Genomic DNA, 57,671 nt, shown 5'->3' with positions numbered 1-57,671 from the left:
GCACCAACGACGATGCGCCTCGGCACATCCAACGCTTCTTAACCTCCCGCATAGGAGGATTTATGGACTCGCGACTTCCCCTGTTCAAGATCGAAGCGATCCTGCACGACTACCTGCAGCCTTATCGTTGCGAGTGTCGCGCCGAATCCAGCGGTCTCAGCGTGCGCGTCTACGGCGAGCAGAGCGATCATGAGGAACTGACCGTACTCGGTGTGACGCATGATCAGTGCCGCGACGCCGCCAATCTGGTACGTCTGGCTCAGGAGCTGCGCATCGAGATGGTGGTTACGCGCAGTGAAATGCCGGCTGAACGCGCGACGGCCAGCGCTATCGACTGATTCGCCTGCGTCGCGCCGGTCGGCGATCAGCGTACGCCGCTGTCACGCGTGGCGCCCTTGCCACGGGCCAGATACTTCAAAAAAACGTCGTGGCCATAGCTATGGCTCTGCTCCGCCGTCTGCCGGCCGAAGCGACCCCACGCCCGCTCATGCAGATAGAACACCACCGTGTTGAGCAGCGGCTCGATCAGTGCTGCGGCACCGCTGATGGCGAAATTGCCGGTGAGCGCATACACCACGGTAAATGCGGTGATGAAGTGGAGAATGGCGAAGGTCAGGGTTTTCAGTAGCGGTCTGGGCTTCATCGAAGGTTCCATTACGTACGGTCGTCGCACCCTTACGGACGGCTGTACGAGAAATGGTGATGCCGGAACAGGCGGACGCGATCACAGCCCGCCTGAATCCTTTTCCAGCCTGGCGAATGGCCCGCGCGCTTAGCGCTTGGCCTCGACATGCGGCTCGGCGGCGCGCGTCAGGTAGGCCTGGGTGAGTTCTGCCAGATGGTCGCGCAGCCAGTCGGCCATCGCGATTTCCTCGACCAGGATCCGCTCGCACACGGCCTTGGTCTGGCTGTCACCCACCGCCTCCGCGGCGGCAATTAGGATCTTGTAGGAAGCGATCTCCAGATTCTCGAATACGTAACCCATCTGGGCGCCCTTGACGATCTCATCGCTGACCATCATGCCGCCCATCGCCTGCCCCATCGCCATCATCTTGCCGCCGAGGTCCTTCAAACCCGAGTAGGACTTGTCATGCCGCTGCAGGCACTCCTCGATCAGCTTCGATTGGTTCTGGGTCTCGACGATGTGTTGCTCGATGCGCGCCTTCAGCTTGGGATAGTGCTCGATGCGACTCGCCTGCTTCTTCAGCATGGTTTCAGCCTGCGCCTCCATCGCATGGGCATCACGCAGCCATTCGATCAGGCGTTCGGTACGGACATCGTGGCCAGTCTGTGCACTTTGCATTGGGAAATCTCCTGTCAGAGGTGGTTTGGGCTCGCTGGCCCGCCTGCAAGGTGTGAAAAGCAAGCCTGCGGCGGAGTTCCCCGCATCCGACTGACTGCACCCACGGGCGGTCGGCTGAACTCGGCGACGCGCAGCCAGTCTCTTGCCCGGGTATCGCGGATTGGACTCAGCGTGATCGAAATTCCAGCCTTCCTCCTGCAATGGGACAGCTACATCACGCGTCCGGGCTTGCGCACGCTGGCGGTTGCCATCGCCGTACTGTTGCTGCTCAGCCTGTTCGGTCGGCTGCTCACGGCCATCATGCTGCGCCTGGCACGCGGGTTCGTACTGACCCGCGAGCTATCCGAGCATCTGGACAAACCCATCCGCCTGCTGCTGCCCTTGCTGGGCCTGCAGGGCGTCTGGCAATCGGCACCGGACGGCCTTCCGCTGCTCGAGGCTGCGCGGCACATCACTGCGCTGGCGATCATCGCGACCCTCACCTGGCTCGCGTTGCGTCTGCTGCGCGGACTGCAACAAGTGATCGAGCTGAACAATCCGGTCGATGTCAGCGACAACCTGCGCGCGCGGCAGATTCAGACCCAGTCGCGGGTGCTGCTGCGCACGCTCAGCCTGTTCTTCTTGCTCATCGGCGTGGCGGCGATGCTGATGACCTTTCCTTCGGCGCGGCAGTTCGGCACCAGCCTGCTCGCCTCTGCCGGTCTCGCCGGACTGGCGGTGGGTTTCGCCGCCAGACCGGTGCTCGCCAATCTCATCGCCGGGCTGCAGATCGCGATCACCCAGCCGATCCGCCTGGACGATGTGGTGATCGTCGAAGACGAATGGGGGCGCATCGAGGAAATCACCGGCACCTACGTGGTAGTACGCATCTGGGACGACCGACGGCTGGTGGTGCCGCTGCAGTACTTCATCGAGAAGCCGTTCCAGAACTGGACACGACGCAACTCCAGCCTGATCGGCAGCGTGTTCCTCTGGGCCGACTATTCGCTGCCGCTGGAATCTGTGCGCGAGGAATTGCGCCGGCTGTGCAAGGACGTGCCGGAGTTGTGGGATGGCCGCGTCTGCGTGCTACAGGTGACCGAAGCCGGCGAGAAAGCCATCCAGCTGCGTGCGTTGGTCAGCTCGGCCGACTCCTCACGCAACTGGGATCTGCGCTGCCACATCCGCGAGAACCTGCTGGGTTTCATCCAGCGCCAGTATCCCCAAGCGCTACCGCAGTTGCGCGCCGACCTGGCCGTCGGACAGAAACCGGCGCCAGACACCTCGCAGCCGGCGCATGTCGAGCCCGAACGACAGCCGCCGGTTTGAGCAACGCGTGTCAGCGCGTTGCTGCGAGCATTTCCTGTAACTGAGCGTATTTGCGCCGCAGTTGGGACAACCCGTGGCGGGCGGCCTGTTTGCGAATGGCCACGCGGTCGCCCTCGAACTTCACCGTTTCGCTGACTGTCGCCACTCGCTCACCCTGCCTGAGCGCCCAGGCGTAACACTGGGTGCCGCCCTCATCCGCCTGGGCGTCGTCGGCGACGCCCGTATTGGCCACGCTAAAGTCGGCACTGCTGGCGTGCAGCGCGCCAATCGCCATTTCCGTGGCCACCTCTTCGCTGGTCAGGCCGTAGCGTTCGATGGTGTCGAAATTCACCTGCAGCAGACGATGCTTGGCCGCCGGTGAATAGACCACGAAGCCGCTATCGAGCACCTGTCCGCAGCCGGGGATGTCGCCCAGCAGCGAGGCCATCAACCCGCAAGTACAGGACTCGGCGGTGGCCAGCGTCAGCCGGTGATTGCGAAGGAACGTCACGACGTCGTCGACGCTCTGCATAGTCGCCTCCTGAAGTTATGCCGAATTCATCTGTGCGTAGCGTTCGGAGCGACTTGTAGGAATCGAGTTCCTTACCTTTAATTTTTAATTGCAGTTCAGAACTTTCTGCCGGGCCGCTCGGTCTGGTCTTTAGCTAGGGCCAGCGCAGCCCTGCACCGCTTTCGGCGGCCTCAAATAATTATTTCCCAGCCTGCTGTGTTCATGGTTGCAACGGTCATCAGATCGTTGCACTGGATAGATATGCTCGTACTGGCGCCGGCGCCTGGAAGCCGGAACACTTGGGGAGATTGTGATGAGTATTGCTGTGAACGCCGGTTCCATCCGCTTGAGCAAGACCCAGCCCGCCATCGCGCTGTCGCCGCGCCCTCTCTTGCAGGTTCGCAGCACTCACGACGACAAGAAGAAGATTCTCTTCGTCACCTCCGAGCTGACCGACCTGATCAAGACCGGAGGCCTCGCCGACGTCTCCGCCGCCCTGCCCCGCGCCCTTGGCGCCTTGCATGACGTGCGTGTGCTGATTCCTGGATACGCTCAGGTGATGCGCAGCGGACACAGCATTCGCGTGGTCGGCAGCCTCAGTGCCCAGGCCGATCTCCCCGCCTGCCGCATCGGCCGGATGGACATGCCCGACGGCTTGATCATCTACGTACTGATCTGCCCGGAACTCTACGAACGTGAAGGCTCGCCCTATGGCGACGGTCACGGCAACGACTGGCCGGACAATCCGATTCGCTTCGCCCGACTGGGCCTGGCTGCCGCCGAGATCGCCGCCGGCACCGCCTGCATCCGCTGGGCCCCCGATCTGGTACATGCGCACGACTGGCCGGCAGGCCTCACCCCCGCCTACATGCACTGGCGCGGGCTGCATACACCCAGCGTGTTCACCATTCACAACCTGGCCTACCAAGGCAATATCGACATGAGTCTGCGCCGCTCGCTGGGCCTGCCGCATGAGGCCAGCGGCCCGGAACGCATGGAGTTCTACGGCAAGCTTTCGCTGCTGAAGGCGGGCATCGCCTACGCCAATCATGTGACCACGGTCAGCGCGACCTATGCCGAGGAAATCACCACGGAGGAATTTGGCTGCGGCATGGAGGGCTTTCTGCGCATGAAGGCTCGTCAGGGCCTGCTCAGCGGCCTGCTCAACGGCATCGACGAAAGCTGGGAGCCGGAAAGCGACCCGCATCTGGTGCGCGGCTTCAGCGCGCGCAACTGGGACGGCAAGGTGGCCAACGCCACTTACGTGCGCGAAGCGTTCGGCCTGGAACTGGATGGCAGCCCGCTGTTCGCCGTGGTGTCGCGTCTAGTGCACCAGAAAGGCGTCGACCTCACCCTCGGCGTGGCCGAAACCATCGTCCGGAACGGCGGCCAGCTGGCCATTCTCGGCCAGGGCGAGCCGCATATCGAAGACGAGGTGCGTGAACTCGCTCGCCGTTATCCCGGCCGCATCGCCGCGCACATCGGCTTCAACGAGAGCGATGCGCGGCGGCTGTTTGCCGGCAGCGATTTCCTGCTGATGCCGTCCCGCTACGAACCCTGCGGCCTCAGCCAGATGTATGCCCAGCGCTATGCCTCGCTGCCGATCGCCCGCCGCACCGGCGGTCTTGCCGATTCCATCGAGGACGGCGTGACCGGGTTCCTGTTCGACGAGACCAGCGTCGCAAGCTATCGCGCCACTGTGCTGCGCGCTCTGGAGGTGCACCGCCGGCCGCAGCTGCACTGCGCCATGCGTTGCCGAGCCATGGCCGCCGGCTTCTTCTGGCGGCATGCCATCGCGCCCTATGACCGGCTGTACCAGCGTTTGCTGGGCGAACGCCACGAGGTCAGTCATTCCATTCCCTGAGGTCATTCAATGCCATCCACGCGAGCCCCTATCGGACAACATGGTCCAGCCCTGCTGGACGCCAACAACACCCGGTTCAGGCTCTGGGCACCCGATGCAGCAACCGTGGCCGTACAGATCGTCGGTGGCGAGACGCTGGCAATGCACCCCGAGAACGACGGCTGGTATGCCGTCGATGCTCCCTACGGCGCGGGCACGCTGTACCGCTTCCTGATCGATGGCGAGCTGCGGGTGCCGGACCCCGCATCCCGCGCACAGGCCGGCGACGTGCACGCTCCGAGCGTGGTGGTCGACCCCCACGATTATCTCTGGCGTCACCCCGGCTGGCAGGGTCGCCCCTGGCACGAAACTGTCCTCTATGAACTGCATGTCGGCCTGCTCGGTGGCTATGCCGGAGTCGAGCGGCAGCTCGCTGACCTGGCGGCGCTGGGCGTCACCGCCATTGAATTGATGCCGATCGCCGAGTTTCCCGGCGACCGCAACTGGGGCTACGACGGGGTACTGCCCTATGCGCCGGAAGCCGCCTACGGCTCGCCAACCGAGCTCAAGCACCTGATCGACACCGCCCACGGCCACGGCCTGATGGTGTTTCTCGACGTGGTCTACAACCATTTCGGCCCGGACGGCAATTACCTGGGGCGCTACGCCAAGCACTTCTTCCGTCACGATCAGCAGACGCCCTGGGGCGATGCCATCGACTTCCGCCGCCGCGAAGTACGGGACTTCTTCATCGACAATGCGCTGATGTGGCTACAGGAGTACCGCTTCGACGGCCTGCGCCTGGACGCGGTGCACGCCATCCCCGATCGCGGCTTTCTCACCGAACTGGCCGAACGGGTGCGCCGCGAGACCGAGCCGGGGCGGCATGTGCATCTGGTGCTGGAGAACGAGGACAACCGCGCCAGCCTGCTGAGCCAGGGCTACACCGCTCAGTGGAACGATGATGGGCACAATGTCCTGCACTGCCTGCTGACTGGCGAGCAGCAGGGCTATTATGCCGACTACCACTCGCACGCCACCGCCAAGCTGGCGCGCTTTCTCGGCGAAGGATTCATCTACCAGGGGCAGGCAAACCGGCGCGGCGAATCGCGCGGCGAACCAAGCAGCCACCTCCCGCCGACGGCCTTCGTGCTGTTTCTGCAGAATCACGACCAGACGGGCAATCGCGCCTTCGGCGAACGCTTGCTCAGCCTTGCCGATCCACAAGCGGTGAAGGCGGCGACCGCGGTACTGCTGCTGTCACCGATGATCCCTCTGCTGTTCATGGGCGAGGAATGGGGTGCGCGCCAGCCGTTCCTGTTCTTCACCAGTCATCACGGCGAATTGGCTGACGCGGTGCGCGAAGGCCGCCGCAGCGAGTTCGCCGAGTTTGGCGAATTTGCCGACGAGCACACCCGCGAACGCATTCCCGACCCGAACGCCCCGGCAACCTTCGCCAGCTCCGCCCCGGACTACCAGGCCCGTCAAGCGCCTGGTCACGCCGAGTGGCTGGCGCTGTATCGCGAACTGTTGCAGCTGCGCCATGCGCAGATCATCCCGCGCCTGCCCGGTTCACGCTTCCTCGGCGCCGAGGTGCTTGCCGAGGCCGCAGTGCAGGCACGCTGGCGGCTGGGCGACGGCAGCCTGTTGCAGCTGATGCTCAACCTCGGCAGCGAGAACCTACCGGTGGAGCCGCCCGCTGAGCACGCGCGACTGCTGTACGCCAGCTGCGCTAAACCGTCCCGCGACCAACTTCCGGCTCATGCCGCCCTGCTGTATCTGGAGGATCACCATGAGCGATGAGCGTCTTTACCACCTCGCCACGGCGGCCGGTCTGTCAATCGACTGGGTGGACGCCGACGGTCGCGACCAGCGCGTCGAGCCTGCGGTACTGCGCGCCGTGCTCGCCGGGCTGGGACTGCCGGCCGACACCACGGACGCTATCGAAAGCAGCCTCGCCTCGCTGCACAACGGCGGCGAGCATGACCTGCCACCGCTGCTCACGGGTGACGTGCACCACCCAGTCGCACTTGGCGCCTATTGCACCCCGGGAACGCCCTATCAGCTGGAACGCGAGGACGGCAGCCGTCACGACGGCCAACTGGATGCGCACAGCCAGCTTCCGGCTATCGACATGTCCGGCTACCACCGACTGCATATCGGCGATCGCGACGTAACGCTGGCCATCGCACCAGCGTCCTGTCCCACGGTTGGCCAGCTGGCAGGCGATGATGCCTGGGGCCTGACCGTGCAGCTCTACAGCCTGCGCCGGCCGGGCGATGGCGGGTTGGGTGACACCCAGGCGCTGGAAGCCCTGGCGCGCAATGCCGCCGCCCACGGTGCCGATGCGCTGGGTATCAGCCCCGTGCATGCGATGTTCAGTGCCCATCACAACCACTACAGTCCCTATTCGCCCTCCAGCCGGTTGTTCTACAACGTGCTGCACAGTGCTCCCGGCAGCATTCTGGGCGAACGGCCGCTGCGCCAGGCGATCCAGCACTGCGATCTACAGCAGGAGCTGGAGCATCTGGAACAACTGGAGCTGATCGACTGGCCGCGGGTGGCCAAGGCCCGACAGTGCCTGTTGCGCGCGCTGTTCGATGACTTCACCACCGGCGGCAACGCCCAGCAGCAGGATTTCGACAGCTTCCGCGCGGCCGGCGGGGAAGCGCTGGAGAATCACTGCCGCTTCGAGGCGCTACACGCCACCCTGCTCGACCACCACGGCTATCCGCAACACTGGCGCGACTGGCCGGAGCAGTACCGCGACCCGCAGAACCCGGCGGTCCAGCGCTTCGCCGAGGAGCACGCCGATGCGGTGAGCTTTCATGCATTCGCCCAGTGGCTTACCGCGCGCGGTCTGGAACGCGCGCAGGTGGCTGCGCGCAGCGCTGGCATGCGTATCGGTCTGATCAGCGACCTGGCAGTAGGCGCCGATGGCGGCGGCAGTCAGGCCTGGAGCCGTCAGGATGAAGTGCTGGCCACGCTCAGCATCGGCGCGCCGCCGGACATCCTCAACCGGTCCGGGCAGAACTGGGGGCTGGCGGCATTCTCGCCGCGCGGACTCAAGCGCAACGGCTACCGTGCCTTCATCGAGATGCTGCGGGCCAACCTTGCCCATGCCGGCGGCATGCGCATCGACCACGTGATGGGTCTGATGCGCCTGTGGGTGATGCCCGCCGGAGCCGATCCCACCCAGGGCGCCTACCTGAACTATCCCTTCGATGACCTGCTGCGTCTGCTGACACTGGAAGCCTGGCGACACAAGACGGTCATCCTCGGCGAGGATCTGGGCACCGTGCCCAGCGGCCTGCGCGACAAGCTCGCCGCCCGCGGCCTCCTCGGCATGCGCGTGCTGCTGTTCGAGCGCGACGGTGCGGCGCACTACCTGCCGGCCATGCACTGGTCCAGCCATGCGCTGGCCACCACCACGACCCACGATATTCCCACGGTCAGCGGTTGGTGGCAGGGCCACGATATCGACTGGCGCATCCGCGTCGGCCAGGTGGATGCCGATGCCCGCCAGCAGCAGATCGAGGAACGCGAACGCGAACGCGCCGGGCTCAATCGCATCTTGCGTGAAGACTCCGGCCAGCCGGGTGACGAGCTGCTCAGCGCCGAAGCCGCGGTGGACGCCGCCGCCTGCTTCCTTGGCCATACTCCGGCGCCCCTGGTGCTGCTGCCAGTGGAGGATGCACTGGGCCTCAGCGAGCAAACCAACATGCCCGGCATCGTCGAAACCCATCCCAACTGGCGCCGTCGCTATCCGCATGACAGCGCCAGCCTGCTCGACGGTCCGACCTGCAGTCGCCGTTTGCACTGCCTGAGCAAGGCACGTCACGACCACCGCGGAGGGAGCCGGCGATGAAGCCTCTAAGCGCCACGCTACGCCTGCAGTTTCATCGCGACTTCACCCTCGACGATGCCACCGCGCTGGTCGACTACTTCGCCGCGCTCGGCATCAGTCACATCTACGCCTCGCCGCTGCTTACCGCCCGTCCCGGATCCATGCATGGCTACGACGTGATCGACCCGACGCGCATCAACCCGGAACTGGGCGGTGAACCCGCCCTGCAGCGTCTGGTGACGGCGTTGCGCGCCAAGGGCATGGGGCTGATTCTGGACATCGTCTCCAACCACATGGCCGTCGGCGGTGCCGGCAACGCCTGGTGGCTGGACGTACTGGAATGGGGCCGGCGCAGCCCCTACGCACAGTTCTTCGATATCGAATGGAACTCGCCCGATCCGCTGCTCGAAGGTCAGCTGCTGGTGCCCTTCCTCGGTAGCGATTACGGCGAGGCGCTGCAACAGGGCAGTATTCCCCTGCGCCTGGATGTGGAAAACGGTGCCCTGTACGCGCAGCACTATGAGCACCGCTTTCCGCTGACACCGCCGAGCTACGGCGAAGTGTTGCGCCAGACCGACCATCCCCATCTACGCACCCTCGCCCAGCATTTCGACGCGCTGAAGACCGAACCAGCCCCCTACCTCACCGCCCGCAAGCTACGCGCGGAACTCGCCCAGCAGCTCGAAGACAGCGACACCCGGCAACAACTGGAGCAGGCGCTGAAGCTGTACGACTCCACCACCGCTGAGGGTTTCCAGCGGCTGCACGCACTGCTCGAACGCCAGCATTACCGCCTGGCCAGCTGGCGGACCGCTGCCGACGACATCAACTGGCGGCGCTTCTTCGACATCAACGAACTTGGCGGCCTGCGCGTTGAACGTCCGGTGGTGTTCGAGGAGACCCACGCAAAGATCTTCGAACTGGTCGCCGACGGGCTGATCGATGGCCTGCGCATCGACCATGTCGACGGACTGGCCGACCCGCGCGCCTACTGCCGTCGCCTGCGCCGTCGGGTAGACCGCTTGAACGCCGCGCGCCCACCGGAAGCCACGCAGGATCACGTGCCGATCTACGTGGAAAAGATTCTCGCCGGTGGCGAGCAGCTACATGACGACTGGGGCGTGGACGGCACAACCGGTTACGAGTTCATGAATCAGGTGTCGCTGTTGCAGCACGATCCCGCTGGAGAAGCACCGCTCTGTGCGCTCTGGAGCGATACCAGCGGACGCGCCGCCGACTTCATGGAAGAAGCCCGCCAGGCCCGCCAACTGGTGCTGACCGGACCGCTGGCCGGCGATTTCGAAACCGTGGCCCAAGCGCTGCTGCAGGTTGCACGCGGTGATGTGATGACGCGCGACATCACCCTTGGCGCAATCCGCCGCGCCCTGCTGGAGCTGATCGTCCATTTTCCGGTCTATCGCACCTACATTGCCGCACCGGGTCGTCGCGCTGCCGATGAACCCTTTTTCCGGCAAGCGCTGGAAGGCGCCCGCACCACCCTCGCGGAAAGCGAGTGGCCGCTGCTTGAGCATTTGCAACGCTGGCTCGGCGGGGAAAGTCTGCGCCAACTGCCGCGGGGTCCACTGCGCAAGCTGCGACGCTATGCCTGCACACGCTTCCAGCAGCTCACCTCGCCCGCCGCGGCCAAGGCCGTGGAAGACACCGCCTGCTATCGCTCGGGCGTGCTCTTGTCCCGTAACGATGTCGGCTTCGATCCCCAGCGTTTCAGCGCGCCGCCGAGTGACTTTCACGCCGAGTGCGCACAACGCGCCGAGCGGCTGCCGCACAACCTGCTGACCACTGCGACCCACGATCACAAGCGCGGCGAGGACACCCGTGCGCGCATCGCGGCGCTCAGTGAACGCCCGGACTGGTTCGCCGGCAAGGTGCGCGAGTGGCGCGAACTGGCCGCGGGCCAGATGCAGTCTCTGGATGATGGCCCGGCACCCTCGCCTGCCGATGAACTGCTGCTGTTCCAGACCCTGCTCGGCAGCTGGCCACTGGAGCTGCGGCCGGACGACCTGGACGGCCTGCACGACTATTGTGAGCGCATCCTGCAATGGCAGCAGAAGGCAGTGCGCGAAGCCAAATTGCGCAGCACCTGGGCTGCGCCCAACGACGCCTACGAAACCGCTTGTCGCCACTACGTGGAAAACCTGCTGCTAGGCGAGCACGCACAGCTGCGCACCCAGATCGCCGCCGCGGCCGCTGAACTGGCCCCAGCCGGAGCCTTGAACAGCCTTGCCCAGACGCTTTTGCGCATGACCACACCCGGTGTGCCCGATCTCTATCAGGGCGCCGATTACTGGGACTTCAGCCTAGTCGACCCGGACAACCGGCGGCCGGTGGACTTCGCCGCCCGTCAGGCCGGCTTCGATCCTCACGCCACGCCGGCCCAGCTGCTGGCCGACTGGCACGATGGTCGCATCAAGCAGTGGCTGATCGCCCGCACGCTGAGCCTGCGTCTGGCACAGCCCGGCCTGTTCGGCACCGGGCGCTACCTGCCGCTGACCGTCGAGGGTGCGCAGGCCGAGCATTTGCTGGCCTTCGCTCGCGAACTGAATGACGACTGGCTGGTGGTGCTGGTACCGCGTCTGACCTACACGCTACTGGACGGCCGTCGCGTTCCGCTGATCGCCGCCGAGCGTTGGGCGGATACGCGGGTGCTGCTGCCCGAGGCGCTGGACGGTCGGGAATTCACGCGACTTTTTTCCAACAACGCAGTCACATTTCAACGAGCCGGTTTGAGCGTGGCGCAGGTACTCGACGAGCTGTCCGTGGAGGTCCTGCACACACCCAAGCGTTCATCAGGAGAATCCAAACAATGACTTCCGAAGAGCAACGTATCCGCGAATTCGCTTACCAGATCTGGCAGTCCGAAGGCTGCCCGCACGGCCAGGATGAACGCCACTGGGAAATGGCCCGCAAGCTCGTCGAAGCGGAAAACGGTATTCCTACCGCCAAGCCGGCCAGCCGCAGCCGCAAGACGGCTACCAAGCCCACCGATGTCAGTGCCGTGAGCACCACGCCAGTGGTCAAACCGGCCAGCAAGCCACGGACTACCAGAGCTGCGCCCAAACAAGACGCCACGCTCCAGGCTGGTGCAGAGCAGCCCGCGAAGAAGCCGCGAAGTCCGCGTGCCAAGAAGGACGTCTAGGCAGCCGCCGCATACGCGTCCCGACCTTGACCGCCCCCGCATGTGCCGGGGCGTCCCCCTCATGCCCGCTACGGAGTTTTCATGAGCAGTAAGCAAAAGAACCCCGCTCCACAGGTCATGACTCCGTCACGGATTCGCGAGGGACTGCCGTTTCCCCTCGGGGCAACCTGGGATGGGCTGGGGGTGAATTTCGCGATCTTCTCGGCGCACGCCACCAAGGTCGAGCTGTGTCTGTTCGATGCATCTGGCGAAACCGAAATAGAGCGCATCGAATTGCCTGAATACACCGACGAGATCTGGCACGGCTATCTGCCCGATGCTCATCCGGGGCAGATCTATGGTTACCGCGTCTACGGGCCGTATGAACCGGAAGCCGGCCATCGCTTCAACCCCAACAAGCTGCTGATCGACCCCTACGCCAAGCAGCTGGTGGGCGAGCTGCGCTGGTCCGAGGCACTGTTCGGCTACACCATCGGTCACCCGGATGGCGACCTCAGTTTCGACGAGCGTGACAGCGCCCCCTTCGTACCCAAGTGCAAGGTTATCGACCCAGCCTTCACCTGGGGCCGCGACCATCCGGTGCGGGTGCCGTGGGACAAGACGATCATCTACGAAACCCACGTGCGCGGTTACACCATGCGCCATCCCGCCGTCGCCGAAGAGATGCGCGGCACCTTCGCCGGCTTCAAGACACCGGAGGTCATCGACTACATCCGCAAACTCGGCGTCTCATCAATCGAGTTCCTGCCGATCCATGCCTTCGTCCAAGACCAGCATCTGCTGGAAAAGGGCATGACCAACTACTGGGGTTACAACAGCATCGCCTTCTTCGCCCCGCACCCGAAGTACCTGGCCAGCGGCAAGATCAGCGAGTTCAAGGAAATGGTCGCGCACCTGCACAACGCCGACCTCGAGGTGATCCTCGATGTGGTCTACAACCATACCGCCGAAGGCAACGAGCTGGGTCCGACGCTCTCCATGCGCGGCATCGACAACGCCACCTACTATCGCTTGATGCCAGAAGACAGGCGTTACTACATCAACGATTCGGGCACCGGCAACACGCTGGACATGAGCCACCCCTGCGTGTTGCAGATGGTCACCGATTCGCTGCGCTACTGGGCGCAAGAGATGCACGTCGACGGCTTTCGCTTCGACCTGGCGACGATTCTCGGCCGTGAACACGACGGCTTCGACGAGCGCCATAGCTTTCTCGTCGCCTGCCGCCAGGACCCGGTCCTGGCGCAGACCAAACTCATTGCCGAGCCCTGGGACTGCGGTCCTGGCGGCTATCAGGTGGGCGGTTTCCCACCGGGCTGGGCGGAGTGGAACGATCAATTCCGCGACACGGCACGGGCCTTCTGGAAGGGCGATGACGGCCAGCTGGCCGACTTCGCCAGTCGCCTGACCGGCTCCGGCGACCTGTTCAACGAACGCGGACGCCGGCCGTTCAGCTCAATCAACTTCGTCACCGCCCATGACGGCTTCACCCTCAAGGACCTGGTGTCCTACAACGACAAGCACAACGAAGACAACGACGAGGGCAATCGCGACGGCAGTGACAACAACCTGTCGTGGAACCATGGCGTTGAAGGGCCGAGCGACGACCCGGAAATCAATACGCTGCGTTACCGGCAGATGCGCAACTTCTTCGCCACGCTGCTGTTCTCCCAGGGCACGCCGATGATCGTGGCCGGCGACGAGTTCGCTCGCACCCAGCATGGCAACAACAACGCCTACTGCCAGGACAGCGAAATCGGCTGGGTGAACTGGGATATCAGCGAAGACAGCTACGGGTTGCTGGCCTTCGTGCGCAAGCTGATCCGCCTGCGCCAGCGCTTCCCGATGCTGCGCCGCGGCCGTTTCCTGGTCGGCGCCTACAACGAGGAACTAGGCGTCAAGGACGTCACCTGGCTGGCACCGAACGCCGAAGAGATGACCATCGAGCAGTGGGAAAGCGCACACAACCGCTGCATGGGCATGCTGCTCGACGGCCGCGCCCAACCCACCGGCATCCGCCGCGCCGGTTCCGACGCGACCTTGCTGATCATCGTCAACGCTCATCATGACCTGGTGAACTTCACCCTCCCGGACGTGGCACAGGGGATCTACTGGAATCGGCTGGTGGATACCAACAACCCCACCGCGCGCCCCGAGCGCTTCGATTTCGGCGCGCAATATGCCGTCACCGGCCGCTCGCTGCTGTTGCTGGAGCTGATCAAGGAAGAGGACTGATCGGGGCCACATCCCGGCAGCGAACGCCGTCGATGGTGTCGCACCGCCCTGCTCCTGCCGATTGCTACCGGCGCAGGACAATCGTTGCATTGCGCGACGTGCGGTAGTGAACCTGGCGCTCGCCGATCAGTCCCAACCCCAACGCGCCATTCACGAACTGGCGGAATGTCCTGCCGGCAGCGGCAGCAATCCCTTTACGTGACGGATCACAGACGATGCTCTCATTCAGACTTTTTCTCTGCACGGCGTTGCTGGCACTGGGTCCTGCAGTCAGCACCCCGCTCTTCGCCTCCAGCGCCGCCAGCAAGCAGAGCGCCACCGCCACCAAAGCGGGTAACGTGCGCCTGCTCATCCAGCGCGCCGGCAACGGCAAAGCGATGGTCGTCAGCAATACGCTGGATGTGCCGGTGGAAGTGACCCTGCGCCTGACGCGCATGGTCAACGTCGCCGGCGTCGGCAAGGGGGTGATTCGCAAGACCGTGCCGGCCAACAGTCAGCTCCGCATCGCCACATTGCGCAAGCGCCAGGCGGGCTATCCGCTGATGTACCGACACACCTTCAGCTACGGCCTGATCTATTCGCCGGAACCCGGCAAGCGGGGCAACGTCGGCGGCCATGCCTATGCCCTGCCATGGAAAGGCGGCCCGTTCCGCATTTCCCAGGGCGCCGGCGGCGACTTCAGCCATAACTCACCGCGCGGTCGCTATGCCGTGGATATCGCCATGCCAGTGGGCACGCCAATCATCGCCGCACGCGAGGGCACCGTGGTGAAGGTACGCAACAGCCAGGGCGGACGCTTTCCCGACCCTGCCGGCAACCATGTACGGGTCCGGCATGACGACGGCACTCATGGTGCCTACCTGCATCTGCAACGCGGTTCGGTGCAGGTCAAGCCCGGGCAACGGGTGAAGACCGGCACCTTGCTCGGCAAATCCGGCAACACCGGCCGCAGCACCGGGCCACACCTGCACTTCGTGGTGCAGAAGGCACACGGCGAAGCACTGGTATCCATCCCGTTCCGCTTCGATCGGCCGGTGAACTCGCTGCCGAACTTCGCGCTGAGCGAGAAGTAACGGCAGCTCGCCTTTTCATCCGAACACTAGCTTCAGTGCTGCCAGGCGATCTCCAGCGGCTCATCACCTGCCATGCGCACCAGATGATCGGCGACCACCGTCTGCAGGCGCTGCAGTTGCTCCGGATCGCTGGCCTGCAAGCGGGCATCCAGCCAACCCTCTCCCGCACGCAGACTGCACTGGCCGATAGGCAGTTCGATGTCACCGCCGTGCTCGTTCAGCTGTACCGGAAACTTGTGACGCCAGTGATTGCACAGGCGTTTGATCAACCTGTCTGGGTTCGCTGCGACGATCCGCGCGTCAGTGGTGTGCATGTGCATTTCCTTGATGAAGGTGGATGCCTCAGTCGAAGCGATAGGCCGACAGCGTGGTTTCCATGACCCTGTCAGCAAACACCTTGCGGCCGCGGGAAGCCCCCGCCGCGCCGGCCGCCACCAGCAATGGCAGCAGGTGCTCTTCTGCTCGCTGCGGGTGACAGAGCCGCGCGGCAGGCGCCTGCTCCCAGCGTTGCAGGGCGTCGTCGCGCTGCTCGGGTGGCGCTTCCACGGCGGCACTGAGCCAGCGGTCGAACTCACTCGATATCGGGCCGAAGCGGGCGTCGCCATAGCCGCGCATGTTGTGGAAGCTCATACCGCTGCCGACGATCAGAATGTTTTCATCGCGCAATGGTTCCAGCGCCCGCCCCGCCTCGATGTGCGCCAGTGGATCGAGATCGTTGCGCAACGACAGCTGCACCACCGGAATATCCGCGTGCGGGAACATCAGCTTCAGCGGGATGAACATGCCGTGGTCGAAGCCGCGCTGCGGGTCCTCGGTGGCCGCCAGGACTGACTGGCCGAGCAACGTGGCGATGCGTGCAGCCAGCTCCGGCTCACCCGGCGCGGGGTAACGCAACTCATAGGTATGTGCCGGGAAACCGTAATAGTCATAGATCAGCTCCGGGCGCGCTGCGCTGGTGACGCTGAATGCCGGCTGCAGCCAGTGCGCGGAAATCATCACGATGGCCCGCGGACGCGCCGGCAGGCTGGCGGCGATGCCCTTTAGGAATTCGGCCATGGCGTTCCAGGCGGTTGGTGGATTCCAGTCCATGAAGAAACACGGCCCCGCTCCATGCGGTACGAACAGTGTCGGCATGCGCGGCGGCTTGCAGGTGGTGGCAGTCATGGCATGGCTCCAGCGGATTGAATGCGTGCAGTATGAATTACACTCAAGAACGCCAGAACCCAGCAAAATTCGCTAACAGTTCGTACTGCCAGTAGGAAATCAAATGCTCGACCGCCTAACCGGAATGCGCGTTTTCGTACGTGCGGCCAGCGCTGGAAGTCTTTCGGCGGCCGCCCGACACCTGGGCATGTCGCCGGCAATGGCCACCAAGCATGTCGATGCGCTGGAGGCTCGCCTGGGCGTCAAGCTGTTTCACCGGACCACGCGCCGCTTGAGCCTGACCGAAGCCGGTCATCACTACCTGGAAGCCTGCCAACGCATCCTCCCGGAAATCGACGAAGTCGAAGCCAGCGTCGCTTCGCAACGGGTCGACGCTACGGGCCTGCTACGACTGAACGCGCCACTTTCGTTCGGCACGCATTACCTCGCACCAGTGATGCCGGCCTTCAGCCGGCGCCACCCGGCAGTCAAGGTGGAGCTGGGGTTGACCGACAGCCAGGTCGATCTGCTGGAGGGTGGCTGGGACATGGCCGTACGTATCGGCCGGCTCGCCGACAGTCCGTTGCAGGCCCGGCGACTGGCCGATTGTCCGATGCTGGTCTGCGCCGCGCCGAGCTATCTGGAACAGCGCGGTATGGTGCGCCGGGTCGCCGAGTTGGCCCAGCACAATTGCCTGGGTTACACCCTGTCGTCCGTGGTCGGTAGTAGCGAATGGCGATTCGGCCGGGACGGTAATCTGAGAGTCACTGTGCAGGGCGACCTGCTCGCCAACAATGGCGATGCCCTGGTCGCCGCTGCCATTGGTGGCCAGGGATTGATCTACCAGCCGCAGTTCATCGTTGCCGACGCGCTGCGCCGCGGTGAGCTGGTCGCGCTGGAACTGGACCAGCCGACCCTGCAACTGGGTGGCGTGTACGTGCTCTACCCGCCCGAGCGCCGCCCGCCAGCCAAGGTGCGGGCGATGATCGACTACCTGGTCGAGGTCTTCTCCGGCGAGGCGCCCTGGAGTCTGGCGCCACGCTGACACCTGCCATACGCCTGACCAGGCGTAAAAAAAGATGAACCGCCACATTCGGCACCAGTCGGAATAGATGCGCTCGCTGAGAAAACGCGCTGCGCCGGAACCGGCCCTGCCGCGCCTGTAGCCGGCACGGGGTGTCCGCTATCGGCGGCAGCCCTCGTTATAGCGGCCGTCACGAACCTACCAGCGAAGCCGTCGAGCGACCTTGTTGCGTTGGCTCGACGTGCGTAACGGAGTAGTCATGAAAGCTGTTGTCTATCACGCCGTTGGCGACATACGTCTGGAGGATGTGCCCGAACCGCGCATCCAGGCCCCGACCGATGCCATCGTGCGCATCACTGCCTCTGCCATCTGCGGTACCGATCTGCATTTCGTGCGCGGCACCGTCAGCGGCATGCAGCCGGGCACGATTCTCGGCCACGAGGGCGTCGGTATCGTCGAAGAGCTCGGAGAGGATGTGCGCAACCTGCAAATCGGCGACCGCGTGGTCATCCCGTCGACCATCGCCTGCGGCAACTGCGCGTACTGCCGGGCCGGTTATTTCGCCCAGTGCGACGTCGCCAACCCCAACGGCAAGGAAGCCGGTACCGCGTTCTACGGTGGTCCTGCTGCCACCGGCGCCTTCCATGGGCTGCAAGCGGAAAAGGCGCGCATTCCCTTCGCCAATATCGGTCTGGTCAAGCTGCCGAGCGAGATCAGCGACGACCAGGCCATCCTGCTCTCGGACATCTTCCCCACCGGCTATTTCGGTGCCGAGATGGCTGAAATCGGCACCGGCGACACCGTCGCGGTATACGGCTGCGGCCCGGTCGGCCAGTTCGCCATCGCCAGCGCGAGACTGCTCGGCGCCGGGCGCGTGTTCGCGATCGACCAGTACCCCGACCGGCTGCGCGCCGCCCAGCGGCAGGGCGCGGAGATCATTGACTTCACCCGCGAGGAGCCGGTCGAGACCCTGAAACGGCTCACTGGCGGCATTGGCGTCGATCGGGTGATCGATGCGGTCGGGGTGGACGCCGAGCATAGCTGTTGCAACGGGGCGGATGCGGCCCCGGCCAGCGACTCGCAGTGGCAACCCGGCAACGCGCCGGCGCAAGCCCTGGAATGGGCCGTACAGAGTCTGGCCAAGGCCGGCACCCTGTCGATCATCGGCGTCTACCCAGCCGAGGCCATGCGCTTTCCCATCGGCATGGCGATGAACAAGAACATCACCATCAACATGGGCAACTGCCACCACCGCAAGTACATCCCGCGGCTGATCGAGATGATCCAGGCGCGCCGAATCGACCCGGCGAAAATCCTCACCCAGGTCAAGCCGATGGCGGATGCGATCGCCGCGTTCGAGGCATTCGACCGCCGCGACAACGGCTGGATCAAGGTCCAACTGCAGCCGCAGGCGAGTACCTCAGCGGCCAGCGGCGGTTCTCGTCAGGGCGAGGAGAAACTCGACGAGGCGATCGCCGAGACCTTTCCGGCAAGCGACCCGACCGCGCCGCAAAACCCGCGCTAGACGGAACGAGACGGACGATGGCAGGCATTCACATCGGCATTTCCGGCTGGCGCTACGCGCCCTGGCGCGGGGATTTCTATCCCAAAGGCCTTAAGCAGAAGGACGAGCTGCATTTCGCCTCGCGGGCGGTCAGCAGCATCGAGATCAATGGATCGTTCTACGCCCTGCAGACACCGGAGCGCTATGCCTCCTGGTATGCCGAGACGCCGCCGGGTTTCGTCTTCAGCGTCAAGGCGCCACGTTTCATCACCCATGTGAAGCGCCTGCGTGAGGTGGAAAAGCCCATCGCCAACTTCTTTGCCTCGGGGATCTTCGCCTTGCGCGACAAGCTGGGGCCGCTGCTCTGGCAGTTCCCGCCATCGTTCCGGTACGAGCCGGACACCTTCGAGGCATTCCTCGCCCAGCTGCCCCACGATACCGCGGCTGCCCTGGCCATCGCCAAGGGCTGCGAACCCCGCATGGCCGGGCGGAGCTTGTTGCAGATCGACCGCAAACGGCGGCTGCGCCATGCCGTGGAGATCCGCCATGAGAGCTTCGTCGACGCCAGCTTCGTCGCCCTGCTGCGCAAACACCGGGTGGCACTGGTGGTCGCCGATACCGCCGGCAAGTGGCCTTACCGCGAGGACCTCACCAGCGACTTCGTCTACATCCGTCTGCATGGCGCGGAGCAGCTGTATACCAGCGGCTACACCGAGCAGGCGCTGGACGCCTGGAGCCGGCGCATCCGTCGCTGGAGCAACGGCTCGCAACCGGACGACGCGCAACTCATCACCCCGCGCAAGCCGCCGCGGCGGCGGGCCCGCGACGTGTACTGCTACTTCGATAACGATGTGAAGGTCCGGGCTCCGTACGACGCACGCCAGTTGCTGCGCCGTCTGGACCTGGAGCAAGACCTGGAAACCACGCCGGGCCAGTTGGAAGGAGCATTAGCGTGACCCTGGAAAAAGACCATGTACTCGACAGCAGCGATCTGGATGCGCACCTGTCCACCGCCGTCCATTCGGTCCATGTGCTCACCGTGAACACCCACAAGGGATTCACCGCATTGAACCGCCGCTTCATCCTGCCGGAACTGCGCGAAGCGGTGCGCGCCGTGTCGGCGGACATTGTGTTCCTGCAGGAAGTCCTGGGCACGCACGAGAAGCATGCGCTGCGCTTTCACAACTGGCCGCAGACGCCGCAGTACGAATTCCTCGCCGACAGTATCTGGACCGATTTCGCCTACGGCCGCAACGCGGTGTACCCGGACGGCGATCACGGCAACGCCCTGCTGTCGAAATTCCCGATCCTGCGCTACGAGAACCTCGACGTTTCCATTGCCGGTCCGGAGCGCCGCGGCCTGCTGCACAGCGTGCTGCAGGTGCCCGGCCATGAGGAGTTCCACGCCATCTGTGTCCACCTGGGCTTGCGTGAAGCTCATCGTCAGCAGCAGCTGGCGCTGCTCTGCGATCTGCTCGACTCGCTGCCCGAAGGCGCTCCGGTGGTAGTGGCCGGCGACTTCAACGACTGGCGACTGAAGGCGACGCAAACGCTGGACCGTTGCGCCGGCCTGCATGAGGTATTCGCCGTTTCCCAGGGGCAGGTCGCCAAGACCTTCCCGGCACGCTGGCCGCTGCTGCGCCTGGACCGCATCTACGTGCGTAACGCCACCAGCCACCGCGCGACGATTCTCGGCAACAAACCCTGGACACACTTGTCGGATCATCTGCCCCTGGCGGTGGAGATACATCTATGAAATTCCATTGGCGAGACGGAAATCGACTGCAGTTGCTGGAAAACGGCGAGGAGTTCTTCCCGTCCGTATTCGAGGCGATTGCCAAGGCCGAAAAGGAGGTGCTGCTGGAAACCTTCATCCTCTTCGAGGACAAGGTCGGTGCCGAGCTGCAGCAGGCGCTGATCCGCGCCGCCGAGAATGGCGCCACGGTCGATATCACCGTGGACGGCTACGGCTCGGCGGATCTGCGCGGGGAATTCGTCGCCGCGATGACCCGCGTCGGTATCCGCATCCACATGTTCGACCCTGGCAAACGCTTTCTGGGCACCCGCCTCAATGTGTTTCGCCGGCTGCATCGCAAGATCGTCGTGGTCGATGCCGAAGTCGCCTATATCGGCGGCATCAACTTTTCCGCCGACCATCTGGGCGATTTCGGTCCTGCCGCCAAGCAGGACTACGCCATGCGTGTTGAAGGTCCCGTCGTGCATGACATCCACCGCTTTGCCCTTTCCGCGCTGGCTCCGGCACAGGCGCCGCGGCGCTGGTGGCAGCGTCGACCGCCGCAGCCGGCCAACACCCATGTTGGCATCAGTCGCGGCGAAGCCAGGGCGCTGCTGGTTACCCGCGACAACGACGAACACCGCAACGATATCGAGCAGCAATACTTGCAGGCGATTCGAGATGCGCGCTCCAGGCTATTGATTGCAAACGCCTATTTCTTTCCCGGTTATCGCGTGTTGCGTGAGATACGCAATGCCGCGCGGCGCGGCGTACGGGTGCGGCTGATTCTGCAGGGCGAACCGGACATGCCGATCGCCAAGTTCGGCGCGCGCATGCTCTACAACTATCTGATGCGCGATGGCGTGGAAATTCACGAATACTGCCGGCGGCCATTGCACGGCAAAGTGGCGCTGGCCGACTACGAGTGGTCGACGGTAGGTTCGAGCAATCTCGATCCGCTGAGTCTGTCGCTGAATCTGGAAGCCAACCTGATCATTCGGGATCACAGCTTCAATCGCCAGCTGCACGAGAAGCTGGACGAGCTGATGCAGAATCATTGCCGGCGCATACCGATGGAACGCATCGTGCGCGGCTTCTGGTGGCGTGCGCCGCTGGCCTTCCTGATCTTCCACTTCCTGCGGCACTTTCCCGAGCTGGTCGGCCTGTTTCCGGCGCACAAACCGAAGCTGCAGCTGCTCGACCCCGCCGCGGAACCAACCCCGCCGCCACCTGTGGCGAGCTCTCCGAGTCCTTCGACCCTGCAGCGAGATCGTCCATGAGTCAGAGCTCCGAGGCTGCACAAGGCGGCGGCTGGCGGCGACACTGGCCGCTGCTGAAGAAAATCCTCACCTATGGCTTCTTCGTGCTGGTGACGGTGCTGCTGGTGAGCCTGGCGCGCAAGCTCGATTGGGCGGAGGTCTACAGCACGTTGCGCAACTACCGCACCGAGACGCTGTGGATGGCCGGCGCGGCGATGGTCGGCAGCTACGTCGTTTACTGTTTCTTCGACGTACTGGGCAAAGGCTATGCGCGGCACCAGCTACCGCTACGGCAGATTCTGCCGGTTACCTTCGTCTGCTATGCGTTCAACCTCAACCTCAGCGCCTGGGTGGGCGGCATCGCCTTGCGCTACCGGCTGTACTCGCGGCTCGGCCTGCGCCCGTCGCAGATCACCCGGGTGTTCACCCTGAGCCTGCTGACCAACTGGCTGGGTTACATGTGGCTGGCCGGCGTGATCTTCGCCATGGGCTGGATCAGCCCGCCAGCGAGCTGGGAGATTGGCACCGGCGCGCTGCGCCTGCTGGGCGTGGTGCTGGTGGGTGTCTGTCTGGTCTATCTGGGGTTGTGCGGGTTTTCCAAACGGCGCTCGTGGACGATCCGTCAGCACGAGATCGATCTGCCGTCGCTGCGTCTGGCATTGGTGCAGCTGTTGCTGGGCGCACTGAACTGGGGGCTAATGGCGTTGGTGGTGTACTTCATGCTGTCGCAGAAGGTCGCCTATCCAGAGGTGCTGGGTATTCTGATGATCAGCAGCATCGCCGGCGTGGTCACGCATATTCCAGCCGGGCTCGGCGTGATCGAGGCGGTGTTTGTCGCCCTGCTCGCCGACGAGATGAGCAAGGGCGCCATCGTCGGCGGGTTGATCGGCTACCGGGTCATCTACTTTCTGATACCGCTGCTGGTTGCCACGCTGGTCTACGTGGTGCTCGAAGCTCGGGCGAAGAAGTTACGGCGCAACAACCAGCGCCCCGATGCGCCGGCAGCCTGAACGGGCACAGCGTAAGCACAAAGGCCGGCTTGATAGCCGGCCTTTGTGCTTACCGCAGTTGATCGGTCAACGCTTGGCGACCAGATCCTTCGGCAGCTTGAAGGTCCAAAGCGTGCCGCCCTGGTTGAATTCCTTCACGCGTTTGGCAACCTCCCCTCCCCACAGTGGTACCGCACCACCCCAGCCTGACAGCACCGAGACGTACTGCTCGCCGTCCATTTCCCAGGTGATCGGCGAGCCGATCACGCCGGAGCCGGTGTTGAACTCATAGACCTTGTTGCCGGTCTTGGCGTCGAAGGCCATCAGATAGCCTTCGGGGTTGCCGGTGAATACCAGGTTGCCCTTGGTCGCCAGCACGCCGCCCCACAGCGGCGCGTAGTTCTCGTAGCGCCAGACTTCCTTGCCGGTCTTCGGATCGATGGCGCGCAGTACGCCGATGTAATCCTCGTTCAGCGGCTTGATGGTGAAGCCGGCACCCAGGTAGGCAGCGCCCTTCTTGTAGGCCACGCCCTCATTCCAGATATCCATGCCCCACTCATTGGACGGCACGTAGAACAGCCCGGTGTCCTGGCTGTAGGCCATTGGCATCCAGTTCTTGCCACCCAGGAACGACGGAGCGACGAATACCGACTTGCCCTTGTCAGCGCTGCCCGGTGCGCCAGGACGGTTGGCGTCGTCGTAGAGCGGACGGCCGTTCTTGTCCAGGCCCTTGGCCCAGGTGATCTTGTCGACGAAGGGGAAGCCGCGGATGAACTTGCCGTTGGTGCGGTCCAGTACGTAGAAGAAGCCGTTGCGGTCGGCGGTGCCGGCAGCCTTGATGGTCTTGCCGCCGTCCTGGTAGTCGAAGGAAATCAGCTCGTTGACGCCGTCGTAGTCCCAGCCGTCATGCGGGGTGGACTGGAAGTGCCACTTGATCGAGCCGTCTTCCGGATCGAGCGCCAGGCGCGAGGAGGAGTACAGGTTATCGCCCGGGCGCAGGTGCGAGTTCCACGGCGACGGGTTGCCGGTGCCGAACAGCAGCGAGTCGGTGTCCGGGTCGTAGTAGCCACCCAGCCAGGTCGCCGCACCGCCGGTCTTCCACAGGTCGCCCGGCCAGGTCTTGCCGGCTTCGCCGCCGGAAATGCCACTCTCGACCTTCTTGCCGTCTTTCCAGACGTAGCCCATGTGGCCTTCGACGGTCGGACGCGTCCACAGCAGGTCACCGTTTTTCGGATTGTAGGCTTCCACCTTGCCCACCACGCCGAATTCACCACCGGATACGCCGGTGATCAGCTTGCCTTTGACGATCAGCGGCGCGGCGGTCAGCGAGTAGCCAGCCTTGTAGTCCGCCACGGTCTTCTTCCACACCACCTTGCCGGTGTCCTTGTTCAGCGCGACCAGCTTGGCGTCGAGGGTGCCGAAGATCACCAGATCGTCGTACAGCGCGACGCCGCGGTTGATCACGTCACAGCACGGCATGATGCCGTCGGGCAGGCGTGCGTCATACTGCCAGAGCTCCTTGCCGGTGCGGGCATCCACCGCATAGACGCGGGAGTAGGAGCCGGTGATGTACATCACGCCGTCCTTGATCAGCGGCTGGGATTCCTGACCGCGCTGCTTCTCGCCGCCCAGGGAGAAGGCCCAGACCGGACGCAGTTGGGTGACGTTTTCGGTATTCAGCGTGCTCAGGGTGCTGTAACGCTGGCCCTGCAAACCCAGGCCGTTGGTGACGACCTGATGAGTGGATTTGGCGTCGTCGAGGATTTCCTTGTCGGTGACGGCCCAGGCCGACAGGCTGGACATCGCCACCGCGGCGCATAGCGCCGTCAGGGCGAAGGGCTTGCGAAGACCGGTGTGCTTCATTGCGGCTACCTCTGCGGGTTCATTGTTATGCCGGGAAATTTTCCCGGTCTGCCGCAGATTCTTGGTTCACCCTGCCGTCGCAACAATTGCCCGCAGTGCCGATTTTGCTCCTCCCTTGGTAGCAATACCCGGCCGCAGCCCGCGCCAGTCTTGGCTTCAACGCCTTCAACGGCAGCGGGCAGGTACCGAAGTTGCAACGGTTCGGCCTGAAAAGACTATTTCGGTGGCGGTGGCGCGCTCTTAAAACGGACGGCTCTCCGCTCACAAGGATACGAGCCATGTTCCGTCATGCCCTGGTCACCCTGTTGTTGCTCATTGCCCTACCCGCCCTGCAGGCCGCCGAACCGATCAACATTGGTCTGAACTACCCGAGCACCGGCAACTACAAGTCCGAAGGCCTGGAACTGCGTCGCGGCGCCCTGCTCGCCGTCGACCAGCTCAACCGGCAAGGCGGCGTGCTCGGCCGGCCGCTGCAGCTGATCAGTCTCAACTCCGCCGCACGAGCGGAAAAAGCCCAGGCCAACGTCGGCCGATTCGCCAGCCAGGGGGTGAAGATGATCTTCGGCGGCGCCAACAGCGAGGAAGCCCTCGCCGCCGGCCAGCGGGCACGCGAACTCGACCTGCTGTACTTCCCCACCCTGGCGTACGCCAACGAAATCACCGGCCGCGACGGCCATCGTTACCTGTTCCGCGAATCCAACAGTGCCTGGATGAGCGCGAAGGTGCTGGGCGAGTACCTCAGCTGGCACATGCCCAATCGTCGTTATCACTACATCAGCCTCGACGATGCCTGGGGTAGCAGCATGGAACAGGCCCTGCGCGAAGCGACCAAAAGCCGCGACCGTGCACGCCACGGCTACGCGAAGATCGCCGCACATGGCGCGCGCCGCAGCGACTACCTGGCGGCGCTACGGAAAGCCGCCGCGAGCGACGCGGACATGCTGGTGATCGTCCTGCTGGGACAAGATCTGGTGCAGACCATGCGCCTGGCACATAGCCTGGAGCTGGGCAAACGCATGCAGATCATTGTGCCGAACCTGACCCAGAGCATCGTCGAGCAGGCCGGACCGCTGGTGATGGAGCATGTGATCGGCACCGAGGCGTGGAACTGGCAGGTGCCCAAGCTAGAGAAGAGCGCCGAGGGGCAAGCCTTCGTCGACGGCTACATTCAGCAGCATCAGGCCTATCCGGGCAGCACCGCAGCGTCGGCCTACGGCATCGTGCGTCAGTGGGCAGCGGCCGTGCAGCGCGCCGGCACGTTCGATAGCGAGCCGGTGATCACCGCGCTCGAGAATCATCGCTATCAGTTGCTCAAGGGTGAACAGTACTGGCGCGCGTTCGACCATCAGAACGTCCAGAGCATCTATGCCGTACGGGTGAAGAATCGCAGCGAAATCATGCAGGATCGCTTCAAGCAGGACTACTTCACCATCATCCACCGCATGGCCGGGGAGGAAGCCGCCCCCGATCTCGACGACTGGCAGCAGGAACGCGGTGACGAACTCACCTTGCAGTGACTCTGCGGCTGTGGATGCAAAAAGGCCGCTGCAAGCAGCGGCCTTTCTCAGACGGAGCGATTCAGCCGCCGAGTGCGACCATGCCCATGGGCGGCATGGCCGATGCACCCCAGCCTCGGCTAGGGCTGCTGACCGGCGCCCTGCGCTGCTCCAGCACGATGTCCAGCGCACGGCTTGGCAGGATGTCGATGTCATCGAAAGTAATGATCTGCCCCGGCTCGACTGCGCGGCGCAGCGCAGTCTTGCGCAACAGTCCGATGGGCACATGATTGGGGTGCTGATCGAGCTTGATCGCCTCGCCACGGAACTGGAAGCCACCGATACCGCGCTCGATCAGCTCGCCCGGTTTCATCGCACGCTTGGCGATTGCCGCAACACCCAAGGTCGGATTGGTCGAGTTGTTCAACAGCACACCGCCACCGGCAAGGACTCGGCGCACGGTCTTGCCCACTTCCAGCGAGCAGAGGTGAAACGGCCGCACCAGCGTGTAGTAAGGACCGCGGCCGAGCTTGAAGTACTCGATCGCCGGCGCCTGCTCCGCATCATGTCGACAGACCAGGAACACACCACCCGCCGGATAGCCGGAAGGAACCACGTAATCGACGATCGGCTGGTCCAGACGCTCGGCCATCATGCCGAGCACGCTGGCACTGTCGTCCAGATTGGTCGATGCGAGTCCCTCGAGTCCCTGGCGGGTAATAGTGGCGCCCAGGCCATTGCCCACGATCACCTGCTCGATCTGCACCTTGGTGCCGTCAGTGAACGAGGTCGTCTGGTCGATGCTGATGCCCTGACGCTTGGCCCAGTACGCCATGTCCTCCGGTGAAGGATCGTGGTTCAGATAGCCCTTCATGTTGCCGTAGACCAGTGGCTGAAAGCCCATCTGCAGCGCGTCCTCACGCAGCGCGGCGAGCGAGCCTGGCTGGTCGCCTTCCGCCTCGGTAAGAAAGCCCTTGCCCGCCAGGTACGAACCTGTGGTCACCTGCAATTCCGCGTTCACCGTCACCACCGGCAGCCCAGCCTGGAACGCGCGTTCGATCACCTCGGTGCCATGAAACACATCACCACTGCATTCGACGATCAGATCGCAATTGTCGATGAGCTCGTCGAGCGAGTTGGTGAGCGCGTCCGGCAGGGGAAAATCGGTCAACGTGGCCAGCGGACGCCGGGTGAGTACGCGGGAAATTTCCATATCCTGATAGTGCTGCTTGATCAACCGCACGAAGCCGTGGGCAATCATCCCGGTACCTGAGACACCGATTTTTTTTACATGTGAGGTGGACATAAAGTGAATCCATTCTTGGGCATCAGCTCTATGACCGCGGTAGGGAAAAAAGATTTTATCGGGGTGGCGAATTAATCGCTTTTTGCCATCTACGCGGGCCTGTAGCCGTCCATCCTGGGATGAGAGCGACTGGGTGAACGCTAGCCGTTAGCGCAGCGGTGGGCTAATTGAGCGCGACAGGCGGCAGCTGTGAGAACGATGGATTTATGCCGCCAGAAACAGAACGGAAGCTGCAATTGCTGCAGCCTCCGTGATGAGGACGGTCAGGCCAGCACGGCCAGCGCCGCTTCGTAGTTTGGCTCGCTGCCGATCTCGCTGACCAGTTCGCTGTGCAGCACGCGGTCCTGCTCGTCCAGCACGACGACCGCGCGGGCCGCGACGCCAGCCAGCGGACCGCTGGCGATGGCTACGCCGTAGTCGACGAGAAACTCGGCACCACGCATGGTCGACAGATTCACCACGTTCTCCAGGCCCTCAGCGCCACAGAAACGCTTCTGGGCGAAAGGCAGGTCTGCCGAGATACACAGCACCACGGTGTTGTTCAGCGCATTGGCCTGGGCATTGAACTTGCGCACCGAAGTGGCGCAGGTCGGAGTGTCGATGCTCGGAAAGATATTCAGCACTTTGCGCTTGCCGGCGAAGCTGCTCAGTTCGATATCGGCGAGGTCGGCACCGACCAGGCGGAACGGTTTCGCCTGCTGTCCAGTCTGCGGAAAGTCGCCAACGACCTGGATGGGAGTACCGCGCAGGGTTACTTCAGTCATTTTTGTGTCCTCTACAAATGCATGCATGGCCAAGAAAAAGGGCGCGCGGATTGCCCCACGCGGCCTGCAGGGTGAGCGCAGGCTCAGGCCCGCGCGAAGTATTCCTTGGTCAGCTTGACCACAACCGGGCTGAGCAGCAAGAGCGAGATCAGGTTGGGAATGGCCATCAATCCATTCAGCGTATCGGCCAGCAGCCAGGCGAAGTCCAGCTGGGCGATGGCACCGAACGGTACGGCGATCACCCAGATCACGCGAAACGGCAGGATGGCCTTGGTGCCGACCAGAAACTCCCAGCACTTCTCGCCGAAGTAGCTCCAGCCCAGGATGGTGGTGAAGGCGAACACCACCAGGGCGATGGTCAGGATGATGCCGCCGATGCCGGGCATGGCCGCCTCGAATGCCGCCGCGGACAGCGCGGAACCGCTTTCGCCGCTGGTCCAGACGCCTGTGCAGATGATCGCCAGACCGGTCATCGAGCAGACGATGATGGTGTCGATGAACGTCCCGAGCATGCCGATCATGCCGGAGCGCACCGAACTGGTGGTGGTTCCTGCTGCCTGGGCGATACCCGCCGTGCCGAGGCCTGCCTCGTTGGAGAAGATGCCACGAGCAACGCCGAAACGAATTGCCGCCATCACCGCGGCGCCGGCGAAGCCGCCGGTTGCGGCAATCGGCGTAAAGGCGTGGGTAAAGATCAGTTCGAACGCCGCCGGGATTGCCTCGGCATTGACGACCAGCACCACGATGGCCGCGATGACGTAGGCCAGGCACATGAACGGCACCAGCGACGCCGCGACCACGCCGATGCGACGAATGCCGCCAAGGATCACCAGGCCGACGATCACCATGGTGGCGACGCCGGTCACCCAAAGCGGTACCGCGAAGGTCGTTTCCAGCGCATGCGCCATGCTGTTGACCTGCACCATGTTGCCAATGCCGAAGCCGGCGAAGCCGCCGAAAATGGCGAATGCCGTACCGAGCCAGACCCACTTCTTGCCAAGACCGTTCTTGATGGCATACATCGGCCCACCGACATGCTCGCCACGGTCATCCTTCTCGCGGTAGTGCACCGCCAGCACCACTTCACAGTACTTGGTCGCCATGCCAACGAGCGCGGTGCACCACATCCAGAACAGCGCCCCCGGCCCACCGAGGAAGATCGCCGTGGCCACACCCGCGATGTTGCCGGTACCGACCGTCGCGGCCAGAGACGTCATCAGTGCCTGAAAGGGACTGATCTCCCCGGTGGCGTCGTCGCCCTTGGTGCGACCGCCCCACATCAGGGCAAACCCGGTACCGATGCGACTCAGCGGCATGAACTTGAGCATCACCATCAGGATCAGCCCGGTTCCGAGGATGAGAACCAGCATGGGTGGCCCCCACACGAGGCCGTTAATGCTATTGACTAGGTTTTGCAGGAATTCCATTCGAGACACCTTATTTTTCTTTGAGCGAGGGATCCTCGCGCGATTTGGACCACCTTCCCTGAGCCGTTGAAAAAACAAGGGGGATGTTTTTTCAACGGCCCGACACTGATGGATCCGTTGAACCCTCCCAGGTTCCGGGACGGCAAGCACAGGCACTGCAAGACTCGTGCTAGACGTCTGCCCGACTCTCGCGCGGGGTGCAGACGCCGGATGCTAACACCGGGCTTCGTCGTTGGGCGCCGACGAATTAGGCCAGTTTCCAGAAAAATTCGGAAGTCCGATTCGGACCGAACGGTCAGGAACTTCCGACCTATCGTGCCGAGCGCACGAACGACAGCGTAGACCAGTGCCGGCACAGTTCCACGCCGCCGGCGCGGCGGTCAGAAATCGCGTCGGTAGAACAGATCGAGGGAGCTGGCCAGCCCGCTGGCAGCCTCCAAGAAAAGTCGCCGAGTCAGCTGGTAGCGCAGCGCGATGGTGTTGGACGACTCGAACACCCCTACCCCGTAACGCAGGGTCAGACGCTCGGAAAGCCGGCCGCTGGCGACGACACTGGTGGCAGCGCCGCTGCCCTCGGTATCCAGCTGGAACTCCTCGATGCCCAAGCGCTGCGCGAGCCCGCCCGTAATCGATGCGCTACCGGCCAGCCCCAGTCCCAGTGCAGCCTGAGCCAGCAGGTTGCTGTCACCACTGTCGGCGCCCAACGGGCGTCCCAGCACCAGATAGGACAATGCCTGTTCCTGGCTCATCGCCGGTTCAGCAAATACATCGACGCGTGGCTGTTCGGCGCTGCCGCTTATGCGCAAACCGGCGATGACGTCGTGCGCCTCGACGCGGCGGATCGCCTCGATATCGAGATAGGGCTGCGTCAGTACGCCGGTGAATAGCAGTCGCGCGCGGCGAATGCTCAGACGCTGGCCATACGCGCGATAGCGGCCGTTGTTCAGGTTCAGCTCGCCGCGCGCGTTCAGGTTGTCGCCGATGTGCAGGTAGCCGGCCAGATCTGCGGTCAGGCCGAAGCCTGCGAATCGCAGGCGTTCCTGGCCGACCTCCACATCGATGTCCATCTTCACCGCCAGTGGTGCATTTGCCGGTTCGCCCTCGGCACCGACGATCACCGCATCCTCGGATACCTTGACCGTCGCCGGTGGCAGTTCCCGCACGGTGATCGCGCCGCGGGGCACCAGTACCCGTCCACTGATCGCCAATTGCTCATCAGCCAGGGTGATGCTCAGATCCGGATCAACCTCAAGATCGGCATAGGGCTCGACCACCACCGGCAGGCGTTCGCCCTTCAGGCGCAGGTCGAGGCCCGGCGCGGCGTGCCAGTCCAGCGTGCCGCTCAAGGCACCACGCCCCTGCTCGCCACTGCGCCAGTCGCCGTCGATCCGCAGCTGCTGGCCGTCGATCAGCAGGCGCGCCTGCAATTGCTCCAGCGTCACGGGCAGTTCGCTGCCGGCAAGCTCGCCGCCACTCAGGCGCAACTCCCCCTGCAACTCGGGTTCATGCAGGCTGCCTGCCAGCCGTCCGCTGCCGTTCAGCTCACCCTGCAGGCGTTCGACCATTGGCGCGAACGGTCGCGCGACCGCCAGATCGAGGCCACGCAGGCGGAACTCACCCTCCAGCGGTTTGATCGCACGGCGCGGATCGATGCGCGTGCTGACGTCCACTTCACCCAGCTCGCCGCCATCGAAGCGCAGCTGACTGTCGATGCGCTCCGGCCGCAGGCGACTGTCGAGCGTCAGCGTGCGATAGGGAAAATCGTGCCAGGCCTCACCGTCGCGCAGGCGCAGCACGCCGGCGCCGGCGTCGATGCGCAGCTCGCCGTTCGGCCCGGCCTCCGGCAGGTCCAGGCGCAGATCGGCGTTCAGCTCGCCCTGCCAGGCAAAATCCTCGGGGAAGAAGCCGGCGAGGCTGTCCAGCGGGAAATCGCGCAGCCGGTATCGCAACTGCGGTTCCGGCAGCAGCCTCTGCTCCTCGGCGCAGAGCGATGCCGGGGCGTCGCGCCAGCAGTGCGCGCCCAGCTCCACGCGGCCATCGGCACGACGGCGGATCGCCGCGGGACTCTGCAAGGCCCAGCGCTGTTCGTGCGCCTGGAGCGTCGCGCGCAGCAGGTGGCCTTGCCAGTCGGCATCCTGCAGGCTGCCGTCGAGCGCGGCGGCGAAGTCCAGCGTCGGCCCGTCGAGCTGCAGCCCGGCCTGATGACGCGCGCGCGTGCCGCTGGCATCGAGCTGCAGGTTGCCCATGTCGTTGTCGCCCAGCTGCAGCGCATCGGCGACCAGCCGCAGCGTCGCGCGTTCGCCTTGGCCGAGCGCGGCATCGAGGCGCAGGCGCTCCACCCGGTTGGCCTGATAAGCCAACGTCTGGCCGTTCAGACGAGCCGAACCCTGCGGCGCGGCCGCGGTGCCGGCCAGTTGCACCAGACCGTCGAGCTGCCCCCGGAGCCCAGGCCAGAGCTGCGCCAGACGCGGCAATTGCACACGCAGTTCGCCGTCCAGCGTCTCGCTCCAATGCCCGGAGCCATGAATACGATTGGCTCCGACGCGCAGGTCGAGGCGCGGGACGTCCCAGTTAGTGCCCAGCCCGGCCGCCGAGAGCTGCAGCTGACTCGGCTGGCCGCGCAGCTGGCCGGCGAGGTCCAGTTCGGCTTCGGCCTGCAGCGTTTCGTCGCGCAGTGCGCCTCGGCTCCTGAGCGTACCGCCGAGCTGGCCGGGCAGCTGCGCCAGCCAGTACGCCGGGTCCAGCTCGCTCAGTTGCAGGTTGGCCTTCCAGTCGACGCCATCGGCGAAACCAACGCTCAGGCTGCCGGTGGCGGCACCCTGCCCGGCGCGCAGTTGCAGCTGCGGCAGGTGCACCACCTCAAGGTTGCCGCTGAGCGGGCTGTCCAGGCTGAAATCGCCGGCCGGACCGCTCAGCGCCGACTCGAAGTGACCGAGGTAGGCGCCATCGTCGTACTGCAGCTGAGCGTCCAGCTCGCGCAGGCTTACCGGCGGCGGTTCTGCCAGCGGGTAGAGTCGCTGCCAGGGAAAGTTACGCCAGGCCAGGTTCGCCTCCCCGGCCAGCGCCTGCTGCCAGTCGAGCTGGCCGTGCAGACGCACGTACTGCCCGTCGCCGGCGTCCAGCTCGAGCACCTCGAGTGTCGCGCCACTGGCCTTGAGCAGACCGTCCAGCGCCAGTCGCACCACCCCGCCCTCGCCCGGCAATTCGGCGTTACCGAGCAGCCGATAGCCGTCCTGCAGGTCGCCGCTGGCGGTCAGTTCGACGGCGTCCAGGCGCAGGCTGTCGGGCAGCTCCGGCGTGGCGCGAAAGCCCTCGGCCTGCAAGCGCAGGGTCGCCGGCAGGTGCTCAGCCAGCGGTTGCAGGTAGCCGCTGAGCGTGCCGTCCAGATAGCCGCGGCTGTCGACGGTGAGTGCCAGGCGGTCGCGCAACTCGCCATCGAGGCGCAGCGCCAGCGTCCACGGCCGCCCTTCGATCAGGCCAAGCTGCGCCTCGCCGACCAGCGCCAATGGCCAGGCACCGCTCGGTTGCAGGCGTCCTCTGAGCTGCAGCTCGCCATCGGCGCGGCGCAGGTGCAGCGCCTGGATATCCAACCCCTCGCCTCGCCAGTCGGCGCGCAGCTGCAGGCCCTGCACTTGCTCGACGTCGTTCAGCCGAACACGGCCGAGCTCAATGCGCTCCACGCGCAGCGCCAGCGGCAAGCGGATGTCCGGCAGGCTGAACGGCGCGCTGTCGGTGGCTTCGGCGCCCGGCGGGAAATGCAGTTGCACGTCTTCGGCAACCAGTTCGTCGATGCACAGCGTCAGCCGCAACAGGCAGCCCGGCGACCAGGCGAAGCGCGGCGCCAGCAGCTCGACGCGTTGCTCACCCTGCTGCCAGAGTAAGCGCTCGGCCTGCCAGCGCCCCGCGAGATGGCCGGCAAACCCCTCGACCTGCAGCCCGGGCACGCGCTGGAGCAGCCAGCGGCTACCGGCGGTGGTGCCGAGCACCCCGCCCAGCGCGACGCCGAGCAGGAGCAGCAGCGTAAGCAGCGACCAGCCGAGACGCTTCACAGCTCCGGCCCCATGGAGAAGTGCAGGCGCACGCCGCTATCGCCGTCGAGTGGATGGGCCAGGTCGACGCGGATTGGTCCGACCGGCGACACCCAGCGCAGACCCACGCCGACGCTGCTCTTGAGCGTCGGAAAGTCCAGCGAGTTGAAGGCGTTGCCCTGATCGACGAAGGTCGCCACGCGCCAGCGCTCGGCAATTGAATACTGGTATTCGGCGCTCGCGGCGAACTGGTAGCGGCCGCCGATGCGGTCGCCGTCGGAGTTGGTCGGCGACAGGCTCTGGTAGTCGTAACCGCGCACGCTCTGGTCACCACCGGCAAAGTAGCGCAGCGATGGCGGTACGCCGAAGTACTCGTCAGTCCAGTTGCCGCCCAGCTGCACGCGGCCGAGGAAACGATGGCGCTTGCCAAGCGTGGTCAGGCCGCGCAGCTGGGCGTTGGCGTGCACCAGATTGGCATCCGACAGCACGCCGTCCTTGGCCGCCGCCAGCTCGAACTGCAGGCGATAACCTTCGCTGGGGTCGATGCGGCTGTCGCTGCGCAGGTAGCTGTAGGCCACGCCGGGCATTAGCAGGGTACTCAATCCCGAATCGTCGCCGAGGCGGTACTCCTCGTGCTGCCATTTCAGCGAGAGCACCCGCTGCCAGCCGCTGGGCAGCTCGCTGTGCCATTCCGGCCCGAGCTTGAGCAGGCGGCTCAGGCTGTCGGTATCGGCAAGCTCTTCGTACTGGTAGCCGGCGACGTAGCGCAGTTTGTCGGTCAGTGGCGGGTCCAGCGGCACGTCGTAGTACAGGCCGACGTTCTGCCGCGGCGCCGACAGCTCGGTTTCCGCACCATAGCTGTGGCCCTGCGGGTTGACCCAGTGGCGCGTCCAGTTCAGCCGAACCCGCGGACCGACGTCGGTGGAAAAGCCAAGACCAATGCCGACTGTACGCGGCTCGCGGGTGGTCAGCTGGACGGCGACAGGAATGCTTTGCGCCTCGGCACTGGCAGGGTTGGCATCGACGCGCACCCCCTCGAAATAGCCGCTCGACTGCAGGGCCTGATTCAGCTCGGCGATCAATTCCGAGTCGTAGGGCGTGCCGCTCTGGAACGGCACCATACGTGCGAGCAGCTCTTCGTCGAACGGCGCATCGCCCGCGAAGCTCACCTGCCCCAGGCGATAGCGCGGGCCGCTGTCGAATACCAGTTCGATATCAGCGTGCCCCTGCTGCGGATCGATTGCCAGACGCTGGTGGGTGAAGCGGCCATCGAAGTAGCCGTAACGCGAAGCCTGGTTGAGAAACTGCTGTTTGGCCTCTTCATAGCGACCGTGGTTGAGCACATCGCCGCTGCGCAACTGGCGCTGTGGCACCTGGAACCCGGCAAAGCTGGCCGCAGGTCCCTCGACGCGCACGTTGACCGTGCGCAGCCGCACCGGATCGCCCGGCTGAATATGCAGGATCAGCCGTGGCGCGTCGCCGCCACGAACTTCGCTGTCAATCTGGCCGCGATAGTAGCCGAGTGCTTGCAGCGCCTTTTCCGCCTGGCGATGAGCGATGCGGCTGTAGCGCAACAGCTCGCGCTCGTCGCGATCGCCCAGCGCGCCGATGTAGTTCTCGACGTTCTGGCGCAGCTCGCGATTGTCCGGCTCCACTCGCACATCGAGCTCGGCAGCCCGGGCAGCGGCGCACGCGAGGCAAAGTAGAACGGCGCAGGCGACGCCCCGGCGGATGGAAGTAGACATAGCGAGGAATGCTAGCACGCGGCGGCACAGGCTCTCGCACGGCAGACACCTGGCAGACACGGAAGATAAAGGGACAGCTGGCATGACCGGGAATCGTTGCGGCTTCGCCAGTTGTGACTGGCGAAGCGCAGCAGAATTCGGCGCGTTCAGGGGCCGACGGCGGCGACCTGCTCCGGTGCCGGGTGGAAGAACACGTGCTCGATCACCGGGCCGATCGCGACTTGGCCGATTTCCTGATAGCCCTGGCGTTCATAGAAGTTGAGATAGCGCGCGTTGCCGGTGTCGATCACCAACCCGGCAGAGCTCGGGTCGGCGGCGCACCAGTTGTGCAGCGCCTCGAGCAGCTGCTCGCCGTAACGCTGGCCCTGGAACTGCGGATGTACGCCCAGCAGCGGCAACACGTGAAAGGCACCTGGCGGCAAGCAACTCAGAACCGTCGCGTGGTACTCGAGATAACGCCGGGTGCAACGGAAACCCGCAGTCAGCAGCATGCGCAGACGCCAGGCCCAGCTCTCCGTGATATCCAGCCGACGCTGCGGTGGCGCGATCAGCGCCACACCGATCAGCCGATCCTGAATGAACAGACCCAGTGCCGGCTGATCCTGCAGGAAGTGCTGATTGACCAGCTCGCGTACCGTGGCGCGCACACGCTGGTCGTAGCCGGGTCGGTCAGCGTCGAACAGATAGGCAAACGTGGGATCGTGGCGGTAAGCGTGGTAGAGCAAGGAACGGGCTTCGCGGGCATATCCGCTGTCGAGCATCCGTATCTCCGAGGTGTCCGGCATAGTCGGCTTCTCTTGTTATGCATTTGTGTTGCACGTTAGCACCACCTCCCGGCCACTGCCGAATTTCCGGCAACCGTACCGTCAGTGCAGTTTGGAGGCTCGCCTGTTGCGCAAGACAACGCCTAAACTCTGCGTTTTTTTTGCCGGAACAGCTTTCCATGAAAATCGTCTCCTTCAACATCAATGGCCTTCGCGCGCGACCGCATCAGCTGGCAGCACTGATCGACAAGCATCAGCCGGACGTCATCGGTCTGCAGGAAACCAAGGTCGCCGACGAGCAGTTTCCCCAGGCGGACATCGAGGCACTCGGATACCACGTGCATTTTCACGGCCAGAAAGGTCACTACGGCGTTGCCCTGCTCTCCCGCCAGGCGCCGCTGGAGATTCATAAGGGCTTTCCCGACGATGGCGAGGACTCGCAGAAACGTTTCATCTGGGGCCGCTTCGCCGACGCCAACGGTCAACCGGTCACCGTGATGAATGGCTATTTCCCGCAAGGCGAAAGCCGTGAGCACCCAGTCAAGTTCCCCGCCAAGAGCAAGTTCTACGCCGACCTGCTGGCCATGCTGGAGCAACGCTTCACGCCGGGCGAAGCGCTGGCGCTGATGGGCGACTTCAACATCTCGCCCGAGGATTGCGATATCGGCATCGGCGAAGTGAACGCCAAGCGCTGGCTACGCACCGGCAAGTGCAGCTTTCTGCCGGAAGAGCGCGAATGGCTGGGCCGTCTGAAGGCGTGGGGCCTGCAGGACAGCTTCCGCACCCTCAACCCCACCGTCGCCGACCGCTTCAGCTGGTTCGACTACCGCAGCCGTGGCTTCGAGGACGACCCGCGACGGGGACTGCGCATCGATTACGTCCTCACCACCGCGCCGCTGCACGCACGAGTCCGCGCTGCCGGCGTGGATTACGACATCCGTGCGATGGACAAGCCTTCCGACCATTGCCCGGTGTGGATCGACTGCGCCTGACATCACAACGGTTGCTGATCAGCTCACAACCCTCATTGCAGAGCGGTTGCTGTCATATTTCAGTCATCTGTTCGTCTTAATCTCGCAGCCTCGCCAAAATGGAGGCTGCGACAATGACGTCATCTCGTTCCGACCGCGATATCTGGAGCCGCACCCTGCTGCTCCTGGTGCTCGGATTAGTCTGTTACGGCCTGCCAGGGGCGGTGATTGCCGCCCTGCCGCTGCCTTTGGGGGAGCAGCCGGTTCTACGCATCCAGGGCTCCAACACGGTCGGGGCCAAGCTCGCGCCGATGTTGATCTCCGGTTTCTTCGAGTCGCAGGGCCTGCGCGAGATAAGTGTGCAACCCGGCTCGGTCGAGAACGAACAACGTGTAAACGCCCGTAATGCCGCCGGACGCTCGCTGTATGCCCACGTCGCCGCCCACGGCACCGGCACCGGTTTCGTGGGCCTGAAGGCCGGGACTACAGATCTGGCGGCGGCATCGAGGCCGATCAAGAGCAGCGAACATGCGGAGCTTTCCGCACTCGGCGATCTGCGCCAGCCGCAGGCCGAACAGGTCATCGCCATCGACGGACTGGCAATCATCGTGCATCCGGACAATCCGCTGAATGCCTTGAATACCACCCAGGTGGCGCGTCTGTTTGCCGGGGAAATCAGTAACTGGAAGGAATTGGGCGGGCTCGACCTCACCGTACAGTTGCACGCCCGCGATGATCGTTCCGGCACCTATGACACCTTCAAGGAACTGGTGCTGGCGGCACAAGGCAAATCGCTGGCCGCGCAGGCGCAGCGCTACGAGTCCAATGACCAGCTATCACGGGCGATCACCACCAACCGCGGCGCCATCGGCTTCGTCGGCCTGGCTTCGGTGGGCAAGGCCAAGGCCCTGGCCATCGCCGATGGCGAGTCGCAACCCATGCCGCCAAACACCGCGCTGATCGCCACCGAGGATTACCCGCTGTCGCGGCGCCTGTTCATGTATGCGAAGCCGGAAGGACAGTCGCCCTGGACCCAGGCCTACATCGAGTTCATCCATAGTCCTGCCGGACAGCGCATCGTCGATGCATCCGGCTACGTCGGTCAGCATGTCGAGGCGATCAGGCAAGCGCCGCAGGCGGGCATGCCGGGCTTCTACCGGCAGCTGAGCGAGCAGGCGCAACGACTGACGGTGAACTTCCGCTTCGATGAAGGCAGCGCCCAGCTGGACAACAAGGCCCAGCGCGATATCGGCCGGGTGATCGACTACCTGCGCGAGCACGGCAAACTCACCGATAGCGTTGCCCTCGTCGGTTTCGGTGACGCCAAGAACGACTCGGCCCGCGCCGCGCTGCTGTCGAAGCTACGCGCAATGGCAGTCCGTCGCGAGCTGGCCAAGCATGGAGCGTATGTCAGAGAAATCAACGGGATGGGTGCAGAACTTCCTGTTGCTTCTAACGAGGGCGATGGCGGGCGTGTGAAGAATCGCCGGGTCGAAATCTGGATCTACTGAGCGCCGGCGGCGATCTCAGGCGCCAGTTACTCGATGGGGCTGCGGGCAGGTCCACGACCTGCCCGTCGCTACTTGTCGCCGCCGGCTCAATGCCCGCGCAGCGCCTCGCGCGGAACGTACTTGCCAAGCTCGTGCTTGCCGATCGAAGCACGATGGACTTCGTCCGGGCCATCGGCCAGGCGCAGCGTGCGCTGCATGGCGTACCAGTGCGCCAACGGGAAATCGTCGGAGACGCCCGCGCCGCCGTGCAGTTGAATGGCGCGATCGATCACCTTGAGCGCCACGTTGGGTGCGACCACCTTGATCTGCGCGATCTCGCTGGCGGCGACCTTGTTGCCAACGGTATCCATCATGTGCGCTGCATTGAGCGTCAGCAGCCGCGCCATATTGATCTCGATGCGCGAATCGGCGATGTGGTCGAGATTACCGCCCAGCCGTGCCAGCGGCTTGCCAAAGGCGGTGCGCGCCACCGAACGTTCGCACATCAGCTTCAGGGCCCGCTCGGCAACGCCGATCGAGCGCATGCAGTGGTGAATACGGCCCGGGCCGAGACGACCCTGGGCGATCTCGAAACCGCGACCTTCGCCGAGCAGGACATTCTCGTAAGGTACGCGCACGTTCTCCAGCAGCACTTCGGCGTGGCCGTGTGGGGCATCGTCGTAACCGAACACCGGCAAATGGCGCAGCACGGTGACACCCGGCGCATCCATCGGTACCAGGATCATCGAGTGCTGCGCGTGGCGCGGCGCCTCCGGGTTGGTCAGGCCCATGAAGATCATGATCTTGCAGCGCGGGTCGTTGGCGCCGGAGGTCCACCACTTGCGCCCGTTGATGACCCATTCATCACCCTCGCGCACCGCGCGGGCCTGCATGTTGGTCGCATCGGAAGATGCGACGCCCGGCTCGGTCATGCCGAAGCAGGAGCGGATCTCGCCGGCAAGCAACGGTTCGAGCCACTGGCGCTTGTGTGCGTCGCTGCCATAGCGCACCAGCACTTCCATGTTGCCGGTATCCGGCGCCGAGCAGTTGAAGGCCTCAGGGCCGAGACCCGAGCTGCCCATGATCTCGGCGAGCGGTGCATATTCGAGGTTGGTCAGACCGAAGCCCAGCTCGGAGTCCGGCAGAAACAGGTTCCACAGCCCCTCTGCCCTGGCCTTGGCCTTGAGCTCCTCGACGATGGCGGTCGGTTGCCAGCGATCGCCTTCGGCGACCTGCTGGTAGAACACTTTTTCGGCGGGGTAAACGTGAGCGTCCATGAACGCCTGCACGCGCTCTCTCAGCTCTTGAACCTTCGGGGAGTAGGCGAAATCCATGGGCGACAACCTTCTGGCAGGTAATGTTTTGTAGTTTTGGATGCTAGATGAGGCCCGGAGATTTATCTAAGCTATTTTCCTCGTGTATAAACATTCATCACCGATATATGATCGGCGAATTCCGATACACGCCGGAGAGCACAACAATGAACCTGAACAAGGTCGACCTGAATCTTTTCATCGTCTTCGATGCCATCTACACCGAGGCCAATCTGACCCGCGCCGGGCAGATCGTCGGCATCACCCAGCCCGCCGTTTCCAACGCCCTCGCCCGCCTTCGCGAAACCTTCAACGACCCACTGTTCGTGCGCACCGCCCAGGGCATGGTGCCGACGCCGATGGCGCAGAACATCATCGGCCCGGTACGTAATGCGCTGCAGCTGTTGCGGGTGTCGGTGCAGGAAAGTCGGACCTTCAGCCCGGCCCAGGCGAACAAGACCTTCCGCATCAGCATGACCGACCTGACCGAGGCGGTGATGCTACCGCCGCTGTTCCAGCGCCTGCGCCGCCTGGCACCGAACGTGAAGATCGAGAGCATGCTGGCCAAGCGCCGCGAAACCACCAAGGAACTGGCCGCCGGCCGCCTGGACTTCGCCATGGACGCGCCGCTCAACACCGACCCGCAGGTACGTCACGTCAAGCTGCTGGAAGATCGTTACATCTGCGCCATGCGCCGCGGCCACCCGCTGGCCAAGGACAAGCTGACCCTGGAGCAGTACCTGTCGCTGTCGCACATCCATATTTCCAGCCGCCGCAGCGGCCTCGGCCTGGTGGATCTGGCGCTGGGCAAGATGGGCCTCCAGCGCAAGATCGCCCTGCGCTCACAGCACTATCTGATGGCGACCCAGGTGATTGAGCAGACCGACATGGCGGTGACCGTTCCCGAGCGTTTCGCGCGCCGGCACAACCTGCATCAGGTCGACCTGCCGGTGGACATCACGCCGCTGGAAACCCACATCTACTGGCACGAAAGCACCGATCAGGATCCGGCCAACCGCTGGATGCGCGAGCAGATGATCGAGATCGCCCAGCAGGTCACCGCGCAGCAGGAGCAGCTCTGACGCACCGGCGGGCGTCGAACGCCCGCCTCAGGCGCTGTCGCGCATCACCACTTCGAAGCCCACGTCGATACAGCGCTCGGCAGGCTGCTGGCCGCGCATCAGGCTCAGCAGCATCTGCGCCGCCAGCTCGCCGATTTCGCCACGCGGAGTGCGCACGGTGCTCAGCGCCGGATGCATCCAGGCTGCGGCCGGCAGGTCGTTGAAACCGGCGATCGCCAGCCGCCCCGGCACATCCAGTCCCAACTGGCGGGCGTGAAACAGCGCGCCGAGAGCCAGGTCGTCGTTGTTGAAGAACACCGCGTCGATCTGCGGATGCTGCGCCAGCAGCCGATCCAGCAACTCGGCACCAAGGCCGATGGACGACAGCTGCGGCGTCAGCAGTTCCAGGGTCGGCTCATGGCGCCCGGCCTCGCGCATCGCCTGGCGATAGCCTTCGGCCCGCTGCAGGGTCCGCGGGTCCAGCTGCGCCGCGGCGAAGGCGACGTGACGGTAGCCGCGCTCGAGCAGAGTACGGGTCATGGCCACGCCGGCTTCCAGCTGCGAGAAGCCTACGCAGTAGTCGTCCGGCCGCTCGCTCAGCTCCATCAGGGTGACCATCGGAGCCGTGTAGTTGGCCAGCACCGCACGGGCAGCTTCGCTGCGCTCGAACCCGGTGATCAGCAACCCGGCCGGTTGGTGCGCCAGATAGGCGCGTAGCAAACGCTCGTCCTCTTCGGGCCGATAGTGGCTGACGCCGATCATCATTTCGTAGCCCGCGGGCATCAGCACGCGCTGGATGGCCTCGACGGTGTCGACGAACACCGCGTTGGACAACGAAGGAATGATCACCGCCACGAGATTGGAACGCGAACTGGCCAGACTGCGCGCCGCCGGGTGCGGCACGTAGCCAAGCGCCTTGACCGCCTGCTCGACACGCTCGCGCAGAGCGTCGGATACCAGCTCCGGTTGCGACAGCGCGCGGGACGCCGACATCAGCGAGCAGCCAGCGCTGCGTGCGACATCGGACAGGGTGACCCGCTCGGCGGAGCGGCGACGGCGTGTGGTCATGCGTGATCCATTGGTTGAATGCGGCGAATTCTAGCAGCGGGCAGGCGCAGGTCACGCCCTAATGCGCAGCCTTCTCCACCTCGGCCTGCACCTGGTCGAACAGCTCCTGGCCGACCGCGTCGATCACCGTCTGGATCGCCGGTTGCGCCTGCTCGCGCATGCGCTGGATCTGTTCCGGGCTGACCTCGTTGATCTGCATGCCCCGCTCCTTCAGCGCCGCCAGGGCCTGGCTGGCCTCGTGCCGAGTATCCTCGCGTTCGGCATCACGGGCCTTTTCCGCGGCGTTCATGAGGATGCCCTGCTCGGTCGCCGATAGCCCGTCCCACCAGCGCTTGGAAACCGTGACGATCCACGGGCTGTAGACGTGATTGGTCACGCTCAGGTACTTCTGCACCTCATAGAACTTGGAGGACAGGATGGTGTTTTAGGGGTTCTCCTGGCCGTCGACCGCCTTGGTTTCCAGCGCGGTGAACAGCTCGGAGAACGGCAGCGGCACCGCGTTGGCGCCCATGCGCTTGAAGGTGTCGATGAACACCGGATTGGGCATCACGCGCAGCTTGATGCCATCGAAGTCCTCGAGCTTCTCGATCGGTCGCGCACTGTTGGTCACGTTACGAAAACCGTTCTCCCAGTACACCAGCCCGACCAGGCCCTTATCTTCGAGCTTGTCCATCACCTGCCGGCCTACCGGGCCGTCCAGTACCTGATCGGCCTGGCGCGGATCGGTGAACAGGAACGGCGTATCCCACACCGCCATTTCCTTGCTGATGCCGACCAGCGTCGCGGTCGAGCCGACCATCATCTCCTGCGCGCCGCCGATCAGTGCGTTCTGCATCTGGTCGTCGGAACCGAGGCTGGCGGAGGCGAAGGTGCGCACCTTCAGCTTGCCGCCCGAGGCCTTGGCCACTTCATCGGCCAGCAGCTTGGCCGCCCTGCCCTGATTGCTGTCTTCGTTGAGCCCGTAGCCGAAGCGGATCATGCGTGGGCGGATGTCGTCCGCGGCCTGCGCGTAACCGAGGCTGAGCGTGCTGCCGAGCAAGGCGGCAGCCAGGGTGCTGATGAGGAGTCGTTTCATGTCGGGATACCTTCTTGTTGTTGGATGTTGGGTTGTTGAACGCTGGGATTGCACGACCGGCGTTACCGCAGCCAGGCCAGCGGTACGGTGATGATCGAGGGCACGGCGATGAGCAGCCCGACGATGACCAGATAGATAAGGAAGAACGGCATCACGCCACGCACCAGGGTCTCCATGCGCAGCCGGCCGATGCCGCCGACCACATTGAGCACGGTGCCCACCGGCGGCGTGATCAGCCCGATGGAGCCGATCAGCACGAACATCACGCCGAAATACACCGGATCGATGCCGGCCTTGATCGCGATCGGCGCCAGCACCGGACCGAGGATCAGGATGGTCGGGGTCAGGTCCAGCACCATGCCGACGGCGATCATCAGCAGCATGATGGCGATCATCAGCAGTTTCGGGTCCTGCGCCAGCGGGCCGAGCATCGCCGCGATCTCGTCGGGCAGCTGGGCAAGTGTGATCATGTACGCCGACACGGTTGCGGCGGCGCAGAGAAACATCACCGAAGCCGTGGTGCGGCTGGCACGGGTCAGCACCTCGACCAGCCCGGCCCAAGTCAGCTCGCGATACAGCAGAGTCGAGACCGCCAGCGCGTAGACCGCGGCGACCACGGCGGCTTCGGTCGGGGTGAACAGCCCGCCACGCAGCCCGCCAACGATGATCACCGGCAGCATCAGCGCCGCCGCCCCATCGACCAGCACGCGACGGCGCTCGGCGGCGCTGGCCTTTTCCTGTTTCGGTTCGTCGATCCGCCGGGCGATCAGCGTCCAGGCGACGATCAGACCCATGCCCATGATCAGCCCAGGCACCATGCCGGCGAGAAACAGCTGGCTGATCGACGTGCCAGTCACCACGCCGTAGATCACGAACGGCATGGAGGGTGGAATGATCGGTGCGATGATCCCGCCCGCCGCCACCAGGCCCGACGACGAACTCAGCGGGTAGCCGCGCTCGCGCATCATCGGCAGCAGCAGCGTTGCCAGCGCGGCGGTATCGGCCAGCGCCGAGCCGGACATGCTGGCCAGCAGCACCGAAGCGGCAATCGCCACGTAACCCAGGCCGCCACGCTTGTGACCGAAATAGGCCTGCGCCATGGCGATGATGCGCCGCGAGATGCCGCCGGCGTTCATCAGCTCGCCAGCAAGAATGAAGAACGGCACCGCCAGCAGCGGGAAGCTATCGGCACCGGCCTGAAGGTTCTGCGCCAGCAGTTGCACGTCCCAGAAATCCAGGTACCACATCAGCACCGAGCCGGTGAGCAGCAGCGCGAAGGCGATGGGCATGCCAAGGGTCATGAAGCCCAGCAGCGAAGAAAGGAAGACGACGACGATCATGAAAGGTCCTCGGTTGGGCAGTGCCCGTATTGTTCTGAGTGCGGCGTCGCTTCAGTCCGCGGTGACATTCGCAGCGGCGGTGGCCGATGGCTGATCGCGCCGCCAGACATTCACCAGCTGCAGCAGCGCCAACACCGCCAGCGCGACCATGCTGGCAGCCACGGGCAACATCGCCAGGCCCAGCGGGTAGCCGACTACCGGGCTGTTGATAGTCCAGCCGAACTGCATCTGATTCCAACCACCCCAGGCCGCCAGGCCGCTCGCAGCCGCCACCAGCAGCCAGCTGAGAGAGTCGACGACGCGGCGGAACAGCCGCGGGAAACGGTCGCGCAGCATGGAGAAGCTCATCAGCTCGCCGCGGCGCATGCTCGAAGCGACGCCGACGAACACCAGCCAGACGAATGCCAGCCGCGACAGCTCCTCGGCACCGGTCCAACCGGTGCCGAAGGCGTAGCGCAGCACCACGCTGGAGAACACCACGATGACCATGAAGGCCATCAGTGCGGCCATCAGCCAGTCGGTCAGGCGGTCGAACTGCTGGGCGACCGCGCCGCGGTAGATCGGCTCGTTGGTCAAAGGTGGCGCCGTGGTAGCGCTATCAAACGGGCGCGAGGAAAGATCGACCCGGGTTTCAATAAGCTCATCCAGACCGGCGCCCTGCATCCAATCGACGATCTGGCGCAGAACGTCTTCGCGGGGCTGGCTGGCATCCACGGTCAATACGCCGGGTTCGCCCTCGGGTGATTCGAGGGTGGCGAACTGGCTGTCGACCAGGGAAATCGGCATGAAATGCCCCGGCCTGCCGCCGACGCGCTGCACGGCGGTTTCGTAGTCGATGGCCAGATGAGCGAAACGCAGCTCCGGGACCGCACTGCGCAGCAACTCCCGGTAGCTGCGCTTGAGCGCCGAGCAAGCCAGCACGAAGCCGCTGCCTGCCGCTAAAGTGCGCTGCATTTCAGCGATCAGCGCGTGCAGCCACTCCACGCGGTCGGCATCGGACAGCGGCGTGCCGGCACGCATGCGCGCCACGTTCTCTGCCGGGTGAAAGTTGTCCGCCTCGATGTGCGGCAGGCCGAGCGCGTCGGCGACGGCGTGGCTGGTATCGGTCTTGCCGGAACCGCTGACGCCCATGACGACCAGCACCGGAAGTGCAGAAGCCTTTGAGGGATGCACTGAAGGCATGCGAGGAATCCATTGTTTTGCTTGTTTGGCCGGATGTTAGCGCTATCACCCACAATGGTAGAACTACCGCCCATCGACCTTACGCATGCGAAGTGCTTGTATCGGCGCGGCGCTACGGTCGACATTCGCGGTGGCACGACTACAATCGCGCCCCTGTGCAATCGAGGATACCGAGCATGCCCAAAGCCATGGCCCGCCACATTCTGGTCAAGACCGAAGCCGAAGCCACGCAGCTGAAAAAGCGCATCGCCAATGGCGAGGCATTCGACGTACTCGCGCGCAAATACTCGACCTGCCCGTCCGGCAAAAAAGGTGGCGACCTCGGCGAAGTGCGCCCGGGGCAGATGGTGCGCAGCATCGATCAGGTGATCTTCAAGAAGCCGCTGCGCGAGGTGCACGGCCCGGTAAAGAGCCAGTTCGGCTATCACCTGGTGCAGGTGTTCTACCGCGACTGAGACAGCGCTCAGCCAAAGCGCTGCAGCTGCATTTCCTGCAGGCGACTGAGCGTGCGGCGGAACGGGAATGCCAGATAGCCCTCGGTATACAGCTCGTCCAGTGCCACCTCGGCTTCGATATAGAGCGGAATCCGCCGGTCGTAGCACTCGTCCACCAGCGCGATGAAGCGGCGCACGGCATCATCCCGCGCGGCGAGCCTGGGCAGCTGACGATCGCCCGCCACCACCCGCGAGGCGCCATCCTCGGTGCCGCGGGCGATGCGTCCATCGCGTTGGGTGCCGCCCAGTTTCGGCACGTCGCCAATCAGGATCGCTGTGAAACGGTCGCACAGCTCGATGAAGTCCAGCGCCGAAAACGGCTGTTCGCAGAGATCGGCGAAGCGGCACCAGAGCACCGATTCGCTACGCCGCACGACGTCGAGCTGGCGACGGCTGAGTGACAATGGCTCGACACTGACCGGTCCATCGGCCAGCGCTTCGAACGTCGCGGCCAGCGCGCCGCTGCCGGGCTGGGTGATCCAGTAGCGCTGCAGCCCCGCGCCAGGACGCAGGCGGTGATCGGCGCCGCCATCCACATCCACCACCTGCATGTGCTGCACAATGGCATCGATGGCCGGCAGAAAGCGCTCGCGATTGAAGCCGTCGGCATACAGCTGCTCCGGCGGCTGATTGGAGGTGGCGACGATCACCACGCCGTGCTCGAAGAGCACCTGGAACAGGCGCCCCAGGATGATGGCGTCGCCGATGTCGCCGACGAACAGCTCGTCGAAGCAGAGCACGCGAATTTCTTCCGATAGCTCCTTGGCCAACGCCTGCAGCGGATCGGCCGTGCCGTTGAGCTGGAACAGCCGGATATGCACCCAGCGCATGAAATGGTGGAAATGCTGCCGCCGCGACGGAACCGTCAGGCTGGCGTGAAACAGGTCCATCAGCCAGGTCTTGCCGCGCCCCACCGGGCCCCAGAGGTAGACGCCGGGGGCCGAAATCCCGCCTTGCTGCAACACTTGATGGCAGTCCTGCAACAGCTCTACTGCACGCAGCTGGGCGGCATCGCTGACAAATCCCTCACGGGCGATGGCCAGCTCGTACCTGGCAAGCGGAGACGACTGATCCATGACATCGGCCTGAATGAAAAAAGGCCGTGATGTTAACGCAGCCATCATGGAAACGCAGGCAGTGCCGCCACGTCCGGAACGGTCCAGTCCATGCGAGCGATGACGCCTGGAGAAGGCCGCTCCGCTAACGCTCCGGTGAAACCAGCGCTGCCCCGATCGCCTTGAGCAATCGATCGAACTCCGCAACAAAATCGTCGTAAACGTCGGTCCAGATGCGCTCCTCACGCAGGCACATCTCTAACGCCGTGCTGAGTTGCTGCAGCCGCTCGGCGCCGAGCGTCGCAGCCAGCGATTTGAACTGATGCAGCGACTCCTTGGCATCCTCGACGCGGCCGTTCGTCAGGCTGATGTGCAGCCCTTTCGCCACATCCGCGTAATCACCGACAAAGCGGCTCAGCAGGCTTGTATACAGCTCATGGTTATTCAACAGTCGCTCAAGCGCGGCTTGCTGATTAAGGCCGTCGATCGCTGGTAATGCTGGCTGTCCTTGCACCTGTACAGGCTCGGCGACGGGGCGCTGGGGCGCACGGCACAGCCAGCGCTCCAACACCGCCTCCAGATGTCTCGGATCAATGGGTTTGGCCAGGTAGTCGCTCATCCCGGCCTGCAGGCAGCGCTCGCGGTCACCGCTGAGATTGTTGGCGGTCAGGGCAATCACTGGAAGGTCGGGATTATCCAGTCGCAGCCTGCGAACCGCTTCCAACCCGTCCATGACGGGCATCTGAACATCAAGCAGGACCAGATCAATGTCGGGATCGCTGGTCACGCGCTGCAACGCATCCACACCATTGGCCGCCGTGGTCACCTCGAGTCCCAGCGAGGTGAGCTGCTCGCAAGCCACCTCCTGGTTAAGCGGGTCATCCTCTACCAACAGCACGCGTCGACCGCGCAGGGAGTACTCATCGAGCGCATCACCACACTCTTCACCGTCCGCCGTTTGTCCCACCACGGTTTCCAGCGAGAGGGCCAGACCGAACAGACTGCCTACGTTCGGCTCGCTGCGCGCGATGAGGCAACCGCCAAGCAGGCTCGCCAGCTGTGCGCAGATCGCCAGCCCAAGCCCCGTACCACCGTAACGGCGCGTGATGGAGTCATCCAGCTGCTGGAAGGGTTTGAACATCTCCTCCAGCTTGTCGGCCGGCATGCCAATGCCGCTGTCCTGAACCTCGAAACAAAGATGGCAGTACGCGCCGCGGGTCTCATCCAGCCGAACCCGCAGCGAGATACTGCCGCGCTCGGTGAACTTGATCGCGTTATCCATGAAGTTGATCAGAATCTGCACGATGCGCAGCGGATCGCCGTAAAACCGCCCGGGCAGTTGCGGATCGATGTCCACGATCAACTGTAGCGGCTTGCCCCGGGCGCGCTCGGATACGATGTCCATGACGCTTTCCAGCAGCCGCTGGAGCGAGAAAGCTACCCGCTCGATCTGCATTTCACCGGCTTCGATCTTGCTGAAGTCGAGGATGTCGCCGACGACTTCCTGCAGGTGCTCCGCGGACTTGAGAATCTTGTCCAGGTAGCCATCCACCTTCGCCTCGCGGTTGCTGCGCCGGGCCAAGTGCGCCAGCCCTACCACGGCGTTGAGCGGCGAACGAATCTCGTGGCTCATGTTGGCGAGGAAATTGGCCTTGGCCTGGGCGGCCGCCTCGGCCTCTTCCTTGGCTGCCACCAGTTCGACGGTTCGCTCATGTACCTGTCTTTCCAGATCAGCCGCCAGCGCGCTCAAGGCGAGCCGATCGCGGGCCTGCTCGGTTTCCTCGATGGCGAGACTGCCCAGTGCCCGGAGCTCACCCTTGTTGTCGAGTATGGGAAACGCGATCAGGCGATAGGCACGAAAGTCAGCCTGCTCTACGCTTGTTCCCCTCGACACGAACTGGCGTTCCTGCGAGATACCGGTGCGCAAGGTTTCCCGCTGCGTTTCCCACACCAGCTGGCTTAACGGAGGCAGTTCGCTGCTCAGGCCGCCATCGCACAGATCGAGGCTACCCCAGCTCTCGACATCGGAACCTCGTACAGCCGCATTCTCCAGTTTCATGCACCCTTCCGGATCACGTATGCGGACCATCAGCGGCAAGTGATCAAGCACCTGCCGGTAAAGCGATTCGCGCTCGGCAAGGTGGTGTCGATCACGTCGGGTTCGCAACGTCAGCCAGATCACCAGGGCGACGGCCGTCGCGCACAAGGTCAGAATCAGGTTGCGCCCAAGTCGATACGCACCATACAGCGGCAGCAGGTCATGCTCGACGACCAACCCCAGATCGAGCTCATCCAGCCAGAGCGCCGCGCCCGCAACCTGCGTGCCGTCACGATCAACGTAGCCTTCGGAATAGCGGACCGAGTCATGGCCGGGACCGAACGTCAGGCCGCTTGATAAGTGCCATGTATCGCCGATCCCTGAAGACGAGGTGAGCCGCAGCCCCTTATCGTCTACCGCAAACACCCGGGTCTGTGGCCCTTCCAACCTTGCCAGCAACGCCCCCAGTTCGTTATCCAGCGCCAGGCGCAGGCATAGCACGGGCGGGCGAACCTGCTCAGCGCGGCCAGCCTCGACTCGTGCACAGGCCATCTGCATGAGCGTGCCTGCCGGCAAGATCTGCTCAGGGTTCAGCAACGGCACCGGCGCCGGAAATGGGCGCGAAATGGCCGCGCCCTCGCCCTGACTGCGCAGCAGCATGTCACTGGCTGGCTCCGGCAGCGCAAAGGTGCGCCGATGTGGCTGGTTGCTGTCACTTATCACCCGCAGGTCGCCATCGAACAGCACGTGTCCTACATATCCCTGCCCCAGATACAGCGGGCGCAGGTGTTCGGCCAGATAGGTATCGACGCTGGCATCGGGGGTGTCCGGCCGGCGAGCCGCCCAGGCCTGCACGTCATGCCGCTCCGTCATTCCCCGAACGGCTAACAGGTGGCGGTGCTGCCAGTACTGCAGCAAATCCTTCATCACCAGCATTTGCGCGCCGAACTGGGCGGCATTATTGGCCGCGACCTTGCTGCGCACGACTTGGAGCGCTGCGAGGGTAAGCAACACCAACAACAGGCAGGCGCCTATTGGGGCAAGTAGACGGGAGAACCTGGCCATGCGCTGCACCGATCTCACTCAACGAGCCAGTCGTTGAGGGACGTCCGGCCCTTGTGCTGCAGGTGCCAGTCGGCAAGTCGCTCGGCTGGCATCGGTCGCGCGAACAGGTAGCCCTGCCCTGAATGACAACCCAGCAGCTCAAGCAGCAACAGGTCATCCTTGCACTCGACCCCTTCGGCCACGCAAGGCAAGCCGAGCTTGTGTCCCGTCTCGATCGCCGAGTACAGGATCGCCCGCGCACGCCGGTTCTGATGGGCCTCGCAAACGAAAGCACGATCGATCTTGAGCTCGGTGAACGGCAGACGCGAAAGCTGGCGCAGGGTCGAAAAGCCGGTACCGTAGTCGTCGATGGAAAGGCCGAAACCGGCCAGGCGCAGACGTCCGACGGACGCCAGCGTCACCAGGGGATCGTCCATCAACGCACTCTCGGTGACTTCGAGGATCACCTGGCTCGGATGACAACGCGCAGTCGCCACCAGATGAATGAGGTCATCGGCAAAATGACGGTTGGCCAGCAGGCTGATATCGACATTCAGGGCGATGCTGATGGACGCATCCTGCAAGCTCAGCAAATGTTGCAGGGCCTGCCGTACCAGGCTGAAGGTCAATTCGCAGAGCTGGCCACTGCCGGTGGCCAGGGGTATGAAATCGGCTGGCGGGATCAGCTCGCCGTCCGGCTCCAGCCAACGCGCAAGCACTTCGTAGCCGGTTACCCTTCCGCTTCGCAGGTGCACCTTGGGTTGGTAGAAGGGCCTTATGCATCCGCGCTGGAGCGCTGACTCGAGCTCAACTTCGTTAGGCAGCGGCTGCGCACGCTCGGCACGCCCCTGGTCCTCTCGGCGCCGCCCCGCCAGGGACAGCAGCCGGTGCAGATCACGGCCCTCGATCGGCTTGCGTAGACTGCCGAGCAGAGGCACACCCGCCGCCTGCATCATCCCTTCGACCGTACAGATCAGCGCTTCCTCACGGGCGCTGACGATTACCACTTCGCAGAAAATCCGCTCCTCACCCAATCGCTGCAGTAACTCGATGCCGTTCATCCCCGGCATCTCCAGATCGACCAGCAGCAGCGGCAGCTCGTCGCGACAATGCTGCAGGATCGCCAGGGCAGCTCCACCATCATCGACCTGCTGAATTCGATGGAGACCGAGCGCCCTCAGCAACGCGCAGAGCAGCTCGCGCTGAAAGGGGCTGTCCTCGACGATCAGCACCTGCCGCGCGCGGACTGCTTCCGGCAGTTCAGCCAACCCCGCCCCTATAGATGGTTCCAATGCTGTCAAATCTTCTGTCCGTAATGAGCGATCCGCTCGGGCAGATCCTCCAGGTTGCAAATCTGCTCTACGCCGCCCAGGCGAATCGCTTCCTTGGGCATGCCGAACACCACGCAGCTCTCTTCGTCCTGCGCCAGGGTCGCCGCCCCGGCGTCGCGCATTGCCTTCAGCCCGCGGGCGCCATCATCGCCCATGCCGGTCATGATTACACCGAGCGCGTTGCGCCCCGCCGCTTTGGCCAGCGAACGGAACAGCACATCGACCGACGGCTTGTGGCGTGAGACGGGCGGGCCATCCTGCACCATCACCTGATACTGCGCACCATTGCGCCGGACGCTCAGGTGCAGGCCGCCCGGTGCAATCAACGCCCGCCCCGGCAATACACGGTCGCCATCCTGCGCCTCGCGAACCTCGATGTCACAGGCCGCGTCGAGCCGCTGCGCGAACTGCCGGGTGAAGTTCGCCGGCATGTGCTGCACGATCACCAGCCCGGTGCAGTCGGTTGGCATCCGCTTGAGCAGATATTCCAACGCCCGCGTTCCGCCAGTGGAGGTGCCGATGGCGACGATCGCATCAGTGGTCCGACTCAGCGCCGTGCTGACCAGGGGCGAAACACCGCTGCTTGCGAGCCTGGTCGGACGCGCCACGCGCCGCAGGCGGCTGGCGGCCGCCTGTCGCACTGTCTGCACCAGCTGCATACGCTGCTCCTGGATGAACTGTCCAACGCCAGCACCGGGCTTGCACAGGATCGCCACCGCACCGGCATCCATCGCATCCAGTGCGATGGCCGAGCCCTGTTCGGCCAGGGAGGAAAACACGATGGTGGCGATGGGGTCTTCCTGCATCAGCTGGCGCAGGAACGTCACGCCATCCATCCGCGGCATCTCCACATCGACCACCAGCACATCGGGGCGCAGGGTACGCAGCTTCTGGAACGCGAACAACGGATCGGGCGCAACACCGATCACCTCGATATCCGGCTCTGCCTCCAGCTGTTCGCGCAGCATCGAGCGCACCACGGCCGAATCGTCGACGATCATCACCTTGATCATGCCGACACCTTCCGCGCTGCCACCGATTCCGGCGCACGGTAGATCGACGGCGCCAGCTGCTGCAGCGGCAAATGGATACCGGTCAGCGATTCGCAATGGCCGATGATCAGCCATCCGCCTGGACGCAGGGCCGCACACAGGTTGTCCATCACTCGCTGGCGCGTCGGCTGATCGAAATAGATCAGGACATTGCGCAGGAAAATCACGTCAAAGGCCGCCGCCTCCGGCCAGGGGCTCAGCAGATTGTGCTGCTCGAAACGCACTCGGGCACGCAGCGCCGAATCGATCATCATCATTCCTTGATAAGCACCCGTTCCACGCCGGCAATAGCGCTTGAGGTAGTCGACCGGCAATAGCTCCAGGCGATCCTGACGATACAGGCCGCTACGTGCCTGCTGCAGCGCCCGGCCACAGATATCGCTGGCCACCACCTGCCAGCCATCGTCACCGAGCTGATCGCTCAGCACCATCGCCAGGCTGTAAGGCTCCTCCCCCGTCGATGACGCCGCGCACCAGACCTTGATCGGTCGTTCGTCGCAGCTGGGAATGATCTGGTTCTTGAGCCGGGCGAAATGGGCCGGCTCGCGGAAGAAGTAGGTTTCGTTGGTGGTCAGGCGGTCGAGCATCTCCGCTCGCTCCGCCTTTCCTTCCGGGCTGAAAACATGGGCGAGATAGGCATCGAAGTCTGCCAGCCCCAGCTCATCGACCCGGCGCCAGAGTCGGCTGACCACCATCGTGCTTTTTTGCGTCGTCAGAAGGATGCCAGCGGTCTGGTACAGCCATTGCTGAATCCTCTGAAAGTTGGCGGGGCTGAGCGGCTTCATCGAGGCATTATCCCGCCGCCGCAGCGACGACATCAGCCCCGGAGCCGGCCTCGATTAGCGTTTCCAGCTCTACCAGCGATAGCACCGAGGCGATATCGAGGATCGGGATGAAGCCCTGCTCACGGCGCAGCATGCCGATGACGAAGTCATTGCGCAGGCCAGTGCCGAACTGCGGCTTGCGCTCCACTTCGCCCGGTTCCACCTCACGCACTTCGGTCACCCCGTCGACCAGAACACCGAGCATGTGCAGGTTGTCGCCCTGCGCAACCTCGACGACCACGATGCAGGTTCGACGGTTGATGCGGGTGGGGTCCTGGCCGAAGCGCACCGACAGATCGAGCACCGGCACCACGGCACCGCGCAGATTGATCACCCCGTGAAGGAAACGCGGCGCCAGCGGAATTGCCGTGACCCCGGGGTACTCGATGATCTCGCGGATGGCGTGGATTCCCACACCATAGGTTTCGCCACCCAGGTTGAACATCAGGTACTGCCGTACCAGTTCGAGATTTTCCTCGGACTCAGCCATGGAACACCTCAGAAGCTAACGAAGAGTTTTTCATCGACGGAATCCGTCGACACGACGCTCTGCGCCGCACCGCGAGGACTCGCCGGGCGCGCGCTACGCGCATTGCCCGATGCCCGCTCGGCGCGCTGCTGCTCGGTCTTGAAGAACTGCATGACGCTCTGCAGTTGCAGCGCCTGGCTGCTCATCTCATCAGCGGTGGCGGAAAGCTCTTCGGAGGCCGAGGCGTTGGCCTGGGTCGTCTTGGAAAGCTCGACGATGGCGCCGTTGATCTGGTCGATCCCGGAGCGCTGTTCCTGCGACGCGGCAGCGATCTCCTTGACCAGATCGGCAGTCTTGCCGATCGACGGCAGCATCTCTTCCAGCAGCGTGCCGGCGCGCTCGGACATCTTCACGCTGGAACCGGCCAGTGCGCCGATTTCCTGCGCCGCCACCTGGGACCGCTCGGCCAGCTTGCGCACCTCGGCAGCCACCACTGCAAAGCCCTTGCCATGATCACCGGCACGCGCCGCCTCGATGGCCGCGTTCAGCGCCAGCAGGTTGGTCTGGTAGGCGATGTCATCGATGATGCTGATCTTGTCGGCAATGGACTTCATCGCGTCGACGGTTTCGCGTACCGCCTCGCCGCCCTCCTTCGCAGAACTCGCCGACTGAGTCGCCATGCTGTCGGTGAGGCCGGCGTTTTCCGCGTTCTGCGTGACGGTCGCAGCGGTCTCTTCGATGGAGGCGCTGATTTCCTCGACGCTGGATGCCTGCTCGGTAGCGTTCTGGCTGAGCGTGCCGGACGAGGCGGAAACCTGCTCGGAAGCCGAAGCCAGCGAGTTGGCCGAAGCGGTGACCTGGCCGATGACATCGGTCAGCCGCGCGACCATGCCATTCATCGCGGCGAGCAGGCTGTCCTCGTCGCCCTTGCGCAGGTTGACCTTCACCGTCAGGTCGCCCTGGGCGATACGCTGCACGACATCTCGGGCGTAATCCGGCTCGCCGCCGAGCTGACGCACGACCACACGGGTCAGCAACATGCCGAACAGAATCGCCGCCAGCACGGCCAGGGCGATGACGATCCCCATCACGACCTTCATCGAGGCGACGGTATCCGCAGCCGCCTGATCCGCTGCAGCGCCCTGCTTCAGCATCTCGCCGACCAGCGCCTCGAAATTACTTTCGATTTCGTGGGAAATCGGCCGTAGCGGACCATTGATGATAGCCATGCCTTCCGCAGCACGATCCTCTCGCGCTAGCGCCAACGCGCTCTGTACCCCGGCAATGTAGGCATCCAGGCCCTGCTGGATCTTGTCGGCGATCTTGATTTCCGCATCGCTCATCACCGTCTTGCGGTACTCGTCGAACGCATCTTGCGACACCTGCCGGTACTGGATGGCGCGCTTGACGGTTTCCTCCCGCTCGGCACCTTCCTGAGTCAGGAGCCGCAACGCGGTACGGGTGTAGATCAGGTATTGGGTGTAAGCGTTTTGCGCCTTGGCGGTGGCGACCAGGTTGTTCTGGTACAACCCGTTCAGCGCCTGGCCGACCGAGATAATGTTGCTCAGGCCATAGAGGCCCATGCCTGCGGCGATCAGCGCGAGCGTGAAGAACGCGCTGAGCAGCTTTTTAGCCAGACTGAGTTTCAAGAACCAATTCATCGTTAAGCCTCGAGCTTGAATCGAAAAGAAGTTGAACGACGGAAACGCCCGTCATGCAGCACTGCTGACCAGTGCGGGAATATCGAGCAGCAGCGCGACGCTGCCATCGCCGAGAATCGTTGAGCCGCTGAAGCCGCGCATGCTGCTGAGCAAGTTGCCCAGTGGCTTGATGACCGCCTGGATCTCACCGACGAAGCGATCCACCACGATGCCGGCGCGTTGCTCACCGCACTGCACCACCACTAGGCATTCACGGGCACTCGGCTTGCGGGAGATGCCGAAGCGCTCGGCTAGCCGCAGATAAGGCAAAGGTTGGCCGCGCAGGCTGAACACGTCGTTGCCGTTCTGCTCGCTGAACTCCAGGCATTCGACGACCAGATCCAGCGGCAGCACGAAGTCGGCATCGCCTACCGCGACCTGGAAGCCATCGATGATCGCCAGGGTCAGCGGCAACTGGATGCGGAAGGTCGAGCCTTGGCCGGGACTGCTCTCGATATCCACGCTGCCACGCAATTGCTCGATGTTCTGCCGCACCACATCCATGCCCACCCCTCGACCGGATAGATCGGTGACCTTTTCCGCAGTGGAAAACCCCGGTGCGAAGATCAGGTTGTGGATGTCACGCTCGGCCAGGTGAGCGTCTGCCCCTACCAGCCCGCGTTCGATGGCCTTGCGCAGGATGCGCTCGGTGTCCAGGCCGCGGCCGTCGTCGCTGATCTCGATGACCACGGCCCCGGAGCGGTGATAGGCGTTGAGCGACAGCGTGCCCTGCTCCGGCTTGCCGGCAGCCCGGCGGGCCTCGAGCGACTCGATGCCGTGGTCCATCGCATTGCGCACGATGTGCAACAACGGGTCGGTGAGCTTCTCGACCATGGACTTGTCCAGCTCGGTATCGGCGCCGCTGACCTTCAGGTCGATCCGCTTGCCCAGTTCGCGGCATACGTCGCGCACCACCCGCGGAAAGCGCTGGAACACCTCGCCGATCGGCACCATGCGCAGGTTCAGCGCACGATCACGGATCTGCTCCACCAGTTGACCCACGCCCGCCAGCAGTTCGCTGAGTTCAGGGTCATGGCGGCTGGCGCTGTGGCTGTTGCAGGCCGAGTTGCGAATGACCAGCTCGCCGACAGCGTTGATCAGCTCGTCGAGCTTGCGTGCGTCGACCTTGATGAACACCTGCTCCGCCGCACGTACCCGGGCATTGTCCGCCGTCTCGGCCTGGGCGCGTTCCGGTGCATCCGCCAGCGCGCCCGGCGCCTCGCATGCTGCGATATCGGAAGTCGGCAGTTCCTCAATCAGGATCTCGCAATCCTGCTCGATGAACTCCAGCGCCTGTTCGATGGCGCTGCGCGGGACATCCGCCTGCAGCTCCAGCACGAAGCCCAGGTGACAACACTCAGGGTCCAGTGCTTCCAGAGTCGGCAATTCGTCCTGCAGCACCTCTAGGGCAAGTACCTCGCCCATATCGGCGAGGTACTGAACGAACGGAATAGGATCCAGACCGTGCGCAAATACCTGTGGCTCCGGACGCAGGCTGATGCGCCAACGGCCGGCGTCGGTCACGGATGGGCCGGCGACGGAATCTGCGAGCGGCGTCGGCGCATCGCCCAGATAAGCGCTCAGCTCGCTGCACAGCGCGGCGCGCAATGCCGGATCGGGATCCTGCTCTTCACGACCGTCGGCGACGTTATCGAACAGTCGGCTCAGGTAATCGCCACAGTTGAGCAGGAGCGACACCAATCGCGCATCGATGCTCTGCTCACCTGCTCGTACATGCACCAGCAGGTTTTCCATCAGATGGGTGAAGTCGACCACCAGGTGCAGGTTGAACATGCCCGAGGAGCCCTTGAGCGTGTGGGCCGCGCGGAAAATCGCGTTGATTCGTTCACTGTCGGCCCCT

General features: G+C 64.2%; 44 protein-coding genes and 1 pseudogene (1 of these 45 only partly in view). 20 read left to right on the top strand and 25 right to left on the bottom strand.

The genetic code is table 11. The features are described 5' to 3' along the window. The first annotated feature begins 62 nt into the window (after nucleotides 1-62). Nucleotides 63-338, top strand: coding sequence for a DUF1652 domain-containing protein (locus tag N8H22_RS05765; RefSeq protein WP_264589657.1), 276 nt, complete (start codon nucleotides 63-65; stop codon nucleotides 336-338). Between the two features lie 26 nt (nucleotides 339-364). Here N8H22_RS05765 and N8H22_RS05760 read toward each other — a convergent pair whose 3' ends face one another. Both N8H22_RS05760 and N8H22_RS05755 read right to left on the bottom strand, forming a co-directional pair. Next, complete coding sequence (locus N8H22_RS05760; RefSeq protein ID WP_264589656.1) at nucleotides 365-643, bottom strand: DUF2061 domain-containing protein; 279 nt, start codon at nucleotides 641-643, stop codon at nucleotides 365-367. Between the two features lie 129 nt (nucleotides 644-772). Next, nucleotides 773-1,303, bottom strand: coding sequence for a ferritin-like domain-containing protein (locus N8H22_RS05755; RefSeq protein ID WP_264589655.1), 531 nt, complete (start codon nucleotides 1,301-1,303; stop codon nucleotides 773-775). Between the two features lie 195 nt (nucleotides 1,304-1,498). Between N8H22_RS05755 and N8H22_RS05750 the strand changes: the two genes are divergently transcribed. Then, complete coding sequence (locus tag N8H22_RS05750; RefSeq protein ID WP_264589839.1) at nucleotides 1,499-2,611, top strand: mechanosensitive ion channel family protein; 1,113 nt, start codon at nucleotides 1,499-1,501, stop codon at nucleotides 2,609-2,611. Nucleotides 2,612-2,621: 10 nt separating this feature from the next. Here N8H22_RS05750 and N8H22_RS05745 read toward each other — a convergent pair whose 3' ends face one another. Further along, entirely contained in the window at nucleotides 2,622-3,122 is a 501-nt protein-coding gene (locus N8H22_RS05745; protein WP_264589654.1) for a CinA family protein, read from the bottom strand. Nucleotides 3,123-3,414: 292 nt separating this feature from the next. Between N8H22_RS05745 and glgA the strand changes: the two genes are divergently transcribed. The 7 genes from glgA to N8H22_RS05710 all read left to right on the top strand — a co-directional run bounded on the left by glgA (nucleotide 3,415) and on the right by N8H22_RS05710 (nucleotide 15,256). Next, nucleotides 3,415-4,965 carry a glycogen synthase GlgA gene (gene glgA, locus N8H22_RS05740; protein ID WP_264589653.1) on the top strand — a complete coding sequence of 517 codons (1,551 nt, stop codon included), beginning with the start codon at nucleotides 3,415-3,417 and terminating at the stop codon, nucleotides 4,963-4,965. A gap of 9 nt (nucleotides 4,966-4,974) precedes the next feature. Then, a complete protein-coding gene (treZ, locus tag N8H22_RS05735; protein ID WP_264589652.1) occupies nucleotides 4,975-6,747 on the top strand; it encodes a malto-oligosyltrehalose trehalohydrolase in 1,773 nt (590 codons plus the stop codon). Further along, nucleotides 6,737-8,812, top strand: coding sequence for a 4-alpha-glucanotransferase (gene malQ, locus N8H22_RS05730; RefSeq protein ID WP_264589651.1), 2,076 nt, complete (start codon nucleotides 6,737-6,739; stop codon nucleotides 8,810-8,812). The genes treZ and malQ overlap by 11 nt, the downstream gene beginning before the upstream one ends. Next, the gene (locus N8H22_RS05725; protein WP_264589650.1) at nucleotides 8,809-11,619 is read left to right on the top strand and encodes a malto-oligosyltrehalose synthase; all 2,811 of its coding nucleotides are present in this window, start codon (nucleotides 8,809-8,811) and stop codon (nucleotides 11,617-11,619) included. The genes malQ and N8H22_RS05725 overlap by 4 nt, the downstream gene beginning before the upstream one ends. Next, nucleotides 11,616-11,948: a DUF2934 domain-containing protein gene (locus tag N8H22_RS05720; RefSeq protein WP_264589649.1), complete on the top strand. Its 333-nt coding sequence runs from the start codon at nucleotides 11,616-11,618 to the stop codon at nucleotides 11,946-11,948. Before N8H22_RS05725 ends, N8H22_RS05720 begins: the two co-directional genes overlap by 4 nt. A gap of 81 nt (nucleotides 11,949-12,029) precedes the next feature. After that, nucleotides 12,030-14,183 (top strand): glycogen debranching protein GlgX, encoded by a 2,154-nt coding sequence (gene glgX, locus N8H22_RS05715; RefSeq protein WP_264589648.1) that lies wholly within the window; start codon nucleotides 12,030-12,032, stop codon nucleotides 14,181-14,183. 215 nt (nucleotides 14,184-14,398) lie between these two features. Next, on the top strand, nucleotides 14,399-15,256 hold the full coding sequence (locus tag N8H22_RS05710) for a M23 family metallopeptidase (protein ID WP_264589647.1): 858 nt from the start codon (nucleotides 14,399-14,401) through the stop codon (nucleotides 15,254-15,256). Nucleotides 15,257-15,288: 32 nt separating this feature from the next. Here the strand turns inward: N8H22_RS05710 and N8H22_RS05705 are convergent, their stop codons facing one another. Both N8H22_RS05705 and N8H22_RS05700 read right to left on the bottom strand, forming a co-directional pair. Beyond that, on the bottom strand, nucleotides 15,289-15,570 hold the full coding sequence (locus N8H22_RS05705) for a DUF2218 domain-containing protein (protein ID WP_264589646.1): 282 nt from the start codon (nucleotides 15,568-15,570) through the stop codon (nucleotides 15,289-15,291). 28 nt (nucleotides 15,571-15,598) lie between these two features. Continuing rightward, nucleotides 15,599-16,420: a class III extradiol ring-cleavage dioxygenase gene (locus N8H22_RS05700; protein WP_264589645.1), complete on the bottom strand. Its 822-nt coding sequence runs from the start codon at nucleotides 16,418-16,420 to the stop codon at nucleotides 15,599-15,601. 103 nt (nucleotides 16,421-16,523) lie between these two features. On the opposite strand from N8H22_RS05700, the gene N8H22_RS05695 reads away from it, so the two are divergent. From N8H22_RS05695 to N8H22_RS05670, 6 genes are all read left to right on the top strand, one after another. Further along, nucleotides 16,524-17,444, top strand: coding sequence for a LysR family transcriptional regulator (locus N8H22_RS05695; protein WP_264589644.1), 921 nt, complete (start codon nucleotides 16,524-16,526; stop codon nucleotides 17,442-17,444). Between the two features lie 238 nt (nucleotides 17,445-17,682). After that, nucleotides 17,683-18,948 (top strand): zinc-dependent alcohol dehydrogenase, encoded by a 1,266-nt coding sequence (locus N8H22_RS05690; protein WP_264589643.1) that lies wholly within the window; start codon nucleotides 17,683-17,685, stop codon nucleotides 18,946-18,948. A 17-nt stretch (nucleotides 18,949-18,965) separates the two neighbouring features. Next, entirely contained in the window at nucleotides 18,966-19,883 is a 918-nt protein-coding gene (locus N8H22_RS05685; protein WP_264589642.1) for a DUF72 domain-containing protein, read from the top strand. Then, nucleotides 19,880-20,683 carry an endonuclease/exonuclease/phosphatase family protein gene (locus tag N8H22_RS05680; RefSeq protein ID WP_264589641.1) on the top strand — a complete coding sequence of 268 codons (804 nt, stop codon included), beginning with the start codon at nucleotides 19,880-19,882 and terminating at the stop codon, nucleotides 20,681-20,683. The genes N8H22_RS05685 and N8H22_RS05680 overlap by 4 nt, the downstream gene beginning before the upstream one ends. Next, nucleotides 20,680-21,942: a cardiolipin synthase ClsB gene (clsB, locus tag N8H22_RS05675; RefSeq protein ID WP_264589640.1), complete on the top strand. Its 1,263-nt coding sequence runs from the start codon at nucleotides 20,680-20,682 to the stop codon at nucleotides 21,940-21,942. Before N8H22_RS05680 ends, clsB begins: the two co-directional genes overlap by 4 nt. Beyond that, a complete protein-coding gene (locus N8H22_RS05670) occupies nucleotides 21,939-22,931 on the top strand; it encodes a lysylphosphatidylglycerol synthase domain-containing protein (protein WP_264589639.1) in 993 nt (330 codons plus the stop codon). The genes clsB and N8H22_RS05670 overlap by 4 nt, the downstream gene beginning before the upstream one ends. 66 nt (nucleotides 22,932-22,997) lie before the next feature. On the opposite strand, the gene N8H22_RS05665 is transcribed toward N8H22_RS05670, so the two are convergent. Further along, entirely contained in the window at nucleotides 22,998-24,773 is a 1,776-nt protein-coding gene (locus N8H22_RS05665; RefSeq protein WP_264589638.1) for a PQQ-dependent methanol/ethanol family dehydrogenase, read from the bottom strand. A 278-nt stretch (nucleotides 24,774-25,051) separates the two neighbouring features. Here N8H22_RS05665 and N8H22_RS05660 point away from each other — a divergent pair, with 278 nt between their 5' ends. Continuing rightward, nucleotides 25,052-26,290 carry a substrate-binding protein gene (locus N8H22_RS05660; RefSeq protein ID WP_264589637.1) on the top strand — a complete coding sequence of 413 codons (1,239 nt, stop codon included), beginning with the start codon at nucleotides 25,052-25,054 and terminating at the stop codon, nucleotides 26,288-26,290. Nucleotides 26,291-26,351: 61 nt separating this feature from the next. On the opposite strand, the gene N8H22_RS05655 is transcribed toward N8H22_RS05660, so the two are convergent. The 6 genes from N8H22_RS05655 to N8H22_RS05630 all read right to left on the bottom strand — a co-directional run bounded on the left by N8H22_RS05655 (nucleotide 26,352) and on the right by N8H22_RS05630 (nucleotide 36,324). Beyond that, a complete protein-coding gene (locus tag N8H22_RS05655; protein WP_264589838.1) occupies nucleotides 26,352-27,530 on the bottom strand; it encodes an NAD(P)-dependent oxidoreductase in 1,179 nt (392 codons plus the stop codon). A gap of 308 nt (nucleotides 27,531-27,838) precedes the next feature. Then, entirely contained in the window at nucleotides 27,839-28,339 is a 501-nt protein-coding gene (tpx, locus tag N8H22_RS05650) for a thiol peroxidase (RefSeq protein WP_264589636.1), read from the bottom strand. An 83-nt stretch (nucleotides 28,340-28,422) separates the two neighbouring features. Beyond that, nucleotides 28,423-29,766, bottom strand: coding sequence for a sodium:alanine symporter family protein (locus tag N8H22_RS05645; protein WP_264589635.1), 1,344 nt, complete (start codon nucleotides 29,764-29,766; stop codon nucleotides 28,423-28,425). Between the two features lie 380 nt (nucleotides 29,767-30,146). Continuing rightward, nucleotides 30,147-33,815, bottom strand: coding sequence for a translocation/assembly module TamB domain-containing protein (locus tag N8H22_RS05640; RefSeq protein ID WP_264589634.1), 3,669 nt, complete (start codon nucleotides 33,813-33,815; stop codon nucleotides 30,147-30,149). Continuing rightward, on the bottom strand, nucleotides 33,812-35,539 hold the full coding sequence (locus N8H22_RS05635) for an autotransporter assembly complex family protein (protein ID WP_264589633.1): 1,728 nt from the start codon (nucleotides 35,537-35,539) through the stop codon (nucleotides 33,812-33,814). Before N8H22_RS05635 ends, N8H22_RS05640 begins: the two co-directional genes overlap by 4 nt. A 146-nt stretch (nucleotides 35,540-35,685) precedes the next feature. Beyond that, complete coding sequence (locus tag N8H22_RS05630; protein ID WP_264589632.1) at nucleotides 35,686-36,324, bottom strand: GNAT family N-acetyltransferase; 639 nt, start codon at nucleotides 36,322-36,324, stop codon at nucleotides 35,686-35,688. Between the two features lie 158 nt (nucleotides 36,325-36,482). Here N8H22_RS05630 and xthA point away from each other — a divergent pair, with 158 nt between their 5' ends. Together xthA and N8H22_RS05620 are read left to right on the top strand one after the other, a co-directional pair. Beyond that, nucleotides 36,483-37,295, top strand: coding sequence for an exodeoxyribonuclease III (xthA, locus tag N8H22_RS05625; RefSeq protein WP_264589631.1), 813 nt, complete (start codon nucleotides 36,483-36,485; stop codon nucleotides 37,293-37,295). A 113-nt stretch (nucleotides 37,296-37,408) separates the two neighbouring features. Continuing rightward, nucleotides 37,409-38,785 carry a phosphate ABC transporter substrate-binding/OmpA family protein gene (locus N8H22_RS05620; RefSeq protein WP_264589630.1) on the top strand — a complete coding sequence of 459 codons (1,377 nt, stop codon included), beginning with the start codon at nucleotides 37,409-37,411 and terminating at the stop codon, nucleotides 38,783-38,785. 86 nt (nucleotides 38,786-38,871) lie between these two features. Here N8H22_RS05620 and N8H22_RS05615 read toward each other — a convergent pair whose 3' ends face one another. Further along, nucleotides 38,872-40,098, bottom strand: a complete 1,227-nt coding sequence (locus tag N8H22_RS05615) for an acyl-CoA dehydrogenase (protein WP_264589629.1) — start codon at nucleotides 40,096-40,098, stop codon at nucleotides 38,872-38,874. Nucleotides 40,099-40,244: 146 nt separating this feature from the next. On the opposite strand from N8H22_RS05615, the gene N8H22_RS05610 reads away from it, so the two are divergent. Continuing rightward, complete coding sequence (locus N8H22_RS05610) at nucleotides 40,245-41,159, top strand: LysR family transcriptional regulator (protein ID WP_264589628.1); 915 nt, start codon at nucleotides 40,245-40,247, stop codon at nucleotides 41,157-41,159. A 27-nt stretch (nucleotides 41,160-41,186) separates the two neighbouring features. Here the strand turns inward: N8H22_RS05610 and N8H22_RS05605 are convergent, their stop codons facing one another. The 4 genes and pseudogenes from N8H22_RS05605 to N8H22_RS05590 all read right to left on the bottom strand — a co-directional run bounded on the left by N8H22_RS05605 (nucleotide 41,187) and on the right by N8H22_RS05590 (nucleotide 45,803). Then, nucleotides 41,187-42,206, bottom strand: a complete 1,020-nt coding sequence (locus N8H22_RS05605; protein WP_264589627.1) for a LacI family DNA-binding transcriptional regulator — start codon at nucleotides 42,204-42,206, stop codon at nucleotides 41,187-41,189. Between the two features lie 58 nt (nucleotides 42,207-42,264). Next, nucleotides 42,265-43,281 (bottom strand): annotated as a pseudogene (locus tag N8H22_RS05600) (TRAP transporter substrate-binding protein). A 62-nt stretch (nucleotides 43,282-43,343) separates the two neighbouring features. Then, nucleotides 43,344-44,621 (bottom strand): TRAP transporter large permease subunit, encoded by a 1,278-nt coding sequence (locus tag N8H22_RS05595; RefSeq protein ID WP_264589626.1) that lies wholly within the window; start codon nucleotides 44,619-44,621, stop codon nucleotides 43,344-43,346. A 51-nt stretch (nucleotides 44,622-44,672) separates the two neighbouring features. After that, a complete protein-coding gene (locus N8H22_RS05590) occupies nucleotides 44,673-45,803 on the bottom strand; it encodes a gluconokinase, GntK/IdnK-type (RefSeq protein WP_264589625.1) in 1,131 nt (376 codons plus the stop codon). Nucleotides 45,804-45,979: 176 nt separating this feature from the next. Between N8H22_RS05590 and N8H22_RS05585 the strand changes: the two genes are divergently transcribed. Beyond that, nucleotides 45,980-46,258, top strand: a complete 279-nt coding sequence (locus tag N8H22_RS05585) for a peptidylprolyl isomerase (RefSeq protein ID WP_264589624.1) — start codon at nucleotides 45,980-45,982, stop codon at nucleotides 46,256-46,258. 8 nt (nucleotides 46,259-46,266) lie between these two features. On the opposite strand, the gene zapE is transcribed toward N8H22_RS05585, so the two are convergent. From zapE to N8H22_RS05545, 8 genes are all read right to left on the bottom strand, one after another. Further along, nucleotides 46,267-47,373, bottom strand: coding sequence for a cell division protein ZapE (gene zapE, locus N8H22_RS05580; protein WP_264589623.1), 1,107 nt, complete (start codon nucleotides 47,371-47,373; stop codon nucleotides 46,267-46,269). A gap of 124 nt (nucleotides 47,374-47,497) precedes the next feature. Further along, nucleotides 47,498-50,455: a response regulator gene (locus N8H22_RS05575; protein WP_264589622.1), complete on the bottom strand. Its 2,958-nt coding sequence runs from the start codon at nucleotides 50,453-50,455 to the stop codon at nucleotides 47,498-47,500. A 14-nt stretch (nucleotides 50,456-50,469) separates the two neighbouring features. Further along, a complete protein-coding gene (locus N8H22_RS05570; protein ID WP_264589621.1) occupies nucleotides 50,470-51,702 on the bottom strand; it encodes an EAL domain-containing response regulator in 1,233 nt (410 codons plus the stop codon). Nucleotides 51,703-51,731: 29 nt separating this feature from the next. Further along, entirely contained in the window at nucleotides 51,732-52,778 is a 1,047-nt protein-coding gene (locus N8H22_RS05565) for a chemotaxis response regulator protein-glutamate methylesterase (protein ID WP_264589620.1), read from the bottom strand. Continuing rightward, nucleotides 52,775-53,602, bottom strand: a complete 828-nt coding sequence (locus N8H22_RS05560) for a protein-glutamate O-methyltransferase (RefSeq protein ID WP_264589619.1) — start codon at nucleotides 53,600-53,602, stop codon at nucleotides 52,775-52,777. Before N8H22_RS05560 ends, N8H22_RS05565 begins: the two co-directional genes overlap by 4 nt. A 7-nt stretch (nucleotides 53,603-53,609) precedes the next feature. After that, nucleotides 53,610-54,131, bottom strand: a complete 522-nt coding sequence (locus tag N8H22_RS05555; RefSeq protein ID WP_264589618.1) for a chemotaxis protein CheW — start codon at nucleotides 54,129-54,131, stop codon at nucleotides 53,610-53,612. A gap of 8 nt (nucleotides 54,132-54,139) precedes the next feature. Then, nucleotides 54,140-55,771, bottom strand: a complete 1,632-nt coding sequence (locus N8H22_RS05550) for a methyl-accepting chemotaxis protein (protein WP_264589617.1) — start codon at nucleotides 55,769-55,771, stop codon at nucleotides 54,140-54,142. Between the two features lie 51 nt (nucleotides 55,772-55,822). Beyond that, on the bottom strand, nucleotides 55,823-57,671 hold the 3' portion of the coding sequence (locus N8H22_RS05545) for a chemotaxis protein CheA (protein ID WP_264589616.1). 92 nt of this gene lie beyond the right edge of the window; 1,849 of the gene's 1,941 nt are visible here — the last part of the coding sequence; its start codon lies off the right edge, out of view; it ends in the stop codon at nucleotides 55,823-55,825.

Origin of the sequence: Stutzerimonas sp. S1 (assembly GCF_025966695.1) — a bacterium.
Lineage (GTDB): Bacteria > Pseudomonadota > Gammaproteobacteria > Pseudomonadales > Pseudomonadaceae > Stutzerimonas.
This window is presented reverse-complemented; position numbering and strand designations above follow the sequence as displayed.

What these genes read in the sequence shown, in the direction of transcription:
- N8H22_RS05765 (WP_264589657.1), top strand. Translation starts at nt 63, where the DNA reads ATGGACTCGCGACTTCCCCTGTTCAAGATCGAAGCGATCCTGCACGAC.
- N8H22_RS05760 (WP_264589656.1), bottom strand. Translation starts at nt 643, where the DNA reads ATGAAGCCCAGACCGCTACTGAAAACCCTGACCTTCGCCATTCTCCAC.
- N8H22_RS05755 (WP_264589655.1), bottom strand. Translation starts at nt 1,303, where the DNA reads ATGCAAAGTGCACAGACTGGCCACGATGTCCGTACCGAACGCCTGATC.
- N8H22_RS05745 (WP_264589654.1), bottom strand. Translation starts at nt 3,122, where the DNA reads ATGCAGAGCGTCGACGACGTCGTGACGTTCCTTCGCAATCACCGGCTG.
- glgA (WP_264589653.1), top strand. Translation starts at nt 3,415, where the DNA reads ATGAGTATTGCTGTGAACGCCGGTTCCATCCGCTTGAGCAAGACCCAG.
- treZ (WP_264589652.1), top strand. Translation starts at nt 4,975, where the DNA reads ATGCCATCCACGCGAGCCCCTATCGGACAACATGGTCCAGCCCTGCTG.
- malQ (WP_264589651.1), top strand. Translation starts at nt 6,737, where the DNA reads ATGAGCGATGAGCGTCTTTACCACCTCGCCACGGCGGCCGGTCTGTCA.
- N8H22_RS05725 (WP_264589650.1), top strand. Translation starts at nt 8,809, where the DNA reads ATGAAGCCTCTAAGCGCCACGCTACGCCTGCAGTTTCATCGCGACTTC.
- N8H22_RS05720 (WP_264589649.1), top strand. Translation starts at nt 11,616, where the DNA reads ATGACTTCCGAAGAGCAACGTATCCGCGAATTCGCTTACCAGATCTGG.
- glgX (WP_264589648.1), top strand. Translation starts at nt 12,030, where the DNA reads ATGAGCAGTAAGCAAAAGAACCCCGCTCCACAGGTCATGACTCCGTCA.
- N8H22_RS05710 (WP_264589647.1), top strand. Translation starts at nt 14,399, where the DNA reads ATGCTCTCATTCAGACTTTTTCTCTGCACGGCGTTGCTGGCACTGGGT.
- N8H22_RS05705 (WP_264589646.1), bottom strand. Translation starts at nt 15,570, where the DNA reads ATGCACACCACTGACGCGCGGATCGTCGCAGCGAACCCAGACAGGTTG.
- N8H22_RS05700 (WP_264589645.1), bottom strand. Translation starts at nt 16,420, where the DNA reads ATGACTGCCACCACCTGCAAGCCGCCGCGCATGCCGACACTGTTCGTA.
- N8H22_RS05695 (WP_264589644.1), top strand. Translation starts at nt 16,524, where the DNA reads ATGCTCGACCGCCTAACCGGAATGCGCGTTTTCGTACGTGCGGCCAGC.
- N8H22_RS05690 (WP_264589643.1), top strand. Translation starts at nt 17,683, where the DNA reads ATGAAAGCTGTTGTCTATCACGCCGTTGGCGACATACGTCTGGAGGAT.
- N8H22_RS05685 (WP_264589642.1), top strand. Translation starts at nt 18,966, where the DNA reads ATGGCAGGCATTCACATCGGCATTTCCGGCTGGCGCTACGCGCCCTGG.
- clsB (WP_264589640.1), top strand. Translation starts at nt 20,680, where the DNA reads ATGAAATTCCATTGGCGAGACGGAAATCGACTGCAGTTGCTGGAAAAC.
- N8H22_RS05670 (WP_264589639.1), top strand. Translation starts at nt 21,939, where the DNA reads ATGAGTCAGAGCTCCGAGGCTGCACAAGGCGGCGGCTGGCGGCGACAC.
- N8H22_RS05665 (WP_264589638.1), bottom strand. Translation starts at nt 24,773, where the DNA reads ATGAAGCACACCGGTCTTCGCAAGCCCTTCGCCCTGACGGCGCTATGC.
- N8H22_RS05660 (WP_264589637.1), top strand. Translation starts at nt 25,052, where the DNA reads ATGTTCCGTCATGCCCTGGTCACCCTGTTGTTGCTCATTGCCCTACCC.
- N8H22_RS05655 (WP_264589838.1), bottom strand. Translation starts at nt 27,530, where the DNA reads ATGATTGCCCACGGCTTCGTGCGGTTGATCAAGCAGCACTATCAGGAT.
- tpx (WP_264589636.1), bottom strand. Translation starts at nt 28,339, where the DNA reads ATGACTGAAGTAACCCTGCGCGGTACTCCCATCCAGGTCGTTGGCGAC.
- N8H22_RS05645 (WP_264589635.1), bottom strand. Translation starts at nt 29,766, where the DNA reads ATGGAATTCCTGCAAAACCTAGTCAATAGCATTAACGGCCTCGTGTGG.
- N8H22_RS05635 (WP_264589633.1), bottom strand. Translation starts at nt 35,539, where the DNA reads ATGTCTACTTCCATCCGCCGGGGCGTCGCCTGCGCCGTTCTACTTTGC.
- N8H22_RS05630 (WP_264589632.1), bottom strand. Translation starts at nt 36,324, where the DNA reads ATGCCGGACACCTCGGAGATACGGATGCTCGACAGCGGATATGCCCGC.
- xthA (WP_264589631.1), top strand. Translation starts at nt 36,483, where the DNA reads ATGAAAATCGTCTCCTTCAACATCAATGGCCTTCGCGCGCGACCGCAT.
- N8H22_RS05620 (WP_264589630.1), top strand. Translation starts at nt 37,409, where the DNA reads ATGACGTCATCTCGTTCCGACCGCGATATCTGGAGCCGCACCCTGCTG.
- N8H22_RS05615 (WP_264589629.1), bottom strand. Translation starts at nt 40,098, where the DNA reads ATGGATTTCGCCTACTCCCCGAAGGTTCAAGAGCTGAGAGAGCGCGTG.
- N8H22_RS05610 (WP_264589628.1), top strand. Translation starts at nt 40,245, where the DNA reads ATGAACCTGAACAAGGTCGACCTGAATCTTTTCATCGTCTTCGATGCC.
- N8H22_RS05605 (WP_264589627.1), bottom strand. Translation starts at nt 42,206, where the DNA reads ATGACCACACGCCGTCGCCGCTCCGCCGAGCGGGTCACCCTGTCCGAT.
- N8H22_RS05595 (WP_264589626.1), bottom strand. Translation starts at nt 44,621, where the DNA reads ATGATCGTCGTCGTCTTCCTTTCTTCGCTGCTGGGCTTCATGACCCTT.
- N8H22_RS05590 (WP_264589625.1), bottom strand. Translation starts at nt 45,803, where the DNA reads ATGCCTTCAGTGCATCCCTCAAAGGCTTCTGCACTTCCGGTGCTGGTC.
- N8H22_RS05585 (WP_264589624.1), top strand. Translation starts at nt 45,980, where the DNA reads ATGCCCAAAGCCATGGCCCGCCACATTCTGGTCAAGACCGAAGCCGAA.
- zapE (WP_264589623.1), bottom strand. Translation starts at nt 47,373, where the DNA reads ATGGATCAGTCGTCTCCGCTTGCCAGGTACGAGCTGGCCATCGCCCGT.
- N8H22_RS05575 (WP_264589622.1), bottom strand. Translation starts at nt 50,455, where the DNA reads ATGGCCAGGTTCTCCCGTCTACTTGCCCCAATAGGCGCCTGCCTGTTG.
- N8H22_RS05565 (WP_264589620.1), bottom strand. Translation starts at nt 52,778, where the DNA reads ATGATCAAGGTGATGATCGTCGACGATTCGGCCGTGGTGCGCTCGATG.
- N8H22_RS05560 (WP_264589619.1), bottom strand. Translation starts at nt 53,602, where the DNA reads ATGAAGCCGCTCAGCCCCGCCAACTTTCAGAGGATTCAGCAATGGCTG.
- N8H22_RS05555 (WP_264589618.1), bottom strand. Translation starts at nt 54,131, where the DNA reads ATGGCTGAGTCCGAGGAAAATCTCGAACTGGTACGGCAGTACCTGATG.
- N8H22_RS05550 (WP_264589617.1), bottom strand. Translation starts at nt 55,771, where the DNA reads ATGAATTGGTTCTTGAAACTCAGTCTGGCTAAAAAGCTGCTCAGCGCG.